The organism is Parabacteroides sp. merdae-related_45_40, assembly GCF_001915675.1.
This window is the reverse complement of record NZ_MNQY01000037.1, coordinates 1-44,282: the sequence shown is the minus strand read 5'-3', so window position 1 is coordinate 44,282 and position 44,282 is coordinate 1. Positions and strand designations below refer to the sequence as shown.

The 44,282-nt window shown below is 46.4% G+C and carries 30 protein-coding genes and 2 tRNA genes; 29 read left to right on the top strand and 3 right to left on the bottom strand.

The window, feature by feature from the left end; all coding sequences use genetic code 11:
- Window positions 1-61: 61 nt before the first annotated feature.
- Entirely contained in the window at window positions 62-1,153 is a 1,092-nt protein-coding gene (locus BHV83_RS03465; protein ID WP_286756289.1) for a GNAT family N-acetyltransferase, read from the bottom strand.
- Between the two features lie 319 nt (window positions 1,154-1,472).
- Between BHV83_RS03465 and BHV83_RS03460 the strand changes: the two genes are divergently transcribed.
- The 6 genes from BHV83_RS03460 to BHV83_RS03435 all read left to right on the top strand — a co-directional run bounded on the left by BHV83_RS03460 (window position 1,473) and on the right by BHV83_RS03435 (window position 5,986).
- Complete coding sequence (locus BHV83_RS03460; protein ID WP_122131292.1) at window positions 1,473-1,742, top strand: hypothetical protein; 270 nt, start codon at window positions 1,473-1,475, stop codon at window positions 1,740-1,742.
- 113 nt (window positions 1,743-1,855) lie between these two features.
- Window positions 1,856-3,433: a hydroxymethylglutaryl-CoA lyase-like TIM-barrel protein gene (locus BHV83_RS03455; protein WP_122205895.1), complete on the top strand. Its 1,578-nt coding sequence runs from the start codon at window positions 1,856-1,858 to the stop codon at window positions 3,431-3,433.
- Between the two features lie 103 nt (window positions 3,434-3,536).
- On the top strand, window positions 3,537-5,180 hold the full coding sequence (susR, locus tag BHV83_RS03450; protein ID WP_122205894.1) for a SusR family glycan utilization regulator: 1,644 nt from the start codon (window positions 3,537-3,539) through the stop codon (window positions 5,178-5,180).
- A gap of 182 nt (window positions 5,181-5,362) precedes the next feature.
- Complete coding sequence (locus BHV83_RS03445) at window positions 5,363-5,530, top strand: hypothetical protein (RefSeq protein WP_005639074.1); 168 nt, start codon at window positions 5,363-5,365, stop codon at window positions 5,528-5,530.
- A 209-nt stretch (window positions 5,531-5,739) separates the two neighbouring features.
- Window positions 5,740-5,824: transfer RNA gene (locus BHV83_RS03440), tRNA-Ser, on the top strand.
- A 74-nt stretch (window positions 5,825-5,898) separates the two neighbouring features.
- Window positions 5,899-5,986, top strand: a tRNA-Ser gene (locus tag BHV83_RS03435).
- A 197-nt stretch (window positions 5,987-6,183) separates the two neighbouring features.
- On the opposite strand, the gene BHV83_RS03430 is transcribed toward BHV83_RS03435, so the two are convergent.
- Window positions 6,184-6,435, bottom strand: a complete 252-nt coding sequence (locus BHV83_RS03430; RefSeq protein ID WP_181980810.1) for a hypothetical protein — start codon at window positions 6,433-6,435, stop codon at window positions 6,184-6,186.
- Window positions 6,436-6,619: 184 nt separating this feature from the next.
- On the opposite strand from BHV83_RS03430, the gene BHV83_RS03425 reads away from it, so the two are divergent.
- From BHV83_RS03425 to BHV83_RS03315, 23 genes are all read left to right on the top strand, one after another.
- Window positions 6,620-7,783 (top strand): efflux RND transporter periplasmic adaptor subunit, encoded by a 1,164-nt coding sequence (locus BHV83_RS03425; protein WP_005639081.1) that lies wholly within the window; start codon window positions 6,620-6,622, stop codon window positions 7,781-7,783.
- A 5-nt stretch (window positions 7,784-7,788) separates the two neighbouring features.
- On the top strand, window positions 7,789-10,941 hold the full coding sequence (locus BHV83_RS03420) for an efflux RND transporter permease subunit (RefSeq protein WP_005639083.1): 3,153 nt from the start codon (window positions 7,789-7,791) through the stop codon (window positions 10,939-10,941).
- The gene (locus tag BHV83_RS03415; protein ID WP_005639085.1) at window positions 10,919-12,364 is read left to right on the top strand and encodes a TolC family protein; all 1,446 of its coding nucleotides are present in this window, start codon (window positions 10,919-10,921) and stop codon (window positions 12,362-12,364) included. Before BHV83_RS03420 ends, BHV83_RS03415 begins: the two co-directional genes overlap by 23 nt.
- A gap of 125 nt (window positions 12,365-12,489) precedes the next feature.
- Window positions 12,490-14,022, top strand: coding sequence for a carbon-nitrogen hydrolase family protein (locus BHV83_RS03410; RefSeq protein WP_008148451.1), 1,533 nt, complete (start codon window positions 12,490-12,492; stop codon window positions 14,020-14,022).
- 168 nt (window positions 14,023-14,190) lie between these two features.
- A complete protein-coding gene (locus BHV83_RS03405; protein WP_122205893.1) occupies window positions 14,191-16,302 on the top strand; it encodes a KamA family radical SAM protein in 2,112 nt (703 codons plus the stop codon).
- A gap of 42 nt (window positions 16,303-16,344) precedes the next feature.
- Window positions 16,345-16,878, top strand: a complete 534-nt coding sequence (locus tag BHV83_RS03400) for a ferredoxin domain-containing protein (RefSeq protein WP_122205892.1) — start codon at window positions 16,345-16,347, stop codon at window positions 16,876-16,878.
- A gap of 3 nt (window positions 16,879-16,881) precedes the next feature.
- A complete protein-coding gene (locus BHV83_RS03395) occupies window positions 16,882-17,838 on the top strand; it encodes a hypothetical protein (protein ID WP_022321663.1) in 957 nt (318 codons plus the stop codon).
- 99 nt (window positions 17,839-17,937) lie between these two features.
- On the top strand, window positions 17,938-19,308 hold the full coding sequence (gene radA / locus BHV83_RS03390) for a DNA repair protein RadA (RefSeq protein WP_119216401.1): 1,371 nt from the start codon (window positions 17,938-17,940) through the stop codon (window positions 19,306-19,308).
- Between the two features lie 12 nt (window positions 19,309-19,320).
- The gene (locus BHV83_RS03385; RefSeq protein ID WP_046452445.1) at window positions 19,321-20,304 is read left to right on the top strand and encodes a hypothetical protein; all 984 of its coding nucleotides are present in this window, start codon (window positions 19,321-19,323) and stop codon (window positions 20,302-20,304) included.
- The gene (locus BHV83_RS03380) at window positions 20,301-21,011 is read left to right on the top strand and encodes a hypothetical protein (RefSeq protein ID WP_119216402.1); all 711 of its coding nucleotides are present in this window, start codon (window positions 20,301-20,303) and stop codon (window positions 21,009-21,011) included. The genes BHV83_RS03385 and BHV83_RS03380 overlap by 4 nt, the downstream gene beginning before the upstream one ends.
- 2 nt (window positions 21,012-21,013) lie before the next feature.
- Complete coding sequence (locus tag BHV83_RS03375; protein WP_122205891.1) at window positions 21,014-22,600, top strand: NAD(P)/FAD-dependent oxidoreductase; 1,587 nt, start codon at window positions 21,014-21,016, stop codon at window positions 22,598-22,600.
- A gap of 177 nt (window positions 22,601-22,777) precedes the next feature.
- A complete protein-coding gene (locus BHV83_RS03370) occupies window positions 22,778-26,911 on the top strand; it encodes a hybrid sensor histidine kinase/response regulator transcription factor (RefSeq protein ID WP_122205890.1) in 4,134 nt (1,377 codons plus the stop codon).
- A complete protein-coding gene (locus BHV83_RS03365; protein WP_122205908.1) occupies window positions 26,904-28,061 on the top strand; it encodes an alginate lyase family protein in 1,158 nt (385 codons plus the stop codon). The genes BHV83_RS03370 and BHV83_RS03365 overlap by 8 nt, the downstream gene beginning before the upstream one ends.
- Before the next feature lie 198 nt (window positions 28,062-28,259).
- Window positions 28,260-31,340 (top strand): SusC/RagA family TonB-linked outer membrane protein, encoded by a 3,081-nt coding sequence (locus BHV83_RS03360; protein WP_122205907.1) that lies wholly within the window; start codon window positions 28,260-28,262, stop codon window positions 31,338-31,340.
- Between the two features lie 25 nt (window positions 31,341-31,365).
- Window positions 31,366-32,847, top strand: coding sequence for a RagB/SusD family nutrient uptake outer membrane protein (locus BHV83_RS03355; protein ID WP_005639102.1), 1,482 nt, complete (start codon window positions 31,366-31,368; stop codon window positions 32,845-32,847).
- Between the two features lie 86 nt (window positions 32,848-32,933).
- Entirely contained in the window at window positions 32,934-34,142 is a 1,209-nt protein-coding gene (locus tag BHV83_RS03350) for a glycoside hydrolase family protein (protein WP_005642670.1), read from the top strand.
- A 32-nt stretch (window positions 34,143-34,174) separates the two neighbouring features.
- Window positions 34,175-36,655 (top strand): glycoside hydrolase family 2 protein, encoded by a 2,481-nt coding sequence (locus BHV83_RS03345; protein WP_122205889.1) that lies wholly within the window; start codon window positions 34,175-34,177, stop codon window positions 36,653-36,655.
- A 209-nt stretch (window positions 36,656-36,864) separates the two neighbouring features.
- Window positions 36,865-38,061 (top strand): uracil-xanthine permease family protein, encoded by a 1,197-nt coding sequence (locus BHV83_RS03340; RefSeq protein ID WP_122205888.1) that lies wholly within the window; start codon window positions 36,865-36,867, stop codon window positions 38,059-38,061.
- 108 nt (window positions 38,062-38,169) lie between these two features.
- The gene (locus BHV83_RS03335; RefSeq protein WP_046452432.1) at window positions 38,170-39,576 is read left to right on the top strand and encodes a polyamine ABC transporter ATP-binding protein; all 1,407 of its coding nucleotides are present in this window, start codon (window positions 38,170-38,172) and stop codon (window positions 39,574-39,576) included.
- Window positions 39,577-39,592: 16 nt separating this feature from the next.
- Entirely contained in the window at window positions 39,593-40,366 is a 774-nt protein-coding gene (locus BHV83_RS03330) for an ABC transporter permease (protein WP_036657318.1), read from the top strand.
- A complete protein-coding gene (locus BHV83_RS03325; RefSeq protein ID WP_005639113.1) occupies window positions 40,363-41,151 on the top strand; it encodes an ABC transporter permease in 789 nt (262 codons plus the stop codon). The genes BHV83_RS03330 and BHV83_RS03325 overlap by 4 nt, the downstream gene beginning before the upstream one ends.
- 16 nt (window positions 41,152-41,167) lie before the next feature.
- Window positions 41,168-42,496 carry an ABC transporter substrate-binding protein gene (locus tag BHV83_RS03320; RefSeq protein WP_122205887.1) on the top strand — a complete coding sequence of 443 codons (1,329 nt, stop codon included), beginning with the start codon at window positions 41,168-41,170 and terminating at the stop codon, window positions 42,494-42,496.
- A gap of 53 nt (window positions 42,497-42,549) precedes the next feature.
- Window positions 42,550-43,182, top strand: a complete 633-nt coding sequence (locus BHV83_RS03315; RefSeq protein ID WP_005642676.1) for an HAD family hydrolase — start codon at window positions 42,550-42,552, stop codon at window positions 43,180-43,182.
- Here the strand turns inward: BHV83_RS03315 and BHV83_RS03310 are convergent.
- Window positions 43,177-43,863, bottom strand: coding sequence for a queuosine precursor transporter (locus tag BHV83_RS03310; protein WP_005642680.1), 687 nt, complete (start codon window positions 43,861-43,863; stop codon window positions 43,177-43,179). The two genes, BHV83_RS03315 and BHV83_RS03310, sit on opposite strands and share 6 nt — an antisense overlap.
- Between the last annotated feature and the right edge of the window lie 419 nt (window positions 43,864-44,282).

The following is a 44,282-nucleotide window of genomic DNA, read 5'->3' as shown; positions in this document are numbered from 1 at the left end:
GTCTGGTTCAATATATGTTCAGCCGTATGCATAGGAGGATATTCCTGTTTGTTGTGCTCGTTTAATTGGATTTCCTGTTCCATTGTTCTATTTCTTTCTTTAATATACTATATACATTAACATTCACGTATTCACCGGAAGTCAGTAATTCGCCTTCCCGTTCCGTACCTTCCAGTGTGAATCCCAATCGCTTCGGGACAGCGTTGCTCGGAATGTTGCCGACGGCGCACCGGATTTGGATGCGGTTCATGTTCCGTTCGCGCACGGCCCATTGGCAGAGATAACGGACGGTATTCGTGACGATCCCTTTTCCCCGGTAGGCGGGAAGCAGCCAGTAGCCTATTTCCGTTCGCCGGTTAGGGGCATCGGAGAAGTGAAACCCGGCCAGCCCGCAAATAGCTTCCCCTTGTTCCAAAATGTAGACCGGATCGCGCTGTTCGTAAGGGACAGCTAATACGGATTGCAGGAATCCTTGTTCATCTGCAACACCCTTGAGCCCGTCGACAAAAGGCAGCCAGATGCGCAGATCTTCCCGGTTTTTATCAATCGCTTCGAAAATCAGGGTTGCATCTTCAAAAGTTGCTTCCCGGATCGTATAATCGGAAATGCCTATCGGGTGGGAGTAAGGGCGGATCGTCTTTTCGAAAGCTTTCCTTGCACTGTTGTTCCGGTAATACACTTCGCCACAGTATTTGAATCCCAACGTGTCGATCAGGCGAAGCATATAAGCATTGTCATATTTCGTATCTACGCGGAAATTGTAGACACCTTTCTTTCGGCTTACTTCTTCCGCTTGCAACATAAACTGTTTTGCCATGCCCTGCCGTTTCATCTCGTCGGCAATGGCCAGGCGGTGGACGATGACATAAGGCAGATCGTTCGACCATTTGCCTTCTATATCTTTATAGACAGGTTCACCTTCGAATGAAATGACTCCGTATGCAACAACCCGGTCTTCCCGGCAAATGACGTATCCGTTTCCGTCTTGTATGTCTTGACGGATATGTTCGATTGCAGGGTAGTTCTCGTCCCATTGTTGACTTCCAAGGCGTTGCATTTGGGCTTTTGCTTGTCCGATGATTTGCCAGATTCGTTCGATATCTGTCTCTTCTGCTTTTCGGAATATGTCAGATGGTATACTTGAGATTGCCATTTGTCTTTTGATTTTATTGTAATGAATTCTCAAAGATAGTTTTTATTTTATTATTCCAAATAGAGGCAATCAGTCCTTGTCTTTAGTACGGGCATTTCTATATAAAGTCTTTAGCAAAACAACTATCATACTATCATAATTGAGTTTATGTGCTTGTAAAACAGTATGTTATTCTATGATAGTTCTTGTTTTTAACTATCATTCATCTATCATAACTATCATGGGTAAAAAGTAATAAGGCATTATATATCAATGTTTTATCAAATGAAGGATATGGTCTGAAGCTGATACAAAATAGATTAAAGAGGCTCATTTTTTCATGAAGACAAGCTACTTTTTAGGCAAAAACAACTTGAAAAGTTTCTTCAGACCCGGGTGGAAGGGCATGGGAGATCCGGGTGTGGAGGAGGTGGAGACCCGGATCTTCGTGAAACCGGAACGGGGATGTGGAGCTGTTTATCTGCCTTGTTTGAGGAGATTTTATGCACTGTTTCTGATTATAATCCAGTGGATTACCTTGTGTATCCTCCCACGGCATGATCGCTTCCTTCTTTATTGGAAAGAGAATGTTAAAAAGATAAGTCGGTAAGGTCGTTTTCATAAACATTTGCTATTCTTAACCCGGTAATTCCAATCAAAACAGTTTAATTTTTGTTATAAAGATAGATTTAAGTCTGAAACGGTCTAAACAAATTATTAGGTATGATACGAAAACTTTTGATTCGGGATCTGACTCTCCGGGATGGTCAGCAATCTGCTTTTGCAACGCGAATGTCACAAAAACAGATAGACAAAGTGCTTCCTTTTTATAGGGAAGCCGGTTTTTATGCGATGGAAATATGGGGTGGTGCCGTGCCCGATTCTATCATGCGATATTTGGGAGAAGATCCCTGGGAGCGGCTGGAGAAAATAAAAGCTTCGGTAGGGAATACCTCTAAGTTGACGGCCCTTTCACGCGGACGTAACTTGTTTGGTTACAATCCTTATCCCGATAAGATTATTAAAGGCTTCTGTCGCAATTCTATAGAATCCGGATTGGATATCATGCGCATATTTGATGCGCTGAATGATGTGGAGAATATAAAATCGACAGTCAAATATGTAAAACGCTTCGGAGGAATGGCTGATTGTGCCGTCTGTTACACGATTGATCCGTATCACTCGGCTGTTGAAAGAATTGTCGCAGCTTTACACGGGCATCCGTTGCATAAGCCTGTTTTTACAAATGAATACTTCTTGGATAAAGCGCTTCAAATGGAGGCTTTAGGAGCCGATATGATCACGATTAAGGATATGAGTGGCCTGATTCCACCGGGAAGAAGCGCTGAAATAGTACGTTTGTTCAAAAAACATCTCAAAGTTCCGGTAGATTTTCATACTCATTGTACGCCAGGATATGGTCTGGCTTCGGTTTTGGCCGCTATTGTCAACGAGGTGGATGTTGTCGATACCAATATCTGGTATTTCGCCGGTGGAACGGCTGCTCCGGCAATCGAACTGGTGTACGTGTTCTGTAAGAAAATGGGGATCGAGCTGGATATCAATATGGAGGCGATCGCGAAAATCAATGCTCATCTGTTGGATATCCGCAAAGAGTTGTCTGTTTTCGATATGGCAAAACAACTACCTAAGCCGTTTAATCCTTTGACAGACAGAATACCGACTGAGATCGACCGTTTTTTTAACGATGCGATCGACGCAGCCCGGAAAGACAAAGAGGAAGATTTGCTTATCTTCTGCCGTGCCATAGAAGAATATTTTGGTTTCCCTGAACCGAATGAACTGGTGAAGAAGGCCCAGATACCGGGAGGAATGTATACGAATATGGTAGCTCAGTTGAAGCAATTAGGACAGTTGGACTTGTTGGAAAAAGCAATGTCGTTGATCCCCCAGGTGCGTATGGATGCAGGTTTGCCGCCTTTGGTAACGCCGACAAGCCAGATCATCGGGGCTCAAGCAGTATCGTGCGCGTTGGATCAACTGAAAGGACGTCCGATGTACAGTAATCCGTCCAACCAATTCGTCGCTCTGGTAAAAGGAGAGTATGGAAAGACGCCGGTTCCGATTGACCCGGAATTTCGTTTGAAGATTACGGGTTCGCGGGATGAGGTCCCCTATGATCCTTCCGATTATGAAATGCAGGAGAATCCCGTAATAGAAGAAGTTGGTGTCCAATTGGCTGAGAACGAAAAAGAGGTCTTGCTTCTGGAGCTTTTCCCGATGATGGCGCATAATTTCCTGGCGAAGAAAAAGCAGAAACAAGCACATGTTACCACATGATATCAGATTGTTTTTATGTATTTAAGAGCTTTTCCCCGGCTATTCGTCCGGAGGAAAGCTTTTTTGTTTTACATTTGTCTGCCGGAAATAAGCTGGAGTCGAAATGGGAAAGAGGTACAGGATAATTCTGTTTTTGTTTTTTACTGCAAATATGGTTTTTGCGGAAAGTAACCTCGACTCTTTATTAGTCAATTTGGATCAAACGATTCTCCAGCATGAGATTTATAAAGACAGGAGAGAAGCCCGGATCCGTGAATTGAAAGGAAAAGCAACCAAGACAGCTCCGAACTCTATTGCCGCTTACCAGCTCAACGATAGCATTTATCGGGAATATAAATCTTATATGTGCGATTCGGCTGTCCTCTATCTGACCAAAAATATCAGGATCGCCCGTAATTTGCGTGATCAGGAGCGGGAGTACAAAAGTAAATTGCTGTTAGCCTCCCTGCATGCTGCAACTGGCATGTATCAAGAAGCGATCGATGTATTGGAGGAAGTCCGCCGTGAAGATTTGCCAGCTTCTCTTACCTGTGATTATTACACCTGCAAAGAACAGGTATACAGGGAGATCTCCGGTAATTCCCGTGATCCGCAAAGTATACGCCGCTATGAAGATAAATCTTTCGTCTATCGGGATTCTTTAGCGATGATGTTGCCGGAAGGTGCCGGCAAGCGGGTTGAGTTGCAGGAACTGGCTTTGAGGGCTGACGGACATACTGATGAAGCCCTTCGGATCAATGATACACGTTTGGCAAAAATTCCGTTCGGAACTCCTGAATATGCACTTACTTCTTATCAGCGTGCGATGATCTACCGCCAGAAAAAAGATCGGGAAAAAGAAAAGTATTATTTGGCCCTTTCTTCCTTGTCGGATATTCAGTCGGCTATCACAGATCATGCTTCCTTGTGGATGTTGGCTGATTTATTGCTTAAAGATGGCGATATCGAGCGTGCTTATCATTATATCCGTTTTTCTTGGGATGAGACGAACCGGTTTCGTGCCCGCTCGAGAAGTTGGCAGAGTGCGGATATCCTTTCGTTGATCGATAAGAACTACCAGGCTACGGTAGAAGGGAAGAACCGGATACTGGTCACATATCTGACGCTGATCAGTGTACTTACCTTGTTATTGATCTCTGCCATCGTCTATATATATCGGCAGATGAAGCGACTGGCGGAGGCCCGCAATCATTTGCAGGAGACAAACGAGCAGTTGAAGGTGCTGAACGGCGAATTGTATCAGATGAACGATCGTTTGCAGTCCGCCAACCTCGAACTGTCTGAATCCAACCGGATCAAGGAGGAATATATCGGGCGTTTCATGAGTCTGTGTTCTTCTTATATCGATAAACTCGACGGTTATCGCCGTATGGTTTATAAAATGGTTTCTTCCGGACAGATCGGGGAACTGGTTAAAGTTACCCGATCGTCAAAGGGGTTGGAGGCGGAGCTGAATGCACTTTATAAGAATTTTGATACTGCATTTCTCCATCTGTTCCCGAATTTTGTGACACAATTTAATTCACTTTTGCTTGAAGATGAGCAGGTGGTACTGAAAAGGGACGAGTTGCTGAATACGGAACTTCGTATTTTTGCGTTGATCCGTTTGGGGATAAACGATAGTTCTCAGATAGCCGAATTCCTTCGCTATTCGGTGAATACCATCTATAATTATCGGGCAAAAGTAAAGAACAAGGCATGCGTTTCCAGGGATGATTTCGAGAATTTAGTCCGGAAAATTCATTAATCCTTTTATATTTGATCCACTTTTTTAGTAATATAAAAGATTTGTATCTTGTTGTTAAATAGATATTTGAGTGTTTTGTCTGTCCACTTATTTATTCACCGTCTCCCTTAGCTTTCCTTTTCTTCTTAATTTTGAATCACACATTTCAGGTCAGCAGATTATTCATTAAAAAAGTAATACGCATGGAAAAGAACATAGGGGAGTATCTTTCCCGCAAAAGTACGGAAGTGATTGCTATAGTGGCTTGTATCGGTTTGATCATAACTATTATTCTGGCTGCCGGGTCAATCAGGACTGAGCAGGAGAAGGCTCATATGGTCTTGCATTCAAGCTGTCTGCAAACGAAATAGGCAGATGCTTGTTTTCTAAAAAGAGTGTTTTAATTTCTCTATACATAATTTATATCCGATTCCTGTGCATAGTAGTAGGAATCGGATTTTTTTATGTGTCTGAGAATCAGAAATGGAGGAATGAAATACGAAAAAAGTGAAAAGAAATGAAATGAAAAACTTGCATAATTCAAATAAACCATCTACTTTTGCACCCGTCTTAGAGACAAGGAGAGATGGCAGAGTGGTCGATTGCGGCGGTCTTGAAAACCGTTGAACTGAGAGGTTCCGGGGGTTCGAATCCCTCTTTCTCCGCTGAAAGCAGCAAAAGCTGCTTTTTACGTTTTATGGAGGCAGGTTGCTTCTTGATATACATAATCAACCGAAAAGGAGAGATGCTCGAGTGGTTGAAGAGGCACGCCTGGAAAGCGTGTAAACCCCTAAAGGGTTTCGCGGGTTCGAATCCCGCTTTCTCCGCAAAGTCCTGATGATTTATTATCGTCGGGACTTTTTCTTTATGGGATTAATTAACGGTATTTTGAAATAAGATATGGATTCTTTATCTTTGCAAAAAGTTTTTTAGGGAAGGAATGTTAGTAACTACCGTGGATAAAAAGATAAAGTTTTACCAGCGTGTGATTTTGATGATCATGTTGGTCTTTATGCCGTTTTATTCAGTTGGCAGCGATTTCTTTCTGGAAGGTTTCCCAAGTTCTTCCATCGAGGTGGTAGAGAATGGAGTGCATGATGTACTTGATTTCGACGATAATGCCTCGTTGCGTACTGTCCGGCAGGAACAGATTCAAATCCAACAGTTTGTTGCAGACTTTATAGCCGACTGGCTGACTATAATAAATGTGCATGAGCTGATTCATTCTCTTGAATTGCAGCAATGTGCATTCTTGCCTATATTTTATCAACTTCATAAAACCCAGAGTTTTGTCTGGTTTTGTTCCTATCTGATTTAGGTCTTATCCGATTCTTTTTATTTTTCAGAGCGTGTATGGGTATGTTGTGCCGGTATGCGGAAGGCTTTGTCGTATCCCTGATATTGCACGCTTTATCATGTTTATAATTATAACCTAAAAATAAACTAATCAGAAACGATTTATGACGAGAAGATTATTTTTTAACTATTTACCTTTTTTGTTTTTAATAGCCAGCTTTTTTACCTCTTGTAACCGGAGTCATGAAAAAAAATCCGGAAGTAAAGACAATACGCTGGTGGTGAAGCTGGTAGCTACGAGTATCGAAGTGGCTCAATCGTATGTAGCCGATGTGCAGGCTGTCCAGTTTGTGGAGGTTAAACCGAAAGTGGAAGGGTTCGTTGAAGATGTCTTGGTTGACGAAGGAGAGCACGTGAAGAAGGGACAGGTCTTGTTCAAGCTTTCCTCTGCCGAACTGTATGAAGAGGTCAAAGAGGCGCAGGCCAATTATAAGCAAGTGCAGGCCGAGTTGAAAATGGCGGAAGTCGAAGCGGACCGTGTAAAGCGCTTGGTGGAAAAGGACATCATTTCGCCGATCCGCTTGGAACAGGCATTGGCGGAAGCCGATGTCGCCCGTTTGCGGGTACAGCAGGCCAAATCGCGTTTGCTTCGTGCGGAAACGAATTATTCCTATACGACCATCACATCTCCTTTTGAAGGGTATGTGGACCGTATACCGTTTAAGGTCGGTAGCTTGGTCACGCCGTCCAGCTTGTTGACCTCCCTGACGGATGTTTCGGAAATGTTTGCCTATTTCAAGATCAACGAGAAAGAATATCTTGAATATAAACGTACGCAGTTGAGCGGAGTGGAACAGCCGGAGTATAACAATCTGGAATTGATCCTGTCGGATCAGACAACCTATCCGTACAAAGGAACGGTCGAAACCGTAGAAGGTGATTTTGAACGTGGTACGGGTTCCATTGCTTTTCGTGCGCGTTTTGCCAATCCGGACCGCCTGTTGCGACATGGTGTTTCGGGTAAAATCCGTATGCTGACAGAAATGGAAGACGTGATACTGGTCCCGCAACGTTCGACATTCGAGATTCAGGATTTTACTTACGTGTATACTGTTGATGAAGAAGGCAAAGTGAGTGTCCGCAGTTTCGAACCACTCTCTCGTCACGGTGCCTATTATGTAACGAAAGACCTGCCTGACAATACGCTGATCGTTTATGAAGGAGTCCAGCAAGTGAGTGACGGGATGGTTATTACGCCTGAGATTGTGGATGCCGAAACGGTCCGTAAACAATTGGAATTGTCTGATGAAGTCGAAAATAATAAGTAAGCCGTATGTTTGAAATATTCATCAGACGCCCGATTCTGTCCGGTGTCATTTCTGTTGTGATTGTTTTTCTGGGTTTGCTGGCTATTACCTCTTTGCCGATTACCCAGTTTCCCGATATTGTTCCGCCTTCCGTTACGGTGACGGCCCGTTATACGGGAGCCAATGCCGATGTGATGGCTAAAACTGTGGCGACTCCCTTGGAACGTGCTATCAATGGTGTGCCCGGAATGACCTATATGACGACCGTTTGTACGAACGACGGTATGTCGCTGACGACGATCTATTTTAAGGTAGGAACCGATCCGGATGTCGCCTCCGTGAATGTGCAGAACCGTGTGACGACAGTCCTCGATGAACTTCCCGAAGAAGTGATCCGTGCCGGTGTGATTACCGAGAAAGAAGTAAACAGTATGTTGATGTATCTGAACATCATGAGTACGGACAGTTCGCATACCGAGAAGTTCGTGTACAATTTTGCCGATATCAATATCCTGCGTGAGCTGAAGCGAATCGACGGTGTCGGTTTTGTCGAGATCATGGGTAGCCGCGATTATGCGATGCGCGTGTGGCTGAACCCCAACCGGCTGGCAGCTTATAATATGTCACCGCAGGAGGTGACCGCCGCTATCCGTTCGCAAAATATCGAAGCTGCTCCTGGGAAGACCGGTATCAGTTCGGATAAGATTCCGCAGCAGTTGCAATATGTATTGCAATATAGCGGGAAGTTCAGCACTCCCGAAGAATATGGCGAGATCGTGTTGAAGGCGTTACCGGACGGTTCGGTTCTCCGGTTGAAGGATGTGGCGACGATTGAGTTCGACTCGGAAGACTATAATATGATTTCCATGACCGACGGCAAGCCTTCCGCCTCTATCATGATCAAGCAGCGTCCGGGTTCGAATGCCCGTGAGGTGATTCAAAATATCAAAGCCAAGATGGAGGAAATCAAGGAAAGCAGTTTTGCCCCCGGAATGGATTATAATATATCGTACGATGTTTCGCGATTTCTGGATGCTTCGATTTCGGTTGTGCTCCGGACGTTGTTGGAAGCCTTTTTGCTGGTGTTTATCGTGGTATATTTGTTCCTGCAGGATTTCCGTTCGACGTTGATTCCGGCGATAGCCGTTCCTGTTTCGCTTGTCGGGACTTTCTTCTTTATGCAGATGTTGGGCTTCTCCATCAATATGCTGACACTGTTCGCACTGGTGCTGGCAATCGGTATCGTGGTCGATAATGCCATTGTCGTAGTGGAGGCGGTACATGTGAAGATGCACAACGAAAAACTTCCACCGGCAAAAGCCACCGAAGCCGCCATTCGTGAAATCGGCGGGGCGATTATTGCCATTACCCTGGTGATGTCTGCCGTGTTCGTCCCGGTAGGCTTTATGTCCGGTACGGTCGGTATTTTCTACCGTCAGTTTTCGTTGACGCTGGCAGTGGCGATTGTCATTTCGGGCGTGAATGCCTTGACGCTGTCTCCCGCGCTCTGCGCCTTGATGCTGAAGCCTGTCTCGCATGACAAAAAGGTGAAGAAAAGTTTGTTGGCGCGTTTCTTCGACGGATTCAATAAGCGCTACGATCATCTGGAACGCCGTTATAAGATCAATCTGCGTTTGTTCTTGAACAGGCGTTTCCTGACCTATGCGTCGTTGATTATTTTCTGTCTGGCAACATGGGGTATGACGTTTGTGTTGCCTTCGGGTTTTATCCCTAATGAAGACCAGGGAATGATCTATGTGAATGTCGATGCACCTCCCGGAGCGACCCTCGAACGTTCGGAAGCCGCTTTGAGCAAAGTGCAGGCCGCTCTGTTGCCGTTGGAAGAAGTGGAAACGGTTTCCACATTGGCAGGCTACAGCTTGATGACGGAAACGGAAGGAGCCAGTTTTGGCATGGGGATGATCAACTTGAAGCCCTGGAACGAACGCGAGCAGACGGCCGAGGAACTGATGCGCGTCTATGCTGACCGCGTGTCGCATATCAAGGATGCGGATATCCAGTTCTTCCTTCCACCGACGGTTCCCGGTTTCGGTAATGCCAGCGGTTTCGAACTTCGTTTGCAGGATAAGACTGCCGGGACATTTGCCGAGTTGGACGAAGTGGCCAAATCGTTTGTGGCCAAGCTGAATGCCGATCCTCGTTTGTCGGGTGTCACATCCGGTTTCAATCCGAACTTCCCGCAATATCTGTTGCGGGTCGATCTGGCCAAAGCGGCAAAACTGGGAATTGATGTGAACGAGTCGATGGAAACTTTGCAATCCTATGTCGGGAGTTTCTATTCTTCCAACTTCGTCCGTTTCGGGCAAATGTACAAGGTGATGTTGCAGGCTGCTCCCGAATATCGTATGAATCCGGAGGATCTGTTCGGTTTGTATGCTAAAAATAAAGAGGGGAACATGGTTCCGTATTCCAACTTCATGACAATGGAGCGCGTGTATGGTCCGAGTCAGATTACCCGTTATAACCTGTTTACTTCGGCCATGATTACCGGTGAACAAGCACCGGGAGTCAGCTCGGGTGAAGCCTTGGAAGCCGTAGAGGAGATTGCTGCCGAAGTGTTGCCGAGAGGCTACGATATAGAATGGTCCGGCGTTGCCCGTGAGGAGAAAGAATCCGGTGGACAATCCTTGGTTATTTTCGCGATCTGTCTGGTCTTTGTCTATCTTCTTCTGGCGGCCCAGTATGAAAGCCTTTTGCTGCCGCTTCCGGTTATCCTCTCGCTTCCGGCAGGTGTGTTCGGATCATTCCTTTTACTATATGCGGTGGGACTGGAGAATAATATTTATGCTCAGGTGGCACTCGTGATGCTGATCGGCCTCTTAGGTAAGAATGCGATCCTGATTATCGAGGTGGCGAACCAGTGCCGCAAGGAAGGCGTTAGCATTATGGGAGCGGCCATCCAAGGGGCAACCAGCCGTTTGCGTCCGATTCTGATGACTTCTTTTGCTTTTATCAGCGGTTTGATCCCGTTGGCGGTAGCCAGTGGCGCTGGTGCTTTGGGCAATCGTTCCATCGGGACGGCGGCGGCCGGAGGTATGCTGATCGGTACGTTCGTGGGGATCTTCCTGATACCGGGGCTTTATGTGATATTTGAATCGTTGGCAACTTACTTAAAGGAAAAGAAACAAAAAGCAAATGAAGAAGAATATGAGTTTTAAGATAATTGCTACAGTTGGCTTGTGGGCGGCGATCGGCCTTACAGCTTGCAAGGCTCCGCAGCTCTCTCCGGATGGGGAACGTGCCGTACTGCCAGAAGGAGATGGGCATACCTATGACACTGCATTTGTAAAGCCGTTGGAGTGGAATGTGTTTTTCCAGGATTCCATCTTACAAGGATATGTGGAGGTCGCTTTGCAGAATAACTATTCGTTCAAGCAAAGCATGGAACGGGTGACAATGAGCCGGGCCAACCTGCAACGGGCAAAAGGCTTGCTATTACCTGAAGTTAGCCTCGGCATCGGGACTTCGGTCAACCGTTTCGGCGAATATACGATGGACGGAGTGGGGAATAGCGAGACTAATGTTCCTTCCTTGGCGAAAGACAAACATATCCCGGACCCTTACCGTGATTTCGGACTTTTCCTGAATTTCCAGTGGGAAGCGGATATATGGGGGAAGCTGACACGTAAGAAACAGGCGGCTGTAGCTCGTTGGATGGCTTCGGTTGAGGCAACCCGTTTTGCGCAGTCGGTCCTGATATCCGAATTGGCTGTCCACTATTATGAACTGATCGGTTTGGATAAGCGTCGGGATGTCTTGGAAGAAGCCCATATCAGTTCCAAACGTTCGTATGAGCTAACTCGCCAGCTGAAGAAGGAGGGGGCCGAGACACAGTTGGCTGTCGACCAGTTTCATGCCCGTATGCTACTGATAGAAAGCAAACTGTTGGAAAATGATCAATTGATCGGGGAGAAAGAGCGTGCGATAGCCTGCCTGTTAGGTGTCTTTCCGTTTGAAATCAGGCGTATGAGTTTTGAAGAGCTGCGTCAGATCCCTTTCCCGCTATCAGACGGTGTTCCGGCGAACATGCTGACCTTACGTCCCGACGTACGGGCCGCCGAGATGGAATTGCTGGCTTCAAAGGCGGATGTAATGGCGGCTAAAGCAGCCTTCTATCCTTCGTTGGTGTTGGGTGCGGGAGGTGGCTTCAATAGCTTTGATCTTGGCAAATGGTTCACAGCGCCTGCTTCGCTGGTTTACGATTTGGCAGCAGGAATTACTGCACCAGTCTTCCAGCGGAACCAGATTCGTTCGATGTGGAACGAGGCGCGTGCTTCGCAACGGATTGCCTTGTCGCAATATCACGAAACGGCCTTGAAGGCCTATACGGAAGTATTGGATTTGTATTGTGCCGGTCTAAACCAAGTGGAGCGTGTCCGCCTGAAAGAAGTGGAGACCGTAGCTCACCAACGTTCGGTCACCAATGCCAATGAACTTTTCAAATTGAATTATGTCGGCTTCCTCGAAGTGCTCTCTGCCAATGAACGTTATCTGGATAGCGAATTGGAACGTATCGACATCATCACCGATCTTTGCCGGAAAAAGATCCTTCTCTACCGGGCGTTGGGCGGTGGTTGCTAAAGCTTTTAGACGAAAAGACGGATGTAGAAGGTTTGCATCCGTCTTTTTGGTTATCATGGAATTTTTGTTTCATCCAGATGAAACTTTTTATACTTTTGCATCGTTCTTAAAAATTGAAATGAGAAATGGAACATGCTCCTAAGATTAACAAAGTAGAGGTCCGTACTTTGCAGATGGCGGACTACCGACAATTATCTCAATCTTTTACAAGAGTTTATTCAGACGGCTCGGATGTGTTTTGGACACGTGAGCAAATCAAGAAGTTAATCACTATTTTCCCGGAAGGGCAGGTGGTTACGGTCGTGGATGATAAGATCGTGGGGTGCGCCTTGTCTATCATCGTCGATTACGACAAGGTAAAGAACGACCATACTTACGCCTTTGTTACTGGAAACGAAACCTTTAATACGCATAATCCAAAAGGCAATATCCTGTATGGAATAGAGGTCTTTATCCATCCCGATTACCGGGGCCTGCGTTTGGCACGGCGTATGTATGATTATCGGAAGGAATTGTGTGAAAGCCTGAACTTGAAAGCGATTATGTTCGGCGGACGTATCCCGAATTATCATAAATATGCGGATACGATGCGCCCGAAGGAATATATTGATAAGGTCCGTAAAAGAGAAATTTATGATCCGGTGCTGACTTTTCAAATATCGAATGATTTCCATGTTCGTAAAGTGATGACGAATTATTTGCCGAACGATGAGGAATCCAAACATTATGCAACCCTGCTGCAATGGGACAATATCTATTACCAGCCGACTCCGGAAATCGTTTCGACCAAGACGACCGTCCGCGTCGGTCTTGTCCAGTGGCAGATGCGACCTTACAAGGGGCTCGATGACGTGTTCGAACAGGTGGAATTTTTCGTGGATGCCGTATCTGACTATAAGAGTGACTTCATCCTTTTCCCCGAATACTTCAATGCCCCTCTGATGGCTAAGTTCAACCACATGAGCGAGTCGGAGGCGATCCGCGAGCTGGCGAAATATACGGACGAGATGCTGAACCGCTTCATCAACTTGGCGATCAGCTACAACATCAATATCATTACCGGGAGCATGCCGTTGATCAAAGACGACGGGTTGTACAACGTCGGTTTCCTTTGTCGCCGCGACGGTAGTTATGAGACGTACGAGAAAGTGCATATCACGCCCGATGAAGCGAAGAGCTGGGGACTTTCCGGCGGTAAGATGGTGCAGACTTTCGAAACGGACTGTGCCAAGATCGGTGTCCTGATCTGCTACGATGTCGAATTTCCGGAACTGTCGCGTATCATGGCGGACCAGGGGATGCAGATTCTGTTTGTGCCCTTCCTTACCGATACGCAGAACGCCTATTCGCGTGTCCGTGTTTGTGCGCAGGCACGTGCGATCGAAAACGAATGCTTTGTCGTCATAGCCGGTAGTGTCGGTAACTTGCCCCGTGTCCATAACATGGATATCCAGTATGCGCAGTCCGGTGTCTTCACCCCGTGTGATTTTGCTTTCCCGACAGACGGGAAAAGGGCGGAGGCGACCCCGAATACGGAAATGATCTTGGTGTCGGATGTGGATCTCGATTTGCTGAACGAATTGCATACGTACGGAAGTGTCCGTAACTTGAAAGATCGCCGGCACGACCTGTATGAAGTGAAGATGAAGCGGAAGTAGCAGAAAGGTGGCGAATAGGTTCCTTGTTTTGTCATTTTGTTGTGATTCGCAAGACTTTTAAGATGTTTTATAAGTAGCACGCTTTTGATGATGGGAGAAAAATGTTATATTTGTAGACAAATGACTTCAAAATAACATTCAATAACCCTTCCTAAAAAGTATTTGCTTATGATTAAAAGAAGATTACTATCGTACGACATTCCGCAATTGACAAAAGTATTTAAAAAAGATTTTCCCCAACTGGTAACGATGGCGGAAGAGAGTGAGAGCGCAGCGCTTTTTAAAGAAGCCTTGCGCTCTTTTGTTTTTTCCCGCATCGACAAGACGGTTGGCGGGAGCAATATGGGAAATGCCGTGGCGAAGCGTATTCTTCTGTTGATCGAACATGACGGTATGATGGTCTTCGAGCTTTCGACAGGTGAGGAGATGCCGGTACGGACGATTACCTGCCTGTGGCAGTTCCTGGCCGGGAAGCTGGAGGAAGATGTTTCGCCGGACTTCTTTATCGACCTGTACCGGCAATTCGAATTGCTGGAGAAGCCGGAGGAAATCGTTCCGGACCGTTCGCTTGTCAAACGGCAGATGAACCGTTGGCCGACTGGGCTGGACGAGGAGGTGATGGCGATCCGTCACTCCAACAAGGAGCGGATCATTGCCGGGTTGATACGTAAGATCGAACGGCGTCATGCCCCGACCTCTCGGTTCCAGTTTACGGAAGGGATGAGCTATACCGAGAAGTACGTCAAAGTGCAGGAATGGTGGAATACCGGCCGTTTCCATCTTGCGATGGCTTTCAAAAGCCCGACGGAACTGAACTATTTCCTTGGCGGTTCCCTGTCGGCTGGAACGATGGACCTGTTGGCACGTGCTCGTAAGAAAGGCATGCCGTTTTTTGTGACTCCTTATTACCTTTCCCTGCTGAACACGAATACAAGCGGATATGACGACGCTGCCATCCGCTCTTATATCCTTTATTCGGAAGAACTGGTCGATACATATGGCCGGATCAAGGCGTGGGAGAAAGAAGACATAGTCGTGGCCGGACAGCCGAATGCTGCAGGATGGTTGTTGCCGGAAGGACACAACATACACCGCCGGTATCCGGAGGTGGCGATCCTGATCCCCGATTCGATGGGGCGTGCCTGTGGCGGGCTGTGCGCTTCCTGCCAGCGGATGTATGATTTCCAGAGCGAGCGCTTGAATTTTGATTTCGAATCTTTGAAACCAAAGGAAACATGGGATAAGAAACTGCGTCGGTTGATGCGCTATTTTGAAGAGGATGCGCAGCTTAGGGATATCTTGATTACTGGAGGCGACGCGTTGATGAGTCAGAACGCGACGCTCCGCAACATACTTGATGCTGTCTATAAGATGGCGGTCCGGAAACGAAAAGCCAACGAGAGTCGTCCCGAAGGGGAGAAGTTCGCTGAGTTACAACGGGTCCGCTTGGGGTCTCGCCTGCTTGCCTACTTGCCTCTCAGAATCACGGACGAACTAGTCGGTATCTTGAGGAGTTTCAAAGATAAAGCCTCACGTGTCGGTGTTACGCAGTTTATTATCCAGACACATTTTCAATCCCCATTGGAGGTCACGCCGGAAGCAAAAAAGGCGATCGAGGCGATTCTCTCCGCCGGTTGGATCATCACCAACCAGTTGGTCTACACCGTTGCCGCTTCTCGGCGTGGACATACGGCAAAACTTCGTCAGACGTTGAATGCGATGGGGGTGGTGTGCTATTACACTTTTTCGGTTAAGGGTTTTCACGAGAACTATGCCGTGTTCGCTCCTAATAGCCGTTCTTTACAGGAACAGCAAGAAGAGAAAGTTTTCGGCCTTATCCCCAAAGAGAAGCAGAAGGAACTGTATCGGCTGATCCGCTATGAGCGACCCTTAGGAAAGAAATTGTCCGGTTTTTTGAAAGAGAACCGTCTTCTTTTTGCTGCCACCGATCGCAGTGTGTTGAATCTTCCAGCCATCGGCAAAAGCATGACTTTTCAGATGGTCGGTTTGACAACAGAGGGAAAGCGTATCCTGAAATTCGACCACGACACCGGACGCCGTCACAGTCCGATTATCGATCGGATGGGAGAAGTCTACATCGTCGAGAACAAGTCCGTCGCCGCCTACCTGCGCCAATTACAGGATATGGGTGAAGATGTGCGGGAGTATATTAGTATTTGGAATTATTCCGAGGGGAGGACTGAACCTCGTTTCAGTATTTACGAATACCCCGACTATCCATTTGATGTTACAGAAAAGATGACAAATCTTGAGCTATAAAACGAGTAATTATTATCTTTGTTCGTGCTAAACCAATATAAAATGATACAGAACGAAAGAGAAATACGACACGAGTATGTGTTACAGGCTGTTCGTCAGATGATGACAGCCGCTCGGACAGCTCCGAAAGGGAAAGGCATCGATATTATTGAAGTGGCGATGGTGACGGATGAAGATATCAAACGCCTTTCCGAAGAGCTTGTCATCATGTCCGGCGAAACCGGTTTAAAATTCTTTTTGCGTGATGCTGACAATATTCTTCAGGCTGAAGCTATCATGATTGCTGGTACACGCCAGCAGGTTCAGGGTTTGAATTGCGCGCACTGCGGGTTTCCGACTTGTGTGGAGAAGCCGGAAACCGTCCCTTGTGCGATTAATTCGGTGGACTTGGGCATTGCGGTCGGTTCGGCTTGTGCCACGGCGTCGGATTTGCGCCTGGATACACGTGTGATGTTCAGTGCCGGTATGGCTGCACAGCGTTTGGGAATGTTGGGCGACTGCAAATGTGTGATGGCGATTCCGGTAAGCGCGTCCTCGAAAAACCCGTTCTTCGATCGAAAAACCAAAACAGAGTAAGTCATGATAAAGTTTGATAACAAACTCGAACTGCGGTACTACTTCAATGATAAGTCAAACTACATGGATGCCATGATCAAACATCGTTCAGAAAAGGAGGTACTCTCGCTTGTTCGGACGTTAGCAGACATGTTGGATATCAAAATGACTGTCTATTGCGAGTCTTTTGCCCAACAGGAGGGCTTTCGCGAAATCTGGTCGGTGGCAGGTGAAAACAGCCGTCTGATCTCTGTTCTTCTTAACTTGTTCATGCAGGTATGGACGCGTCCGTCCCTTTTGGTCGGTGGACAACCGGTTGTGGACCGTTCGGTGACCGACGAGGAAAAGATGCAGCGCGAAATTGCCTTATTGCGTAGTAATTTGAGAAAAAAAATGCCCGGTATTACCGTGACGCGGGAGTTGGTGGAACTGCTCAGCGCATCGCCGCGTTTTTGTAAATGCAAATCGAACTTTTACGAAGCTGTACGCGGTTATCCGAAGGTGACAAAGTTCACTTTACGCGAACTGAACGAAAATAACCGCAGCCGTTCGGGATCGTTGGAGGTCAAACGCGAACAGTTTGACTATTACATCCTCCGTTCCGACGAATTGCCTCCTGTTAAAGACAACAAAGCAACGATAGAAATCATCTCACCTGTGCTGAAAGATGCCCGTTACCGTTGGAAAGGCATCTACAACAAGGGGGGCGAGACAATCGACTTTTACATGTGCGACGAAGATTTCAAGAAAGATATGTTCGATGAAAAGATTGCCTTCAAGAGCGGTATGTGTATAGATTGTGTGCTGGAGATACAACGGAAGATGAGTGAACTAGGTGAAGTGGTTAACATCAGCTACACGGTCGAGACGGTGATCCGTACCCGCTTCGATAAGATGGAAATCATTACGCCGCAAGGGAAACGCCACCTCAGGAAGCTCGAAGCTGAGAAAAAGCAGTTGACGCTTGATCTTTTCGGATAATAAATCGTCTTTTCGTCCGTGAATTGATAGTTTTATAATCTTAAAAAATGGCATGTTTTTTATGTCTCCAAAGCGTCCATGTAATTAATAAATAAGAGAATGGTAAAAGCAAAAACGGTATATGTTTGCTCCAACTGTGGGGCTGACTCTCCGAAATGGATCGGGAAATGTCCTTCCTGCGGGGAGTGGAACACGTATGTTGAGGAGATCGTGGTAAAGGAACCGGTCGGAAAGCGGGTACTTTATGGCGTTTCGGATGGTGGCAAAGTGCGTCCCGTCCTGCTTCGAGATATTACTTCTGAAGAGGAGACGCGTGTCGACCTCGGAGACCGGGAGTTGAACCGTGTTCTTGGCGGCGGTCTGGTAAAAGGATCACTGGTCTTGATCGGCGGGGAACCGGGTATCGGGAAATCGACCCTCGTCCTGCAAACCGTTTTGGGGTTGAAGGGACTCCGCACGCTTTACGTCTCCGGCGAGGAGAGCAGTCGGCAGTTGAAACTCCGTGCCGACCGCATCGCGCACGAGAATCCAGATTGTTTCATTCTCTGTGAGACCAATCTCGAACAGATATTCGTACAGACCAAGAACGTTCAACCCGACCTCTTGATTATCGACTCGATACAAACCATTTATACGGAGGTGGTCGAATCTTCTCCCGGAAGTGTTTCGCAGGTACGCGAGTGCAGTGCGGCTATTCTGAAATATGCGAAGGAGAGCGGCACACCTGTTCTTCTGATCGGCCATATCAATAAGGAAGGGAGTATTGCTGGGCCGAAGGTGTTGGAACATATCGTTGACACCGTGCTTCAATTTGAGGGCGACCAGCATTATATGTATCGTATCCTCCGCAGCATCAAGAACCGTTTCGGAAGCACAGCGGAATTAGGTATTTACGAGATGCGCCAGGATGGTCTTCGCGAAGTCAGTAACCCTTCTGAACTACTCCTAACGCAGAATCATGAGGGATTGAGCGGCGTGGCGATCGCGGCTGCGATTGAGGGCATCCGTCCCTTCCTGATCGAGACACAGGCGTTGGTGAGTTCTGCTGTCTATGGGACGCCTCAGCGTAGCGCGACAGGATTCGATCTTAGGCGTATGAACATGTTGCTCGCGGTGCTCGAAAAGCGTGCCGGATTTAAGCTGGTTCAGAAAGACGTCTTTTTGAATATTGCCGGTGGGCTGAAGGTGAATGATCCGGCGATCGACTTGGCGGTGATCAGTGCAATTCTTTCTTCTAGCCTCGACATTTCGATCGAGCCGGGTATCTCGATGTGTGGCGAGGTGGGGCTTTCGGGAGAGATCCGTCCGGTGAACCGTATCGAGCAGCGCATCCTAGAAGCGGAAAAATTGGGTTTCTCGCGCATTATCATCCCGCACAATAACCTGAAAGGTTTCGACACATCCAAATGCAAGATGCAAATCGTGCAAGTGCGCAAGGTGGAAGAGGCTTTCCGGCAATTGTTCGGATAAGTTTATATGTATATGAATAAAAGTGTTGTTTATCTATTTGTAAGTGTTTTCTTCTTGTTTACAAGCTGCGAGTATCGGCTGGGGGAGAATTTTATGGATTTTGAAAAGTGGCAGGCTGATTCGGTTGCGATGAGTGTGGACTTCTATGGTCCGTTTATCCATGATTGGGAAAACAAAATCTTTGTGGTGGAACATAGTGGTAATGCTGCTTGCCAAATCAGTCCGTTGCCCGGATTTGAGGTTGAGAAGCAGATCGTCCGCATTGGAGAGATGGAATGGGAAAGCGATGGGACACGATGTGATTTCATGCTGGATGTGGATCTGATTCCGAATGGCTCTTATGAGTTGTCGTGCGAGGTTTTCGCCCGGACGAATAATGGGACGGTTGCCGGACAGGTCGGGGTCGAGCGATATGTGGAAAAGCGTAGTTGGCCCCTCAAGATAAACGCGCGTACCGAGTCGGAGTTCTCTTTGCGGCATCGTGTGAATGAAGAAGGACTGATCGAAATATTTTGGGAGGTAGACGGGGCACTCCGTGCCGGATTCGACCATTACCAGATAGAGTTCAGTACGATTGACGAGAATGCTCATTCAACCTATATCACGCAAAGGTCGGATTTCGACAAATGTTTTTATACCGATAAGCGATATGCTGGGGAGAAGGGGGAATATAAGGTCTATATTTATTTCAAGTCGGAAGCCGACCGTCCCCGTTCGCTTGGATCGCTTGATTTGGAGCAAGCTGAACCAGAGGTGCAGGTAGAATATATGAAGGAAGATCGCATACGCTTGTCCTGGACATATCCTTACCGTTCGGCAGTCGATGTCGTCTATGGTGGTGAAATCGTGGCGGAGAAGGTGACGGACGGCATTGCGGAATTTTCTCTTGCCGGGCAGGAAGAGCGTGTGGTTGAATTGCGTTTTTCTCCCGTCGATGACTGGGGTTATAAGAATGCGAATTATTCGTTTAACCTCGAAAACTGTCCGAATATATGAAAAAGGTATTATTATTTATAGCCATTCTGTTCTTTTTCGACCGTTTCGGGCAGGCTCAGTCGTTGACAATCGAATATAATATCGGTCACGGTTCGTATCAGATGTCCGATATGAAAGATATATTGAAAAATCAGATGCTTCCTGTTTCCAATGCACAGGTTACAGATAATTTCCCCGGTTATGTGACGCAGGATGCCCGTGTCGGAGTCGAATGGCGGCGCCATCATGTGGGATTTCTTTTTAACTATATGAATACGGCGGGCAAGAATGGAGTAACGGATTATTCCGGCTCTTGCGACTACAAGTTGCGTAACAAAGGATATAAGCTCGGTGCTTTTTACCACTTCTGTCTGGTGAAGGAAAAAGTCAGTATCTTTACATTCGAGCCGTATGTGGGGCTCTCGACAGGTTTTGTGCTGAACAAGGTGAACGAGATAAACCGCCTGTTCGTCGAGTCCGACCCGGAAGTTGGATACCGGAAGGATAATACTTTTTCCGGCAGGAACTTCTTTGTGGAGCCTACTTTTGGCATCAAGTTTAGCCTATGCCGCTATGTTGCATTAAACATGAGTATCGCTTATGAATGGGATGCTGTGATGCAGAAGTGTCAGAGTCGGAATCCAGATTTTCCATCGACTTTCAAAGTGGATTGGAGCGGATACAGGGCACAAGCCGGTTTGATTTTTTGTTTGAATTTAAAGAAGTAACAATGATACAAGAATTACAACTCCGTATATTGCCTGAAGAAGCAGTCAGCGAACAGTCGCTGAAGCAGGTGGTGGCTCGCGAGACGGGAACATCTGTCCCGTACATCCACACCGTTCGGGTACTAAAACGTTCTATCGATGCACGTCAGCGTACGATCTATGTGAATGTAAAACTGCGTGCTTTTATCAATGAGCAGCCAGATGAACCAGAATTTCAATTGGTGGAATATAAAGACGTATCAGCAGGGAAGCCTGTCGTGGTGGTAGGAGCGGGGCCGGGTGGTTTGTTTGCCGCTCTTCGTCTGATTGAGCTCGGCTTACGTCCGATCGTGATCGAACGTGGAAAGAACGTGCGCGAACGTAAAAAGGATATCGCTCTGATCAGCCGTGAGCATAAGGTGGACGGAGAGTCCAACTATAGTTTCGGTGAAGGGGGAGCCGGTGCCTATTCTGACGGCAAACTTTACACTCGCAGCAAGAAACGGGGTTCGGTTGACAAGATTCTGAATGTCTTTTGCCAGTTCGGGGCGAGCACTTCGATTTTGGCGGACGCCCATCCGCATATCGGTACGGACAAGTTGCCGCGCGTGATCGAGAATATCCGCGAACAGATTATCCGCTGTGGTGGGGAGGTCCATTTCGAGACACGAATGGATGCCTTGGTCATCCGGAGTGGGGAAGTCGTAGGTGTCGAAACGAATACGGGCGAGAACTTTCTGGGACCGGTCATCCTGGCAACCGGTCATTCCGCCCGGGATGTGTATCGCTACCTCCATGACCGGCAAATCCCTATCGAAGCCAAAGGCATTGCTGTCGGCGTCCGTTTGGAACATCCGCAGATGCTGATCGACCAGATACAATATCATCGTAAGGAGGGTAGAGGAAACTATCTGCCGGCAGCCGAATATAGTTTTGTGGCGCAAGCCGGCGGACGGGGAGTCTATTCTTTTTGTATGTGTCCAGGCGGTTTCGTCGTCCCGGCGGCAAGTAGTTCCCGCCAGGTGGTAGTCAATGGAATGTCTCCTTCCAATCGTGGTTCCCGCTGGGCGAATTCCGGCATGGTGGTGGAGATACGCCCGGAAGACTATTCCGAATTGATGAAACACGAAGAAATGGCGGTCAGCAAGGATTCGCCGCTCGCTTTGATGGCTTTCCAAGAACGTTTGGAAGAACTTTGCTGGCTGAACGGCGGGATGAAGCAAACCGCCCCTGCACAGCGGATGGTTGATTTCGTGAATAAGAAAAACTCTTTCGATCTTCCCGAATCCTCTTATACGCCCGGTCTGCTGGCTTCCCCGTTGCATTTCTGGATGCCGGAGTTCGTCACCGGCCGCTTACGTGAGGGCTTCCGCCATTTCGGTAAAGTCTCCAGAGGCTTCCTGACCAATGACGCGGTGATGATCGGGGTGGAAACCCGGACCTCTTCGCCCGTCCGTATCCTGCGCGACAAGGAAAGCTACCAGCATATAACCTTGAAAGGTCTTTTTCCTTGTGGAGAAGGCGCCGGCTATGCAGGCGGAATCGTCTCTGCTGCTATTGATGGTGAACGGTGTGCGGAAGGGGTTGCCGGATATTTATCCCTTGTTTAAAGCATATATGTTAATAAGTAAACAACTGATTCCATTCAAATGTTATTTTGCATAATGAAAACAGTGGGATAAATACGTTGGTTTTACAGGATGCGAGGACGGAGTACGTTTTCTGTTTGTGACAGGACTGGGCATTTGATCTGTTTTCGTATCTTTGTAGCGTAATGCTTTTACGTTATGAGGAAAACATACTTGATCACTCTTTTGCTTTGTTGCTTTAGTGCCTTGCTGAATGGGGCTGTTTCACCTTTTTCTTTTTCTTCTTTAAAAATGGAAGAAGGTTTGTCGCAGCTTTCCGTCTTGAAAATACATCAGGATAAGAGCGGTTTCATGTGGTTTGCCACGCGTAACGGCTTGAATCGTTATGACGGTAATTCTTTTGTCGTGTATAAACATAGTAATGGCGACTCATTAAGCTTGTCCAGTAATCATGTGACAGCATTGGCTGAAGATGACCGTGGAAACTTGTGGGTAGGCACGATGAACGGTCTGAACCGGATGGATTTGAGGGTGGATCGTGTATATTCTCTCAACGATATGGCTGCTTATAAGCAGTCTCCCCTTTATCATACGTGGATTTCAAGCTTGTATGTGGATAGACAAAAGCGTTTTTGGGTTGGAACAAATAAAGGTCTATACTTGTATGATTATGAGAATGATTCGTTTATCTTGAACGACTTGGAGGGAGAACTGCCACGTGACCAGATTATGGTTATCAACGAAGACCATGATGGCAATCTGTTAGTCGGAACTTTACAAAACGGACTTTATATCTGTGACAGTAAGTTGAATCTCTTGTCTCATTATTTTAAAAATACGACTCCCTTTTCATTAACGGATAATAATATATCTGCTATCCATGAAGACAGTGAAGGACGTCTGTGGGTGGGAACCCGTTCGGGTGGATTGAACCGGATCGACACGGAGACAAATGCTGTTACGCATTATACTGCTTGGAACGGCAGACTGGGAAATAATTCGGTTCGTACAATTAATACTTATAATGGTCAACTGGTGGTCGGAACTTTTAACGGATTAAGTCTTTTGAATTTGGTGGACGGTTCATGTACGACCTATACGAATTTTGACGAACAAAAAGGAGGTCTTAGTCATTTTTCCGTCTTTTCTGCTTTCGTAGATAATGCGAATACGTTATGGATTGGCACATACGCTGGAGGTGTCAGTTACAGTAATCCTTTGAACAGCCGTTTTACTTTTTACGATTTGCAGGGTGGTTCAGACAAGCTGTTTGGAATCTTTGCCACGATGGCCTATCAGCCGGACCATACTTTGTGGATTGCTTCGGAAGGGCGAGGCCTACTTTCACTGGATTTGAATACAGATATGTTTGAACGTTTCCTGCTGGATGCTCGGCCGAATGCTCTGAATGATCGGAATATTATCAAATCTCTGTTTGTGGAGGGTGATTTCGTTTGGTGCGGAACGCAGAAAGGCACTTTATACCGATTCGATACCCGGACAAAGAAATTCTCTCTTTTTTATACTTTTCATAAGGAGGTTAGTATTTATACGATCACGCGTTGCAGTGATGGTGTATTGTGGTTGGGAACGACAGACAACACGGGAATTGTCCGTGTGTTTCCGGACGGCAGGATCGCTCCGTCGGATTCAGTTTTCGCCTTGTTGCCAAGTGTACGCAGTTTCCTGGAGATACGGGACGGTGTTTATTTGGTAGGTATGCATACCGGCGGACTGGCGCTCTACGATTCCCATACGCATAAGTTGATAAAATATAATACTCGTGAGGAAGGTTCCCGGAAGTTATACAACGACCAGGTAAGTAATATCGTAAAGGATAGGGAGGGGCGAATCTGGATCGGTACTTTCGGTGGAGGTTTTTGTCGCTTTGACGAAGAAAAAGGCATTATGGAGTGGTTGACGACCGTCGAGGGGCTGAGCGACGATAATATCAATTCGATAATTCCCGGAGACGACGGGAAACTTTGGATCAGTACCGGTAACGGTATTTCTGCCTACGATCCTGAATCGCGCCAGTTTACCAATTATATGGGTAGAAGCGAGATCCCAGTTAATGAATTCAGCATGAAAGGCGGCATCAAATTGCCCGGTGACCGAATCTATTTCAGCGGAAGCAACGGCCTTGTCTCCTTTTACCCTGAACGGTTGATAGAAAACCGTTTTATACCTCCGGTCGTACTGACCTCTTTTACGGTTAACAATAAACCGGTTGTTCCTGGCGACCCTTCGGGGTTGCTCGATAAAGTTCTTGATTATACGCAGGCGATAGATCTTGATTATAATCAGAATAACTTCTCTGTTGGGTATGCCGCTTTAAACTATCTTTATCCGAATCAGAATAAATATGCTTATATGCTAGAAGGGTATGATACGGACTGGAATGATGCTGGTTCTCGAAAGGAGGCTTTCTATACGAACTTGAAACCGGGAGATTATGTTTTTCGTGTTCGCGCCTCCAATAACGACGGTCTTTGGAACGATGAAGGGCGGTCGTTGTCGATTCATATTCGGACTCCATTCTGGCAGACCTGGTATGCCTATATGTTGTATCTGTTGATTATAGGTGGCATCCTTTATGTGGTCTGGTATTATCTGCATATGAAGCGTAAGCTGGAACAGGACCTGGTCGAAAAGCAGAAGGAGCAGCAGCGGCAGGAGGAGTTCCATCAGTCCAAAATACGCATGTTTACCAATTTTTCGCACGAATTGCGTACACCGTTGATGTTGATCCTGTCTCCTTTGGAAGAGGTGTTGCAACGGGTAGATATGAACCCGAACCTGAAAGGTTCGTTGCGTCTAGTCTATGGAAATGCCCAGCGTCTTTTGTTGCTGGTGAACCAGTTAATGGATCTGAGGAAGAACCAGAGTGGCAACCTGCAACTACGTGTTTCGCATAATGATCTGTATCTGTTTACGCAGGAGATATATATTGCCTTTAATCAGATTGCGGTCAAGGAACGGATTACCTTTCGTTTGGAATCCGATGAGTCGGGAATAGATGCGTGGTTCGACCGTGTTTTATTGGAGAAGGTATTTTTCAATCTTTTGTCGAACGCTTTCAAACATACGGCTCCGGATGAGTCGATAACCATTCGTTTGCAATTGTTCTCAGTTGCCGGATTGCAGGAGCAATTTCCCGGCAGGATAAGTGGGGAAGTTCGGGGGACTTCTCGATATGTTTGTCTGTCTGTAGAAGACACAGGGAAAGGGATAGACGATTCCGACAAGTTTCATATATTTTCCCCTTTTTACCAGGGAACGGATGAAAGTGAGTCGAATACGGCTGGAACTGGTATAGGGTTGAGTCTGGTACTCTCTATCGTGAAATTGCATAAAGGGGTTGTATGGGTAGAAGACAACAAACCAAAAGGGGCTGTATTCCGTGTCTTGATTCCGGTAAACCGCGAAGCATATGCTCATGAGCAATTTGCAGAAGATGACTCTTCTGCGAGGAATCCCTATGGAGGAATTGAAGTAGCTGAGGATGAATCCAAAGTCCCTGACAATATGCAGGAACAGCTGCCTGTTTCCGGTCGGCGTTATACCTTGTTATTGGCCGAAGATAATCCGGATGTCCGTCGGTATATCTGCAAACATCTCGAACCTTATTTCGATGTGCTTGAAGCGGAGAACGGAGTAGATGCTTTCAATAAAATTGCAGAAACCTTGCCGGATCTGGTGGTAAGCGATATTATGATGCCGAAAAAAGACGGCTTGCAACTTTGTTCGGAGATCAAGCAGGATTTGCGGACCGGACATATCCCGGTTATCATCATTACGGCGAAATCGATGGTGATGCATATCAAAGAGGGATTTCAGTGTGGTGCGGACGATTATATCGTGAAGCCTTTCAATATGGAGGTCCTGCTGTGTCGTATTCGGAATATCTTGGCTTCTCGTGAACGGTTGAAGGAATTGTATGGGAAAAAATTTTCGTTGGAGTCATTGGGTTTCGAGACGACATCGGCGGACGATACATTTATGCAAAAATTGTTCGGGGTGATTGAGCAGAATCTTTCCAATCCGGGGTTGAATGTGGAGATTCTATGTAAAGGAGTCGGTATGGGACGTGCCAACTTCTATAGGAAGCTGAAAGCGATAACCGACCTTTCGCCGGTGGATTTGATCCGTAACAAACGTCTTGAGATTGCTGCAAGAATGCTGCTGGAAACGGATATGAACATATCTGAAGTTTCTGCCAATATCGGTTTCAATTCCCATGCTTATTTTGCTACTTGTTTCAAAGCGATGTACGGCATGTCGCCGACCGAATATGTGCAACAAAATAAAAAAAATCTATATCATGTATAAATTATTACTTTATGTTATTCTTTTGTTATTTTGCCAATGCAAGAGAGACCATTCTTTAAAGGAAGAAGTGACGGATTTACTCCGAACTGAAATTGTTATTCGTGGAGATAAAGCCTTGGCAGAAGAACCTGTGACCATTACTGCATATAGAGCGGAAAGGAGTGCCGGAGGGATTCATGATTTCTACTCCGAAGGCGATTATTGGTGGCCCAATCCGATAAATCCGGATAGTGCCTATATACGTCGGGATGGGCAGACAAATCCCGATAACTTTGTTGCTCACCGTCATGCCATGATCCGCTTCAGTTCGCTGGTTGGCGACTTGACCTCCGCCTGGCTGGTGACGAAAGACGAGAAATATATTCGGCAAGCGGTTAAGCATATCCGCGCCTGGTTCATCGCCCCCGAAACTCGGATGAATCCAGACCTGCAATACGCGCAGGCGATCAAAGGGATCGTGACAGGACGGGGGATCGGTATCATCGATACGATCCATCTCCTGGAGGTCGTGCAATCCCTTATCAGGATGGAAGAGGCCGGCGTTCTTGCTGTCGAGGATGTGGCTGGTAGCCGTACTTGGTTTTCCGATTATCTGAAATGGTTGACAACGCATCCTTACGGGGTAGACGAGATGAATGCTAAAAACAATCATGGAACTTGTTGGGTGATGCAGGTAGCCCAGTTTGCTAAATATACCGGCGATAAGGAGATTCTCGACTTTTGCCGGAACCGTTACAGGTCTGTTCTGCTTCCTTCACAGATGGCGGAGGACGGCAGTTTTCCGCTTGAACTGAAACGGACGAAACCGTACGGCTATTCCTTGTTCAATCTGGATGCCATGGCTACGATCTGCCATATTCTTTCGGACGGGGAAGATGATTTGTGGCAGTACTCGATGGACGACGGTCGCAATATGCAAAAGGCGGTTGCTTGGCTGTTCCCGTATATAGCAGATAAATCGAGCTGGCCTTTTGCCGAAGATGTCATGTTTTGGGATGAATGGCCGGTTGCCCAGCCTGCCCTTTTATTCAGTATTTGTAACACTTCTAATAGGACTTATCTGGAAATTTGGAAAAGTTTGGAACATTTTCCGACAAACGATGAGGTAATCCGTAACTTGCCGATCCGACATCCGTTATTGTGGCTATGAAAACGGTTTAAAAAATGAATCTATTTTCTTTCAATATTGTATCTATTTTCTGAAACCCGCTTTGAATGCGGGTTTTTAATTTTTGCCAGAGCTGAATTTTAAAGTAAAAGAGATAAATTTTAAATAGTTCGAAACCTCCATCTCATACATTTGCAACTAAAGAAAAACACAAAAAGTTTCAATCTTAATAACAATATTATGAATTACACGTACATGAAAGGTTGTGCTCTGTGCATGACATTGTGCCTGACTTCGGCTGCTCTGCCTGGCAGGGCGAATGCAGAAAGTTCGGCTATCGTGAATGAAGTCTTGCAGTCATCTGTTGTGAAAGGGGTGGTAAAAGACTCGAATGGTGAACCTCTGTTAGGGGTTAATGTCCTTGTAAAAGGTACGACTATCGGTGCCGTCACCGATATAGACGGAAACTTTTCTTTTGAAGCTCCTGCCGGTTGTACATTGGTTATCTCTTACATTGGATTTGAATCGCAGGAAGTAAAAGTAAAAGGCAATGCTCCTCTGAACATTATTCTGAAAGAAGATTCCGAAGCATTAGACGAAGTGGTAGTGGTCGGTTATGGTGTACAAAAGAAAAGTGACGTGACTGGAGCTCTTTCTTCTGTGAAAGGCGATGATCTGACAAAATTGTCCATATCACGTACCGATCAGGCTTTGCAAGGACAGATGGCCGGTGTGATGGTACAGAATAGTGTGGCTGCACCAGGTGAATCGCCTAACATTATTATTCGTGGCGGTAACTCCTTGAAAGGCGAAAATGCTCCGTTGGTTGTGATTGACGGTGTTCTCGGTGGTGATCTTTCTTTGATAGACCCGAATGACATTACTTCTATCGAAGTATTGAAAGATGCTTCTTCTACCTCTATTTACGGTTCCCGCGGAGCGAATGGTGTCATCATGGTGACGACCAAACGTGGGCAGACTGGTAAACCGACCGTTTCTTATAGTGGTTATGTTTCGCTTTCGCAGGTATCAAAGAAAATGGATATGCTGAATGGTCAGGAACTATATGGCTTATTGAAAGAAGCACAGGAGAAATATCCTACGACAGCATTGAAAATACCGGAGTGGATAGATCCTAATAACTTGAATAATACCGACTGGCAGGATGAAGTGTTCCGTACGGCCCCTATCACGGGCCATTCGTTGTCTGTAAGTGGCGGAACAGAAACGACACGCTATAGTTTGTCTGGTAACTACTTGATGCATCAGGGTATTGTGAAGAACTCTGATTTCAATCGTGCCGGCATACGTGCCAATATCGAACAGAAACTGGGAAAGAAGGTGACGGTCGGAGCTCTTATCAATGCTTCCCGTTCGTCATCTTCCAACGCCAGTGTCAATCAGATGAACGGTTCTGATGGTGGTGGTGTCACGTTCTCTGCTTTAGGTTTTGGGCCATTGGTCCCTGTCTACAAGGAAGACGGCAGCCTTAGCGGTCCGCTAAAGGATGGAGCACAGATGAATAATCCGGTAGCTCTGATTAATGATCAGGTTGTGGATAAATTCCGTAATTATTTTCAGGGTACTGCTTTCCTGGAATGGGAAATCTTGAGCGGCTTGAAATTTAAGACAGCTTGGACTTACACATATAGCGACCGTAAACAACGCCAGTTTACTTCCGGAGAGAATCTTCTTTCTTATAAAGGGCAGGGATATGCTTACATGAACGATCAGGAAACCACAAACTGGCTTGGTGAAAACACGTTGACTTATTCCAAGACATTTAATAAAGATCACTCTTTGAATGTTGTTGCCGGTTTTACTGCTGAGGCTTCCGATTATTTCAACAATAACAGCAGTGGTAAAGGGTTCGACATCGAATCGCTTGGTTATTGGAATATGGGACTTGCCAATAGCAGTCTGTTGTCTGTCGCTTCCGGTGGAAACCATTCTGCCATTGCTTCCTGGTTGGGCCGTGTGAACTATGCTTATAAAGGTAAATATTTGGCATCTGTTAGTTTCCGTGCTGACGGTTCTTCCAAGTTTGCGAAGAATAATAAATGGGGATATTTTCCTTCTGCTGCTTTGGGATGGCGTATCAGTGAGGAAGATTTCATGAAAGACATTTCTTGGATACAGAACCTGAAACTGCGTGCCAGCTATGGTGAAACAGGTAGCCAGGCGATTACAGCCTATCAGTCGTTGGCTAGTTTCAGTACGACCAGTTATGTCCTGAACGGAAGTTCTGCAGTGGCTCTTGTTCCAGGTCGTGTACCGAATCCCGACTTGAAATGGGAAACAACTAAACAGACGGATATAGGCATTGATTTGAGCGTATTGGGCGGACGTATATCTTTGGTTGCGGATTATTATTATAAAAAGACAGTCGATCTGCATTATGACAAGATCCTTCCGTACTATACAGGTTATTCTTCACAGACACAGAACATCGGTAGTAAATCCAATAAAGGTTGGGAATTCTCTCTGAATACACAAAACTTAGTGGGTGACTTCAAGTGGTCTACTTCTTTGAATATCGCTTTGAATCGGGAAAAAGTGCTTGACCTTGGCGATGATGAATACTTTTATACAAATGGTTCCGGAGGTGCTTTGGGAGCTGGTTTCAATGAAACTGGTATTGTGAAGGTCGGTGAGCCGTTGGGGAACTTCTACGGATATGTCTTTGACGGTATCTATCAGAATGAGGCAGAAGCCAAGGCTTTGGGGCTGACAAAAGATGATGTCGGTAGCGTGAAGTTCAAGGATTTGAATGGTGATAACAAGATTACGACTGAAGACCGTACGATCATCGGTAATGCCAACCCGGACTTTATCTTTGGTATTGGTAATGACTTTTCGTATAAGAATTTTGATCTGAGCTTTATGTTTCAGGGAACCTATGGCAATGATGTCTATAATTTGTTGAAAGTGACTTTCAGCGAATTACCGAGCAACTCGAACAATACCGGAAATGCTTTTGCGTTTGTAAAGGATTCCTGGAGAGGTGAAGGAACTTCGAATACGCAACAGGCATTTAACAAGGGTGTGGGTCCATCTTCATCTCGTTTTGTGGAAGATGGATCTTATATTCGCTTGAAAAATTTGACGTTCGGCTATACTCTTCCTGAATCAGTTACATCCAAATGGGGCATTTCTAACTTACGTTTCTATCTGAGCGGACAGAACCTATTTACAATTACCGGCTATTCCGGTTATGACCCTGAAGTCAGTTCCCGTACAGGTAACTATAACTTAGGTTTTGACGGTGGTAGTTATCCGGCAACCCGCTCTTATACCTTCGGATTGAATCTTACATTATAATTGAACCATTAATATAAAGACGAAAATGAAAACATATATATATAAAGCAGTTGCAGGGGTGTGCTCCCTGATGCTATTGATGAGTAGTTGCGAGTCTTTCTTGTCGGAAGAGCCGAAAGATTTCCTCTCGCCTGAAAACTTACCGAACACGGAGGCTGAATGCAATATGCTGCTGATGGGATCGCTGTCTTATTGGCGTAGCAACAACTTCGAACGTCATATTAACTTTATAGCCGAAGCAACGACTGATGCTGTTGTCAGTGCTACAGCCAATAATGTGGCTCGCGATGAAATGAACTCTTTGACTTGGCAAAGCGATAACGAGAGCCTTTATAAGCCCTGGCAGCAATTTTATGCTTGTATCAATGCTTCTAACATCATGATCGAGAAAGTTCCGAATGCTTCGAAAGTTTCGGATGAGGTCAAGACACGTTATGTCGCAGCTGCCCGTTATATGCGTGCGATGTCCTATTTCTATCTGGTGCGTATCTTTAATGATGTTATTTATCTGGACACGCCGGTGAATGACTTTACCAGTGCGAATAACATGACAAAGACACCGGCTAAAGAAATATATAATAAGATTGTTGAAGATTTGGAATATGCAGAAGCCAATCTTCCCGTAAAATGGGATTCTGGAACGGAACGTCCGACTGTCGCTGCCGCCAAGTCTTTGCTTTCATGGGTTTATATCACGATGGCCGGTGAACAAGTTAAAGACAATACCATGTGGGCGAAGGCGGCTTCCAAAGCGAAGGAAGTCATTGATAATGCCGCTACTTACGGTATTAAGCTGGAAGAAAATTATGCCGATCTTTGGCTGGTCAACAATCGGTATAACAAAGAATCGATCTTTGCCCTGAATTTTGCAGATGGGTTAGGAGATAACCAGTGTGGAGCCGAGTGGCGTCCGACCAGTATCGGGTCCGAATCAGGATGGGGATTCTTTTATACGAAACAATCCTATATCGATAAATTTGATGATAAGGATAAACGGAAAGCCGCTACCTTCTTGACCGAAATTGTCAGTACAGTTGATAATAAAACCTATACGACTGAGAATTTCGGTAGTCCGTATCCACATGGAAAGAAATGGTGTGATGGAGGTCGTGAAAATTTCTCACAGCGTAACAAGCGTACGGATATGTACATTCCTATCATCCGTTATGCCGATGTCTTGCTGATCTTTGCCGAAGCGGAAAACGAAGCCAATGGTCCGACGGCTGCAGCTTATGATGCCGTGAATCAACTGCGTGTACGTGCCGGTTTGGATAACTTGTCCGGTTTGTCTAAAGAGACTTTCCGTCAGGCAATCCAAAAAGAATGGACGTTAGAGACGACACACGAACGGATCTATCGTTTCAATTTGGTTCGCTGGGGCACTTATCTGACGGTAATGAAGGAATATTTCCAGAAAAATTTTCCTGAAAAGGTGAAGAATGTAACGGAAGAACGGTTGTATTTCCCTTGTCCGGAGCATGATTCATTGATCAATCCGAATTTGTAAGAAAATTTTTGAGTAGGTTTAAATAATCTTGGGGTATGGAATGACTGATGATTTCATACCCCTTCTTATAACACAAAATGGACAAAATGAAACTGAAAATTCTTTTTTTTGTTTTTCTGCTTGTCTGTAGTTCCTGTGCTTTGGACAAGAGGGATATTATCAGTTCGAATTTTGATTTTGCCGATATACAGTTGAAACATGCATTCGTGGAAATGGATTCGGTTTATAAAAGTACGGACAAGCTGCTTGCCAATCCTCGCAATATCGATCCGAACGGTTTCCTGCGCATGGTGGCATCCCATGATTGGACAAGCGGTTTTTTCCCAGGCGAACTTTGGTATATGTATGAATATACTAAAGATGATTTTTGGAAGGAGAAGGCCAGGAAACAGACTGAACTGCTTGAACAGGAGAAATGGAATGGGAGTACCCACGATATGGGCTTTAAAATGTATTGTAGCTATGGTAACGGTTATCGGTTAACTCAGGATTCTGGTTATAAGGATATTCTGTTGCAGTCTGCCTACACCCTGATCAGACGTTACAATCCAAAAGTGGGTTGTATCCGTTCCTGGGATCATAACAGGGATAAATGGCAATATCCCGTAATCATCGATAATATGATGAATCTGGAACTACTTTTCTGGGCTTTCCGTACGAATGGCGATTCCATTTTCTACCAGGTTGCAGTCGACCATGCCCGTACTACGATGAAGAATCATTTTCGTAAGGACTACAGTTCCTATCATGTTATCGACTATGATACGTTGACCGGCGCAGTCTTGCATAAAAACACCCACCAGGGGTATTCCGATGCTTCGGCTTGGTCGCGTGGACAAGCGTGGGGATTGTACGGCTATACGATGTGCTATCGAGAAACTGGATTGCCTGAATTTTTAGAACGTGCCAAACAAATTGCCTCTTATATTTTTTCCAATCCTACATTGCCGGACGATTTGATACCTTATTGGGATTATAATGCTCCAGGAATACCGGACGAGCCGCGTGATGTATCGGCGGCCACCGTTACGGCTTCTGCTCTTTACGAGTTGAGTATGTATGATGAAACGAATAGAACCGGATATGTGGATAGGGCTGATAGGATATTGGAAAACCTGACGAACCGTTATCGGGCAAGTGTAGGGAAAGACTGTGGTTTCCTGCTTTTGCATAGTACCGGTTCCAAGACTCATGGTTCGGAAGTGGATGTGCCGATCGTATATGCGGATTATTACTATCTGGAAGCCTTGTTGCGAAAAGCCAAATTGGAAAAAGAAGGAACTGCTCTCTTGTAAAAATAATTGAATTTTAAATTGAATATTAGAATATGAAGTACTTGTTTGTTGCATGCTTATTGTGTTTGTCCGTTCTGTCGGCTGTGGCGAAAGTGCCTGCTATGAATAAGATTCGGCTGACGAACAATTGGGAATATCTGAAAGGTGATTTGGGGGGAATCTGGGAGGCTGTACGTCCTGCCGCACCCGGCAGTTCGGAGGCGGTTCCCATCTGGCAGCCTGTTACGTTACCTCATTGTTTTAATGCCGAAGATGCTGTTGATCCGGACGTGAATTATTATGAAGGTCCGGGATGGTATAAAACTTTGCTGGCGATAGACAATCCCTATCGGAACGGGCGGATCGTACTCGATTTCGACGGGGCGGGACAGAAGACGGATGTCTATGTCTATACGACTCATGTCGGTAGCCATGTTGGCGGTTATGACAGTTGGAATGTCGATATTACGGATGCGGTAAAAGCATTTCTCGGCAGTAAAGATGCGGAACGTTTCAAAGGGAAAGTACCTTTGTCGATCCGTTGCGATAATTCACGTGATCTGGAAATGATACCATCCGATCTGGCTGATTTCAATATCTATGGTGGTCTGTACCGGTATTTGAACTTGGTGTACCTGCCTGAAGTTTCTTTTGAACAGATTCGTTTGGAATCTTCCCTCTCTTCTAACTTGAAAGAAGGTATATTGAAGGTGAAAACTTCGTTTTATAATCCGGAAGATATAAGGAAGGCGGATGTGACCGTTTCCGTTTACGATGTGGACCGTAAACCAGTCTTCTCGAAAACACTGGAAGGAATACTTCCTTTGGGTGACCAGCTTTTAGCAGAGATGAAGATCAAGAATCCGGTATTGTGGGACGTGGATGTGCCACAACTCTATACTTGCGAGTTGACTGTAAAGACACCGGATCAGACTTTCACGACGGAAGAACGCTTCGGTTTCCGCCATACGGAGTTTAAGGACAAAGGTCCATTCTTCCTGAACGGCAAACGTTTGCTGTTGCGAGGTACGCATCGCCATGAGGATCACGCTGGTGTGGCACAAGCCATGACGGAAGATATGATGCGTCGTGAAATGCGGATGATGAAAGATATGGGCGTGAACTTTATCCGTTTAGGACATTACCAACAATCTGAAATCATTCTGGACCTTTGCGACGAATTGGGCATTCTGGTATGGGAAGAAATTCCTTGGTGTCGGGGCGGTCTTGGAGGCGATGTCTACAAAAAACAAGCCCGTCGGATGCTTGCTAATATGATCGTCCAGCATCATAATCATCCGGCTGTCATCATCTGGGGGTTGGGTAATGAGAATGACTGGCCTAACGATTTCAATACGTTCGACAAGAGTGCGATCCGTGCTTTCATGAAAGAGTTGCACGACATGGCGCACCGTTTAGACGACACACGTATGACGGCGATCCGCCGGTGTGAATTTTGTAATGATATTGTTGATGTCTATTCACCTTCTATCTGGGCTGGTTGGTATCGGGGTGTCTTTACCGATTATAAATCGATCTCAGAACAGGAGATGCAGAAGGTAAAACACTTCCTGCATGTAGAGTGGGGAGGTGACAGCCATGCCCGTCGTCATTCGGAAGATGCTTTTTATAATCTGAAGAACATCGAGGCAGGAAAGGGCGGTGATGAACGTGCCGGCGATGCTTCCTTGTATGGTGGCGTTCCACGTGCTTCGCGCGATGGCGATTGGTCGGAAAGTTATGTGGTCCGTCTGATCGACTGGCATCTGAAAGAGCAGGAGACGATGCCGTGGCTGACCGGTACAGCCTACTGGCCTTTTAAAGATTTTTCGACTCCGGTCCGTCCCGACAATCCTGTCCCTTATGTCAATCAGAAGGGGGTGGTTGAACGCGATTTTACTCCGAAAGAAAGCTACTATGTGTTCCAGTCTTACTGGACGGAGAAGCCGATGATCCATATCTACGGTCATACCTGGCCGGTTCGCTGGGGTGGAAAAGATGACCGCAAGGAAATCTTGGTATATTCTAACTGCGACGAAGTGGAGCTTTTTGTCAATGGTGTGAGCCAGGGTGTGAAACGGCGTAATAGTCAGGATTACCCGGCTGCCGGGTTGCGCTGGAATTGTGTTTATCAGGAAGGCATGAACGAAATACGGGCTGTCGGTGTAAAGAAAAAGGAGAAGAAGGAGGTTTCTGATGTCATTCGTCAGGAATACCAGACTGCTAAATGGGATAAAGAAGCCGCTTGCCAAGTGAGCTTGCTTTCCGAAGAGGGAGATACGGCTTTGGTACAGGTACAACTGATCGATAAAAACGGCATCCGTTGTCTCAGCTCCAAAAAGCAGATTACGTTTGAGATTGCCGGAGATGGCAGCCTGATCTGCAATTTAGGAACTTCGACCGGTAGTCGTAAAGTACAGGCGTATAATGGTCGTGCCCTGATCCGTATCAAACGGAACGGGGGTAATAGCGTGGTTGCTGTTAAATCGGAAGGCCTGCCGACTGCATTCCTGGAATTGAAGAGTCCCAAGTAGGGGAAGGTCGTTTTTTGATTGTAAACTGGAAAAAACGTAGAGACGTCCCGCCGTGTTTTAATTTACGGCGGGACTTTTTATCCGGGTTGCACTAAGTTAAAAGTAAGGGGTGGATTATGAACGGCTGCTTATTATAAAAAATAGGTGAGTGAATTGAATTGCTGGATGTCTGGATTATATTATATTTGCAAAAAGTAAATAAAGAACGAATGGATAATATGAAACCCCTGAACCCCATTCAGAAAACGGTTGTTGGCGTTCAGTTCCTTTTTGTGGCGTTTGGTGCGACTGTTCTCGTTCCTCTGCTGGTTGGCCTTGATCCTTCTACCGCCCTTTTTACTGCTGGTATCGGCACGTTGATCTTTCATTTGGTGACGAAAGGGAAAGTTCCTATTTTTCTGGGAAGCAGTTTCGCTTTTGTGGCGCCTATCATAAAGGCGACGGAATTGTATGGGTTGCCCGGTACGATGTCCGGCCTGGTGGCTGTGGGGACCGTCTATGGGTTGATGAGCTTGTTGGTCCGGTGGAGAGGAATCGGTTTTATCAAGCGGCTTTTTCCGCCGGTGGTGATCGGGCCGGTTATTATTCTGATCGGCCTCTCGCTGGCAGGCTCAGGTGTGAATATGGCAAAAGAGAACTGGCCGTTGGCGCTGGTAGCCCTGCTTTCCGCTATTCTCGCCTCTATGTTGGGCCGGGGAATGTTGAGATTGATCCCTATCTTCTGTGGAATCATCGTCGGGTATCTGACTGCGAGTCTGTTCGGCTTGATCGACTTCAAGCCTATGATAGAAGCTCCTTGGTTTGCATTTCCGCAATTTGTAAAGCCTTCATTGTCGTGGGAAGCGGTTATTTTTATGATTCCGGTGACGATTGCTCCGGTGATCGAACATATAGGCGATGTGTACGCAATCAACGAGGTGACGGGCAAGGATTTCGTAAAAGATCCGGGACTTCACCGCACGATGTTGGGAGACGGCCTGGCATGTATCGTCGCCGGATTGATCGGCGGTCCTCCCGTCACGACCTATTCGGAGGTGACAGGAGCTATTTCGCTGACAAAGATTACAGACCCGGCCGTTATCCGTATTGCTGCCGTAAGCGGTATCGTCTTTTCTGTGTTTGGGAAGGTCAGCGCGTTGCTTAAATCGATTCCCGCCGCCGTGTTGGGGGGCATCATGTTGCTGCTGTTCGGAACGATTGCCGCTGTCGGCATCAACAGCTTGATCCAGAATCGGACCAATCTGGGCGACACTCGCAACCTGATCATCGTCTCATTGATCCTGACTTTCGGGATTGGTGGTGCTGCCATTGAATTTGGCGGTTTCACGATGGCCGGTATCGGGCTTTCGGCTTTACTGGGAGTCTTTTTGAACCTGGTGTTGCCTAAGAGCAAGACTCTACCGTAATTTTCAATTTTCAACTCTCAATTATCAATTAATTGTTACCTTTGTGCCGCTTTTTACGTGAAGAAGCGGAAATATGTTTAATCAGTATTGGTAAAGGGGAATCTGTCTATGCAAAAATCTGACTGCATCATCGGTGTGGAGCATGTGTCTAAATTCTTTGGAGACAAGGCCGTATTGAATGATGTGAATTTGTCTGTCCGTAAGGGCGAGTTTGTAACCATTCTGGGGCCGTCCGGTTGCGGGAAGACGACATTGTTGCGTCTGATTGCCGGATTCCAGACTGCTTCTGAGGGTATAATAACCATTGCGGGAAAAGAAATTACGCAAACACCCCCTCATAAACGTCCAGTTAATACTGTATTTCAGAAATACGCTCTTTTCCCTCATCTGAATGTCTTCAATAACATCGCTTTCGGCCTGAAGCTGAAAAAACTTCCGGCTGTCGTGATCGAGAAAAAGGTGAAGCAGGCCCTCAAGATGGTAGGAATGACCGATTATGAGTACCGTGATGTGGATTCCCTTTCCGGCGGACAGCAACAACGTGTCGCTATTGCCAGAGCTATCGTGAACGAACCGGAAGTGCTCCTGCTGGACGAACCGCTGGCGGCTCTTGACCTCAAGATGCGCAAGGATATGCAGATGGAGTTGAAGGAAATGCATAAGTCTCTCGGAATCACTTTTATCTATGTTACTCACGATCAGGAAGAAGCACTCACCCTGAGCGATACGATCGTCGTGATGAGCGAAGGGAAGATCCAGCAGATCGGGACGCCTATTGACATTTATAACGAACCGATCAACTCCTTTGTCGCCGACTTTATCGGCGAAAGCAATATTCTGAACGGACTGATGATCAAAGATAAGTTGGTATCCTTTGCCGGGCATGAGTTCGAATGCGTAGACGAAGGTTTCGGCGAACAGACCCCGGTAGATGTCGTGCTCCGCCCGGAAGACATTTATATTTTCGAGCCGTCTGAAGCCGCCATGCTGACCGGGACGGTTACCTCCTCCATTTTCAAGGGCGTTCACTACGAGATGATGGTGCAGACGCCGGAAGGCTATGAGTTCATGGTACAGGACTACCATTGTTTCGATGCCGGGCAGGAAGTCGGTTTGCTGGTCAAACCATTTGATATCCATGTGATGAAAAAGGAACGTATCTGCAATACGTTCGAAGGAAAGATGGTGGATGCCACGCATGTGGAATTTTTAGGCTGTACGTTCGAATGCCGAGAGGTATCCGGCATTGACTCGGAAGCACCCGTGCAGGTCGAAGTAGATTTTGACCGCGTCATTCTGGAAGACAACGAGGAAGACGGCCGTCTGACCGGTGAAGTGAAATTTATCCTCTACAAAGGCAACCATTATCATCTGACGGTGTTTACCGACTGGGACGAAGATATCTTTGTCGATACGAATGATGTTTGGGACGATGGCGACCGGGTCGGAATCACGATCGCTCCCGAAAATATACGGATTGTTCAATCAACTAAAAAGGAAGGAAGTGATAAGTAAGATTTCAGCTTTTTTTATGCGGCGTAAGAACTGGACGATTCCTTATGCCCTGTTTTTGGCTGTCTTTGTCGTAATGCCCTTGTTGTTGATCGTATTATATGCGTTTACAGATGCCGACGGAGCGTTCACTTTTGCTAATTTCCGTAAGTTCATGGTACACCCCGAAGCGATGAATACGTTCGTCTATTCGATCGGGATTGCTATTATCACCACACTTGCCTGTCTCATCCTTGGCTATCCGGCAGCTTATATCCTGAGCCAGGAGCGTTTTAACACTTCCCGGACGATGGTCGTGCTATTCATCCTGCCGATGTGGGTGAATATCCTGATCCGTACGCTGGCTACGGTAGCATTGTTCGATTTCCTGAACCTGCCGTTGGGAGAGGGGGCGTTGGTTTTCGGTATGGTGTATAACTTTCTCCCGTTCATGATCTATCCGATTTATAATACGTTGCAAAAGATGGACCGCAGTCTGATCGAGGCGGCCCAGGACTTGGGAGCCAATCCGTTTCAGGTCTTTATGAAAACGATTCTGCCTCTTTCGATGCCCGGCGTGATGAGCGGGATCGTCATGGTTTTCATGCCGACGGTTTCCACGTTTGCCATTGCCGAATTACTGACGATGAATAACATCAAACTGTTCGGTACGACCGTGCAAGAAAATATCTATAACGGTATGTGGAATTATGGAGCGGCGCTTTCTCTTATTATGCTGTTGCTGATTGGTGTTACCATCCTCTTTACGAATGAAGAGGACAGTGCTTCGAACGAAGGGGGAGGTGTGATATGATGACGAAATGGATGGCAAAAGGGTATTTGTGGCTACTGTTGGTGCTGCTATATTCCCCGATTCTGATTATTATGATTTTCTCGTTTACCGAAGCGAAAGTCTTGGGAAACTGGACGGGATTTTCAACCAAATTGTATAGTTCGCTGTTTACAGGAGGCGTGCAGCGTTCGTTGGTGAGTGCGTTGTGGAATACGTTCGCCATTGCGATGATCGCGGCGACCGTCTCCACGCTGTTGGGTAGTATTGCGGCTATCGGTATTTTCAACCTGCGATCACGGACCCGCCAGGTAATGAATTTTGCCAATGCGATCCCGATGATGAATGCAGATATTATTACGGGCGTATCCCTTTTCCTGCTGTTCGTGAGTTTTGGCGTTTCACAGGGATTCACGACGGTCGTGCTGGCGCATATCACGTTCTGCACGCCCTATGTGGTGCTGAGTGTCATGCCACGCCTGAAAAAGATGAACCAGAATGTCTATGAGGCGGCGCTCGATTTGGGGGCGACTCCTTTCCAGGCGTTGCGCAAGGTGATCCTGCCGGAGATTCGTCCGGGCATGATCAGCGGCTTTATACTGGCTTTTACGCTTTCGATCGACGATTTTGCCGTTACCATCTTTACGATCGGCAACGAGGGATTGGAAACCCTATCGACCTTTATTTATGCGGATGCCCGCAAAGGGGGACTGACACCGGAGTTGCGTCCGCTGTCAACTATCATTTTCGTGACGGTGCTTGTCCTTTTGATTGTGATTAATAAACGGGCGGAGAAGTCCAAAAGCTAATGGAGAAAAGCAGGAAATGAATAAACTGATTACAATAATAGCGAGTTGCCTCTTTCTTTTGACTTTCATGTCTTCATGCAATCGTACGGATGAGGAGCGCAGTCATATTCTGAAAGTCTACAATTGGGCAGACTATATTGACGAGGATGTCTTGGCCGAATTTCCCGCTTGGTACAAGGAGCAGACCGGCGAAGATATCCGGATCATCTACCAGGTGTTCGATATCAATGAGATCATGCTTACCAAGATCGAACGCGGGCATGAAGATTTCGACCTGATCTGTCCGTCCGAATATATAATCGAACGGATGTTGAAGAAAAACCTTCTTGTCCCGATAGACCGCAATTTCGGAAAGACACCGGATTATCTGGATAATGTCTCTCCCTATATCCGCGGGCAACTGAACAAGCTAAGCCAGCCGGGACGGAAAACGACCGACTATGTCGTCCCTTATATGTGGGGAACGGCTGGGATTTTGTATAACAAGCAGTTCGTGGAGGAGAAAGAGGTCGAAAGCTGGGAGTGTCTTTGGGATTCGAAGTTCAGAAACAAGATATTGATGAAAGACAGCTATCGTGACTCCTATGGTACGGCCATTATCTACGCCCATGCGAAGGAACTGGAAGATGGGACCGTGACGGTCGAGCAACTGATGAACGACAATTCTCCCGAAGCGATCGCCATAGCCGAAGCACTTCTGAAAAAGATGAAACCCAACATTGCCGGTTGGGAAGCCGATTTCGGCAAGGAAATGATGACGAAAGGCAAAGCCTGGCTCAATTTTACCTGGAGCGGCGATGCGGTCTGGGCGATGGACGAAGCGGAGGCTGTCGGGGTGGAACTGGACTATGAAGTGCCCCGAGAAGGCAGCAATATCTGGTATGACGGCTGGGCGATCCCTAAATATGCCCGTAATGTAAAGGCGGCCAGTTATTTTATTGATTATCTTTGTCGTCCGGACGTCGCTTTGCGGAATATGGATGCCATCGGTTACGTCAGTGCCATTGCGACTCCCGAAATTATGGAAGCCAAGATCGATTCGACAATCGAGAAAGTTTCCGACTTGAGTTATTTCTTCGGTCCCGGTGCGGATAGCATCCGGATCAATCCGGTACAATACCCCGACCGCAAGGTGGTAGAACGTTGTGCCATGATCCGCGATTTCGGAGATCGGACGGAACTGGTTTTGGAAATGTGGAGCCGCGTGAAAGGAGATAACTTGAATACAGGGATCGTCTTGCTGATCTTTGCCGTGTTCGGAGTGTTATTTGTCTGGCTGGTATATCGCAGGATACGTCAATATAAACAGCGGCAACGGCATCACCGGCGTCGTCGCCGCTGGTAGTAAATAGTTAGAATCAAAATTGTCGATTATCAATTGTCAATTAAAAGAAGGTCATGGAAGGCATAAAAAATTTGGTTATAGATTTTGGCGGCGTGATTATCAATCTCACCCGTAATCGGTGCATCGAGGCATTCGAGAGTTTGGGGGTCGCGAATATACGCGAGCAGATTGTCAATAACTACCAGCATAAGGATCTGTTCATGAAGATCGAGCTCGGTTCCATTACGGTAGCAGAGTTTCGCGAGGGTATCCGTCATCTGACCAGACAGCCTTTGACGGACGAACAGATAGATGCCGCCTGGATCGCCATGCTCGATGATGTTCCGGATTATAAGCTAGATCTTTTGCTCGACCTCCGCAAGCGTTACAATACGATGTTGCTCAGCAATACGAACGAGATTCATTGGGACTGGTCGGAAAAGACCTGTTTTTCCTATAAAGGCCACCATGCTTCCGACTTTTTCAATCATATTTATCTTTCCTACCGCCTCCATCTGCTGAAACCCGATGCCGAAATTTTCGAATATGTCCTGCAAGATGCCGATATCCGTCCTGAAGAAACACTTTTCATAGATGATGCCGTCCCCAATTGCCGTACGGCGGAATCACTAGGATTCCATACCTATACGCCGCAACCTCGTGAAGACTGGTCGCATTTGTTTGGAATTATGAATCATAAATCATAAATCTCTCACATTTAATATATTGTATGATGTCCCTACGTCATACACATCGTTGCCGTCCACCTTCTTGATATAGTTTACAACACGGATGGTAACGGGAAGGATGATTACTTCATAGAGGGATTTCAGAACCGCCTGTGTCCCGATCATAATGAAAAGTTCGCCTATCGGTATCAGTCCGGCGAAAGCGATCGGGAAAAAGATCATCGAATCGGCACTCTCGCCGACCAAAGTGGAGACGATAGCCCGTAAAGAGAAATTCTTTCCGGCTGAAGCAATCTTCATCTTACTCATCACGTAAGCATTCAGGAACGAACCGACAAGAAAAGCCATCAGGCTTGCTATGGCGATGCGCGGTGCCATTCCGAACACGAAGTTGAAACCTTCTTCGCCTTCCCAAAATGGGGCGGCAGGCAACATCACCGCCAATTGCGCAAATCCGATTACAAGGAAATTAGAAATGAACCCGCTCCAGATAATCAGGCGTGCCTTCTTGAATCCCCATACTTCGGCGATACAGTCATTGATGATATATGAGATCGGGAAAACGATCAGTCCGGCAGTCGCTGTGATGCCGAATACCTGGATAACTTTGGTTTCTAACAGGTTTGAAGCTACCAGGCAGATATTGAACAGGATGCCTAACAGCATGAATGGTACGGTTACAGTAGATGTCTTCTGCATATTTCTTGTTTTTAACGAGGTTTATCAAGCACTCGGTGAATAATATAAAGGAATGTTTTTGGATTCCGAGGGCAAAGATAGTGATATTTTTATTTATGCCTATTATATGTGACAGCCGAATGAGGCGATAAGCAGCCTTAAAACCGACAGAAAGAGAATCGCCATTTCTCTGTCACTCTATCGCCTTAAAACCGACAGAAAGAGAATCGCCATTTCTCTGTCACTCTATCACATTTTGTCTTGTATGTGTTGATATCCATGTTGTGCAAGGTGTGATACATGCTGGATTCATGTATCACGCCTGTATCACACAGTGTCACACTGTCTCGTCCTGATTTTGGTTGACTGTGTATTAAAAAAATCCTGTTATAGGTTGTCTATAAATGTAAAAAAACAGACAATCCTTTCTTAATCCTAAA

Coding starts and splice junctions, on each gene's coding strand:
- BHV83_RS03335 (WP_046452432.1), top strand. CDS start 38,170: ATGCAAAAATCTGACTGCATCATCGGTGTGGAGCATGTGTCTAAATTC.
- BHV83_RS03345 (WP_122205889.1), top strand. CDS start 34,175: ATGAAGTACTTGTTTGTTGCATGCTTATTGTGTTTGTCCGTTCTGTCG.
- BHV83_RS03370 (WP_122205890.1), top strand. CDS start 22,778: ATGAGGAAAACATACTTGATCACTCTTTTGCTTTGTTGCTTTAGTGCC.
- BHV83_RS03455 (WP_122205895.1), top strand. CDS start 1,856: ATGATACGAAAACTTTTGATTCGGGATCTGACTCTCCGGGATGGTCAG.
- BHV83_RS03415 (WP_005639085.1), top strand. CDS start 10,919: ATGAAGAAGAATATGAGTTTTAAGATAATTGCTACAGTTGGCTTGTGG.
- susR (WP_122205894.1), top strand. CDS start 3,537: ATGGGAAAGAGGTACAGGATAATTCTGTTTTTGTTTTTTACTGCAAAT.
- BHV83_RS03460 (WP_122131292.1), top strand. CDS start 1,473: ATGAAGACAAGCTACTTTTTAGGCAAAAACAACTTGAAAAGTTTCTTC.
- BHV83_RS03425 (WP_005639081.1), top strand. CDS start 6,620: ATGACGAGAAGATTATTTTTTAACTATTTACCTTTTTTGTTTTTAATA.
- BHV83_RS03385 (WP_046452445.1), top strand. CDS start 19,321: ATGAATAAAAGTGTTGTTTATCTATTTGTAAGTGTTTTCTTCTTGTTT.
- BHV83_RS03365 (WP_122205908.1), top strand. CDS start 26,904: ATGTATAAATTATTACTTTATGTTATTCTTTTGTTATTTTGCCAATGC.
- BHV83_RS03350 (WP_005642670.1), top strand. CDS start 32,934: ATGAAACTGAAAATTCTTTTTTTTGTTTTTCTGCTTGTCTGTAGTTCC.
- BHV83_RS03375 (WP_122205891.1), top strand. CDS start 21,014: ATGATACAAGAATTACAACTCCGTATATTGCCTGAAGAAGCAGTCAGC.
- BHV83_RS03420 (WP_005639083.1), top strand. CDS start 7,789: ATGTTTGAAATATTCATCAGACGCCCGATTCTGTCCGGTGTCATTTCT.
- BHV83_RS03330 (WP_036657318.1), top strand. CDS start 39,593: ATGCGGCGTAAGAACTGGACGATTCCTTATGCCCTGTTTTTGGCTGTC.
- BHV83_RS03400 (WP_122205892.1), top strand. CDS start 16,345: ATGATACAGAACGAAAGAGAAATACGACACGAGTATGTGTTACAGGCT.
- BHV83_RS03355 (WP_005639102.1), top strand. CDS start 31,366: ATGAAAACATATATATATAAAGCAGTTGCAGGGGTGTGCTCCCTGATG.
- BHV83_RS03310 (WP_005642680.1), bottom strand. CDS start 43,863: ATGCAGAAGACATCTACTGTAACCGTACCATTCATGCTGTTAGGCATC.
- BHV83_RS03445 (WP_005639074.1), top strand. CDS start 5,363: ATGGAAAAGAACATAGGGGAGTATCTTTCCCGCAAAAGTACGGAAGTG.
- BHV83_RS03405 (WP_122205893.1), top strand. CDS start 14,191: ATGATTAAAAGAAGATTACTATCGTACGACATTCCGCAATTGACAAAA.
- BHV83_RS03325 (WP_005639113.1), top strand. CDS start 40,363: ATGATGACGAAATGGATGGCAAAAGGGTATTTGTGGCTACTGTTGGTG.
- BHV83_RS03320 (WP_122205887.1), top strand. CDS start 41,168: ATGAATAAACTGATTACAATAATAGCGAGTTGCCTCTTTCTTTTGACT.
- radA (WP_119216401.1), top strand. CDS start 17,938: ATGGTAAAAGCAAAAACGGTATATGTTTGCTCCAACTGTGGGGCTGAC.
- BHV83_RS03315 (WP_005642676.1), top strand. CDS start 42,550: ATGGAAGGCATAAAAAATTTGGTTATAGATTTTGGCGGCGTGATTATC.
- BHV83_RS03465 (WP_286756289.1), bottom strand. CDS start 1,153: ATGGCAATCTCAAGTATACCATCTGACATATTCCGAAAAGCAGAAGAG.
- BHV83_RS03340 (WP_122205888.1), top strand. CDS start 36,865: ATGGATAATATGAAACCCCTGAACCCCATTCAGAAAACGGTTGTTGGC.
- BHV83_RS03395 (WP_022321663.1), top strand. CDS start 16,882: ATGATAAAGTTTGATAACAAACTCGAACTGCGGTACTACTTCAATGAT.
- BHV83_RS03430 (WP_181980810.1), bottom strand. CDS start 6,435: ATGAAGTTGATAAAATATAGGCAAGAATGCACATTGCTGCAATTCAAG.
- BHV83_RS03410 (WP_008148451.1), top strand. CDS start 12,490: ATGGAACATGCTCCTAAGATTAACAAAGTAGAGGTCCGTACTTTGCAG.
- BHV83_RS03360 (WP_122205907.1), top strand. CDS start 28,260: ATGAATTACACGTACATGAAAGGTTGTGCTCTGTGCATGACATTGTGC.
- BHV83_RS03380 (WP_119216402.1), top strand. CDS start 20,301: ATGAAAAAGGTATTATTATTTATAGCCATTCTGTTCTTTTTCGACCGT.